Below are 56,621 nucleotides of genomic sequence, written 5' to 3' on the forward strand. Positions count from 1 at the left end.
GGCCTCGGGTCGCTCCGCCAGTGCGGCGACCAACTCCGCCATCAGTTCGCGTTGGCGCACCATCGCGTACACCCGATCATCCGCGCTCATCACATAATGCGCGGCGATGCCCTTCAAGATCGCGATCTCCAGCAATGTCTGCTCAGGGGTGGCCAAGTCGGCGCCATAGCGTGCGAACGGGCCGTCGTACGCCTCGAACGTGGCCTCCTGGACCGCCCCGCAGAAGCGACCGATCAGATCGCTGGTGAGATTCTTCAGCGCGGCGAGCCCGCGGCGCGAGCCGTCGTACGACTGTTGGGGCCAACTGCCCACGGACCGCAGTTGCGCGAAGGCGTGGGCGAGGTCGTCGTCAGAAGCGTGCGGGAGATACCACCCGCGTACGGTCTCCCACACCGCCGCCTGATCGAGTCTGGTGAGGTCGAGTCGTCCCGCCACGATGCCGTCCTCGACATCGTGGACCGAGTAGGCGACATCGTCGGCCAGGTCCATCACCTGTGCCTCCAGGCACCGCTCGCGGCCCGCGCGGCCCAAGCGCAGCCAGTCGAAGACCGGGCGGTCGTCGTCGTAGACGCCGAATTTCACCACGACGCGGGGTGAGCCGTCGGCGTGCACGCCGGCCGGGGCGGTCGCGTCGGCGCGATCCCAGGGGTACTTCGTACACGCATCCAGCGTGGCGCGGGTGAGGTTGAGCCCGACCGAGTCTCCCTGGTCGTCGAAGGTCTTGGCCTCCAACCGAGACAGCAGTCGCAGGGTCTGGGCGTTGCCCTCGAAGCCACCGCAGTCACCGCTGAGTTCGGCCAGCACCCGCTCACCGTTGTGCCCGAACGGGGGGTGACCCAGGTCGTGGGCCAGCGCCGCCGTCTCGACGATGTCCGGGTGACACCCCAGCGCCCGCGCGAGGTCACGCGCGACCTGGGCAACCTCCAACGAGTGGGTGAGCCGGTTGCGTACGAAATCGTCGCTTTGCGGCCCGACCACCTGGGTCTTGGCCGCCAGGCGGCGCGACGATGCGGCATGGACCACCCGAGCGCGGTCACGCTCGAACGGCGTACGCACGGGTGCCTCGACCCGCTTGGGAGGCTCGGGGACGAGACGCTCACGCGCCGCGTCGTCGTACAGGTCCGCCACGGCGATGCAGGCTACCGCTCGACGCCGACGTTCTTGCTCAGTAGGTCGAGACGTGCACGTGGTCGAAGTGGTTGGCGGTTACGGAGCCGCGGTTGGACATGCCACGCCAGCCCTCACCGGAACGCTCCACCGACCAGATGTGCTGGGCGTAGATGACGTACGAGACGCCGAGCGCACCCGCGTTGGCACGCACGAAGTTGGCGATATCCCAGCCCAGTGCTCCGCTGACCATGATGTCGACCGCCCGACCCGACGAGTGGTCGGTAGCACCCGCACGCCACACGCCGTAGGTCGTGATCGAGGGGAAGTTGGCACACACGGCCTGGTGCACCTTGACGACATTGGCGCCGCCGGGGGCCGACGTGCCGTTGGTACAGGCCCCGCCGATGCCCATCTCTTCGGGCTCGGGGTCCGGCTTGTCGGCCGACAGGTAGCCGACGCTGATCCAGCGCGCCAGCTTGCCCACCACGATCTCGACCCGACCCTGGTCGCGGCGACCCGTCACCAGGACGTGCTTGCCCGCCTCCATGGTGCCGTCTTGGACTGCCAGGTCACCCGGCCCGGTCCAGAGATTGACCTCGGTCGTGGTCCACAGCCGCTCATCGGCGTTGGCGACGGCCTTGGCCGACGCCTTCTTGAGCTTCGCGAAGTGCTTGCGCTCGGCGATCGCCTTGCGCTGCTTGGCAGTCAGCTTCGGGGCACTGGCGCGGCCACCGGCGGACGAACGGCTGACGATCTCGCCGCGGTCGGGCAGGGCGATGTCGCTGGCGACTCCCGCCGCCTGCAGCGAACTGGGCGTGGACGCGGAGAGACCGGGGAGCTCGGCGCTGAAGACACCGAATGCCACGGCGGGCGTCGTGATCAGCGCCGCGATCGGCGCCGCCACGAACGCGGCCTTGGGCTTGAAGTTCAGGCGGGCGTACAGGCGGGCATTGGCTTCCCGCTTGTGGCGATGTTTGGCCACAGCGTTTGGTCCTTTGCTGTTGCTGGCAGGTCAGGTGCGAGACCAATTCGAGGTAACGAAATGATTACGCGACGGGATACTCAAACACACTGGTTGAAACCTGTCCGAATCCGGGGCGGCATTTGGCAGGTGTTCCCGATCACCCTCCGGTGGTCTCGCGAGCGTCTTCGCGTACGTGCAGATCGCGGCCGTCGGTGTCATCGAGCCAGTGCTCCGGCAGGATCACGCGCTTGCGCGGCGCACCCTGGCGACCCCGTGGAGTGCCGAGTTCGCCCGCCGGAAAGTTCTCGTTGGGGTCGAGTTCGGCCAAGAGCCCGTCCAAGGCGGTGAGGGTGTCGACCAGGCCGAGGGAGTGTCGCAACTGTCCCCCGGCGCGGAAGCCCTTGAGATACCAGGACACGTGCTTGCGGAACTCCTTGCAGCCGCGTTCCTCGCCCATGTGGTGGCTCAACAGCTCCGCGTGGCGGCGCATCATCTGCGTCACCTCGCCGAGCGTCGGCAGGGTCTGGACCTCAAGACCGAGGTGCTGCGCAGCCAGGTCGCGAAACAGCCACGGCCGCCCCAGGCAGCCCCGGCCAACCACGACCCCGTCCACGCCGGTCTGCCCCATCATCCGGGCAGCGTCGGCGGCCTCCCAGATATCTCCGTTGCCCAACACGGGGATATCGACACTTTGCTTCAGCGCCGCGATGGCGTCCCAGTCGGCAGTGCCGGAGTACGCCTGCTCGACCGTGCGGCCGTGGAGCGCGATCGCGGCCACACCCGTCTCCTGCGCGATCCGACCGGCGTCGAGGTAGGTCAGATGCTCGTCGTCGATCCCCTTGCGGGTCTTCATGGTGACCGGCACGTCGTACGCCTGTGCGGCCGTCACTGCCGCGGCGAGGATTTGCTCCAGCAGACCGCGCTTCCACGGCAGTGCTCCCCCACCGCCCTTGCGGGTCACCTTGGGCACCGGGCAGCCGAAGTTGAGGTCGACGTGGGCGACGCCGTAATCGGCGCAGAGGATCTCGACGGCTCTGCCGACATACACCGGGTCGGTGCCATAGAGCTGCACGCTGCGCGTGGTCTCGTACTCGTCGAAGAACAGCATCTTCTTCGTGGTCTCGTCGCCCTCGACCAGCCCACGACTGGTGATCATCTCGCACACGAACAGGCCCTTAGCCCCGACTGCTGCCATCTGCTCCAGACACAACCGGCGATAGGCGGCATTGGTGATGCCCGCCATGGGGGCAAGAACGACCGGCGTGTCGACGCTGAGGGATCCGAGTTGGAGGTTCGCGGGCATGGTGGGACTGATTCTCCCGCGTACGGCGGCCGCCTCACCAATCACGGCTCACCACCACATATAGGTCTCGCCGGGAACGGAGATCTCGCGGCCACGCGCCGATGCGCGTTCGCAGTCGCCGGCGACCGTGCAGCGGATCAGGATGCTGCCGCGCTTGTTCTGCATCTCGAAGACGTACGCCTCGTTGGTCTCCCAGCGAGCGGTCTGATCGTGCCCGACCCCGGCCTGCCAGGTCTCCTCGGTGATCGCCTTGTCGTACTTGACCGAATCCAACAACGCCCCGTCGCTCAGCCTTCGGATGTCGAGGATCGCCGGAGAGTGGAACACGGACTTGGGGACGCGCAGCCCCAAGGCGGTCAGGCCGTCCGGGCTGATGTCGAGCGGCTGGAACGGAGCCGTCCAGGGCGGGGTGCGCTGTCCGGCGCGGGCCCGCGTCAGGGACACGGGACCGTAGTTGCGCCCATGCGTCTTGATGAAGAGCAGGTCGCGGTCGACGTTGGCGTACGACGCGCCCTTGCCCAGCTTGGCGAGGTCACCCGAGGAGGGCGCCCACTCCTGCGCGACGTAGCGGCTGTAGTCGTTGCTGAGCACGACGAATCGGTCACGCTCGCCGTCGAGGATCGACACGATCCCGTCGTCGTAGGCGTTGCCGACCTGGTCCCCGGTGCTGACGTCGGCCAGCGCCGAGAGCGCGCCGCCCCGGTCGAGGCTGTCGATGATCAGGGTCCGCCCGTCGCGGGTGAGTCGGTAGCCGATCCCCATGTCTGCGTACGACTTGAACCGCCGACCCGGGACGCCGCGCGGCGCTTTGTTCTTGGCCACCAAGCTGACGCCGTTGACGAGACCCCTGCGCCAGGCGACGACCCAACGTCGGCGCGAACGTCCCAGGAGTTGTTGCTGCTTCGCCTGCAGCTTAGTGCGCAGGTGCGACCCGTCCGCGAGGTGGAGCGCTCCGCCCTGCAGGAAGTCCAGGCGAGCGTCCGGGCCTCGGGTCAGGGCACCGGGGTCCAGGGTGCGCGGCTTCACCACGCGTACGGCCTCGCGAGCATCCGTCCACGCCGATACCGGCCCGCCGAGAGCAGCGGCCAACGCCCACACGAGAACAAGCAGCCCGAGTTTGCTCATGTCGCCGAGTGTCGCACCGCCGGGCGGGGGCTTTCAGCAGCCGAGCAGTTTGTCCCCGAAGTAGCGGCTGATGCCGTCGAGGCTGACCCGCTCCTGGGTCATGGTGTCGCGCTCGCGTACGGTCACGGCGTTGTCGTCGAGGGTGTCGAAGTCGACCGTGACGCAGAACGGCGTACCGATCTCGTCCTGGCGCCGGTAGCGGCGCCCGATGGCACCGGAGTCGTCGAAGTCGACGTTCCAGTTCTGCCGCAGTTCCTTGGCCAGGTCGCGAGCCTTGGGGCTCAGGTCGGCGTTGCGGCTCAGCGGCAGTACGGCGACCTTGACCGGCGCCAGGCGTGGATCGAGTTTGAGGACGACCCGCTTGTCGACCCCACCCTTGGTGTTGGGAGCCTCGTCCTCGGTGTAGGCGTCGATCAGGAACGCCATCAGGCTGCGCGTGAGACCGGCTGCGGGCTCGATGACATAGGGGATGTAGCGCTCGTTGTTTGCCTGGTCGAAGTAGGACAGGTCCTGACCGGAGAACTCCTTGTGCTGGGTCAGGTCGAAGTCCGTCCGGTTGGCGACTCCTTCGAGTTCCTCGAAGTCACGACCGGAGAAGCCGAAGCGGTACTCGATGTCGGTCGTGCCCTTGGAATAGTGGCTGAGCTTCTCGGTCGGGTGGTCGTACAGGCGCAGGTTGTCGGGGTTGATGCCGAGGCCGACATACCAGTTGAAGCGGGTGTCGATCCAGTACTTGAACCACTCGTCGTCCTCGCCGGGTTTGACGAAGAACTCCATCTCCATCTGCTCGAACTCGCGCGTGCGGAAGATGAAGTTGCCCGGCGTGATCTCGTTGCGGAAGCTCTTGCCCATCTGGGCGATGCCGAAGGGCGGCTTCATCCGCTGGCTGGTGACCACGTTGGCGAAGTTGAGGAAGATGCCCTGCGCGGTCTCGGGGCGCAGGTAGTGCAGACCGGACTCGTCGTCGATCACGCCGAGCCAGGTCTTGAGCATCATGTTGAACGCCCGCGGCTCGGTCCAGGCGTTGCGGGTGCCGCAGTTGGGGCAGGCGATCAGCTCGTTGATGTCGACGTCGTCGGGATTGTCGAGCCCCTTCTTGTTCGCGTAGTCCTCTTGCAGGTGGTCCTCGCGGAATCGCTTGTGGCACGACTGGCACTCCACGAGCGGGTCGCTGAACGTGCCGAGGTGGCCCGATGCCTCCCACGTGCGCGTGGGCAAGATGATGGACGAGTCAAGACCGACGACGTCGTCGCGGCTGGTGACCATGGCGCGCCACCACTGGCGCTTGATGTTCTCCTTGAGTTCGACGCCGAGCGGGCCGTAGTCCCAGGCCGACCGGGTGCCTCCGTAGATGTCACCGCTCGGGTAGACGAAACCCCGGCGCTTGCACAAGGAGACGACGTGATCGAGGGTGGTGGGAGCGGCTTTGGCCACGGAGAATCACTACTTTCGGGCTGTGGTGCGAAGCGGTCGACTGGCTGTCGATCGGCGAACGGTCAGCCTAGTTGGCGCGTTCCAGCCTCGTTGAGGTCGGTCCCCGGTTGCACGATCTCGTACGCGCTCGGTTCGTCGACGGCGTGGATCATGAAGGGCTGGACGAGGAGTTTCGCGTCGTACGAGCCGATCGCGCGACGATAGGAGCCGACGTTCTCCCAGCGCGTGGACAGCACCCACAGGTTCGGGTCGTCGACGTTGCGGCCGACCTCTCCCCCGAGGTAGCCAGGCCTTTGCGCGAGCACTGCGTGCGCTTGGTCGAGACCGTGTCGGAACTCCTCAAGTGCCGCGGCATCCGTAGGGGCGCGCAGACGAGTGACGACGAGCATGAGGCGAGCGTAGTGGTTTGACAATCATTCTCAATTGATCTGAGAATGATTCTCATGTTGATGCGCCTCGGGCTCGCCGTGCTGCTGCTGGCATCCGCCCTGTCGGGTTGCGCCTCCTCCCAAGATGACCAGCGTCGCGAGATCGCCGCGGCGTTCTATCCCCTGGCGTACGTCGCGGAGCGGGTGGCCGGGGATGCGTACGACATCACCAACCTCACCTCCCCCGGCGGTGAGCCGCACGACCTCGAACTCTCGATCCGACAAACCGCCGACCTGGCGGGGGCGGATGTGGTGCTGATGCTGTCCGGCTTTCAGCCGGCCGTCGATGCGGCGGTCTCGGCGCACGCGCGCGGGCGAGTGATCGACGCGGCCTCGGCGGTGTCGCTGGAGCACGCGCACTCCGATCACGACCATGGCGACGACACGCACTCCGATCACGACCATGGCGACGAGGATCCGCACTTCTGGCTCGATCCGATGCGGATGGCCGATCTCGGCGACGAGGTCGCAGCTGCGCTGTCAGCTGTGGAGCCGTCGCGGGCCTCGTACTTCTCCTCTCGCGCGCTCACGTTGCGCGACGAACTCACGGCGTTGGACCGCGAGTTTCACACCGGGCTCGCGCGGTGCGAGATCTCCACCGTCGTGGTGACACACGAGGCTTTCGGGTATCTGGAGAAGTACGGCCTGCACTTCGAGGCGATCTTGGACCTGAGCCCGGACGCCGAGCCCACCGCGGCAGTGCTGGCCGACCTGCGCTCGCTCATCGAGCGAGAGGGCATCACCACGGTGTTCTCCGAGAGGCTCGCATCAGCCCAGACCGCGGCCGCGCTGGCTCGTGAGGCGGGCGTCGACACCGCCGTACTGGATCCGATCGAAGGCCTCGCGCCGGGCCAGTCGGCCGACTACCTGGATCTGATGCGAGCAGACCTCACCGCCCTGAAGGAGGCGAATCGTTGTGCGTGAACCCGTGATCGAGATCAGCGGAGGCGGTGTCGCACTCGGCGGACGTCCGATCCTTCGACACCTCGACTTGAGCATCGGCTCGGGTGAGTTCGTCGCCGTGCTGGGCGCGAACGGCTCCGGCAAGTCCACGCTGATCCGCGCTCTCCTCGGCTTGCATCCCCTCACGGCCGGCTCGGTGCGCCTCTTCGGCCAGACCTTGACGTCGTTCGGCGACTGGTCGCGCGTGGGATTCGTGCCGCAACGCTCGGGAGCATCCTCTGGGGTCCCGTCGTCGGTCGGCGAGGTGGTCGCCTCCGGGCGGTTGTCACGGCGTACGCCATTCCTGCCCCCGAGTCGCGCCGACCGCGCCGCCGTACGGGCTGCCCTCGAGGTCGTCGGACTGGCATCCAGGGAGCACGAGGCGATCGCCAACCTCTCGGGCGGTCAGCAGCAGCGCGCCCTGATCGCCCGCGCGCTGGCAGGCGAGCCAGACGTATTGCTGCTCGACGAGCCCACCGCCGGTGTCGATCTGCCCAATCAGGAGGCGTTGGCGCGCTGCCTTCGTACGCTGTCTGAACGCGGCGTCACCGTCGTGCTCGTCGCGCACGAACTCGGCCCGCTCGAACCGCTGATCGACCGCGTGGTGCTGATGTCGGACGGTCGGATCGCTTACGACGGACCCGACCTCGCGCGTGCATCGGCCTTCACCGGCGGGCACGGGCATCACCATGACTCCGGCCACGCTCACAGCCATGCGCCACACCTGGGCTCACCACTGGAGGGCGACTCATGATCGATCTGCTGCGTCTGGACTTCATGCACTACGCGCTGCTGGCCGCCCTGCTCACGGGACTCTCAGCGCCCGTGGTCGGGACTTATCTGGTGCAACGTCGACTCGCGCTGATGGGCGACGGCATCGGGCATGTGGCCGTGACCGGTGTGGCCGTCGGACTGCTGACCGGCACCTCCCCCACCTGGACCGCCGTCATCGTGGCGATCCTCGGTGCCGTGCTGATCGAGGAGATCCGTTCGCGCGGGCACACCAACGGTGACGTCGCGTTGGCGTTGCTCTTCTATGGCGGTATCGCTCTCGGAGTGCTGATCACCGGGATCGCGGGACAGAACGCGGCGTCGCTGCAGTCGTACCTCTTCGGCGCGATCCTCTCGATCTCGCCTGGCGACCTGCTGGTGACGGGAGTGATGGCACTGGTCGTGCTGATCCTCGGGATCGGCCTGTTGCCGCAACTCTTCGCGGTGTGCCAAGACGCCGAGTTCGCCCGCGCACTCGGACTGCCGGTGCGGCTCTACAACATCCTGATCGCCGTGCTGGCCGCAGTCACCGTGACGGTGGCGATGCGTACGGTCGGCCTGCTGCTGGTGTCCGCACTGATGGTCGTCCCGGTCGCGACCGCGCAGCAGTTGGCTCCGACCTTCCGGCGTACGTTGTTCGGCGCCATGATCGCCGGTGTGCTGGCCAGCGTCGGCGGGGTGCTGATCGCCGCGGGGCTGTCGTACCGCGTCAACATCGCGACCGGGCCTGCGATCGTGCTGTTGTCCCTGGTCGGGTTCATGCTCACCTGGCCGGTCGGGGCCTGGTTGCGGCACCGGCGCGCGCTGGTGTCGCCGTTCGCTTCTGGAGTGCCCGAGGCGCATGAGCCGACCTCGACGCACCCCCACGAGCACGGGCCGGACTGCGGCCATCTCGCGGTCCCCCACGATGATCACGTCGACTACGTCCACGACGGCCACCGGCACGCGCCGCACGGAGAGCACTATGACGAACACTGACTCCTCCGCCATCCCCCGCGAGACCCCGCAGCGACGCGCCGTCCTGGATGCGTTGGGGCGTACGGGCGACTTCAGGTCGGCACAGGAGGTGCACGAACTCGTCGCCGGCGTAGGACTCGCCACGGTCTATCGGACGTTGGCGCTGTATGCCGAGCACGGACTGATCGACGTGTTGCGACGTGAGGACGGCGAGGCGATCTATCGGGCGTGCTCGACCAGGCACCACCATCACCTCGTGTGTCGAGCGTGTGGTGCGACGGTGGAGGTGGAGGGTCCGGCCGTCGAGCGCTGGACCTCGGCGATCGCGGCGGATCACGGGTTCGTGGACGTGGCGCATACGTTGGAGATCTTCGGCACCTGCCCCGCCTGCCGGTGAGTCAGCAGGTCTTCCCGCCGAGTCAGCAGGTCTTTCACGGCGAGTCAGCAGGTCTTTCACGGCGAGTCAGCAGATCGCGCGGTGGCCAACGCCATCTCTCGCTTCTGCAGCAGCAGGAAGTGCCGCTTCTGTGGGAGCGTGGCAAGAGCCTGTTCGTACGCCCTGCGGAGTCGGAAGTCAGCCGTCTGAGCGGCCCCGAACACATCCTCGCGACGGAATACTTCGATCGCGTAGCCGCGCTCGTCTCGAATCCATCGAAGTCGAGTCTCATCGTGCTCAGCCTCATCCTCACCATGCCACTCCTCACCGAAGTACTCAGCACCGAAGAGCACTTCAGGTAGACCCTGATCGATGCGGGCCACCTCGACACCGTCGACGCACAGGCTGATCTGTGACTCCGGCTTGGGGATCTCGGCACGCCGCCAACGCAACCTGAGCGCCGACTCGCCGAACGACTCCGACCCTGGATCAGCCCAGGTCACAAGGCCACGAAGCTGGACGACTCCGCGTTCGCCCTTGAATCGCGGCAGACCCGCGATCAATTCGTGGGGAGCGATGTTGGCGACCTTCATCATGAGATCAATCCCCCACATGGCTTGATCCGCCCGTTGCAAACGGCCGAGGTCCCAAGCGGTACGCAGTGGCGTGGTCGTAGGAACTCCGCCGACCTCCATCAGATCCTCCGGCAGAACCGATCGTTCGCCGCTATGACAGATCTTGTTGCGCAGACAGCCAGCATCGCTGGGCCGGAAGAACGTCAGTTCCGGCTCCTTGAGGTCAGCGTTGGGCGGCAATGCCTCCGCGCCCGCGTGGAGCCACGCAGCCGTGTGGTCGGTAGCGAAGGCATCAGGAGGCAGGACCGACTTCAAGCAAGCCACGCGCAACTCGACGGTGTCGCGAAGTCCCGCGAGATAGAAGACCGATCGCACCGGATGTCGAAGGAAACCGGAACTCACGAGTTCGTACAGCAGCCTTCGATCGACGCCCTCACGCGCGGCCTCAGTGGCGGTGAAGGGGCGGTCGTGGGGCAACGCATCGAGCACAGTGATGGAGTCCATCCTGGCGCGCTACCCGGACTTCTGGGCCCCACACCTCGCGGACCTTCGGCTGTGGATGGCCGCGTCGATCGAGGGCACGTACGGGCCGCGCAGCGGGATTTGTGCTGACTCGCCGGGGATTTCTGCTGACTCGCCGGGGATTTCTGCTGACTCGGCTAGGGGTTGGGGAGGGCGCCGCCGTAGCGGCGGTCGCGGCGGGCGTACGTCTCGATCGCCGCCCACAGATGGCGACGGTCGACGTCAGGCCAGAGGACGTCGGTGAACACCATCTCGGAGTACGCCGCCTGCCACAGCATGTAGTTGGACAGCCGCTGCTCGCCCGACGTACGCCAGATCAGGTCCGCGTCGGGGAGTTCGGGGACGTAGAGGTGTTTGGCGAAGACCCTCTCGTCCACCTTGTCGGCACGCAGCCGACCCGCGGCAACCTCACGGGCGATCGAGCGAGCGGCGTCGGCGATCTCGGCCCGACCGCCGTAGTTGACGCACATGGTCAGCGTGCACACCTTGTTGTGCTTGGTCATCTCCTCGGCGATCTGCAGCTCCTCGATCACCGAACGCCACAATCGCGGCGCGCGGCCTGCCCACCGCACGCGTACGCCCAACTCGTGCATCTCGTCGCGACGACGTCGGATCACGTCGCGATTGAAGCCCATCAGGAAGCGCACCTCGTCGGGTGAGCGCGACCAGTTCTCGGTGGAGAAGGCGTACGCCGAGATCGCCTTGACGCCGATCTCGATGGCCCCCTCGACCACGTCGAACAACGACGACTCCCCCGCCTCGTGACCCTTCGTCCGCGGCAGGCCGCGGTCCTTGGCCCAACGTCCGTTGCCGTCCATCACGATCGCGACGTGATGCGGCACCAGCACGGGAGGGATTGCCGGTGGACGCGCGCCGGAGGGGTGCGGCGTGGGAGGGCGTACGGAACTCACGGCCTCACCCTAGAACCCTCAGCGCTCGACGAGTGGCAGCGACTTCAGGCCGCGTTCGAGATGCCAGTTGAGGTACGCCGCCACCAGCCCGCTGGCCTCCTTGAGATAGCGCGGATCGGTCGCGCGTACGGTCGCCCAGTCGCCGGCCAGCAGCGCACCCAACACGCGCAAAGTCTCGGGAGCCGGGGTCGCCGAACCCGGCAGCCGACAATCCGCACACAAAGACCCACCGGCCGCCAGGTTGAACCACCGGTGCGGACCTTCGTCGCCACACCGGACGCAGTGGTCGAACGACGCGGCGTACCCCGCCACCGCCAAGGAACGCAGCAGGTAGGAGTCGAGCACCTGCGATGCGGTGTAGTCCGGCGACGTCAACGCCCGCAGCCCTCCGACGAGGAGCAGGAACTGCTGCACCATCGGCTGCTTCTCTTCCGACGCCAACCGGTCGGCGGTCTCCAACATCGCACTCCCGGCCGTATAGCGGTCGTAGTCCGCCCCCAGATGCGACGAGAACGGATCCAGGGTCTCGGCCTGCGTGATCGAGTCCAACGAACGCCCCTCGGCGAAGAGCACGTCCACATGCGTGAAGGGTTCGAGCCGCGATCCGAAGCGCGACGTCGTCTTGCGTACGCCACGAGCCACCGCGCGCACACGGCCGTGCTGGCGGGTCAAGATGGTGACGATGCGGTCGGACTCGCCCAACTTGTGGGTGCGAAGCACGATCCCCTCGTCGCGATACAGCGGCACCGGGCCATTGTCGCCGACGGGTGGGTGTGCGGGCCGCGCCGTCAGGGGAGGATCGGGCGCGTGTCGCTTCCAGATCAGTTGGGCCGTCTGCGCCAGGTACGCCGGCTAGGGGTCGGCGGGTTCGCCACCGTGTGGCTCTATCGCGACGACGAGCTCGACTCCGACGTCGCGGTGAAGGCCCTGGCCGACAACTGGAAGGAGGTGCCGGACGTACGCGACCGGTTCCTGGCCGAGTCACGGCTGCTGCGCCAAGCCCAGTCCGACCACCTGATCCAGGTCCACGACATCGGGGTGACCGACACGGGTACGCCGTACTTCGTGATGGCCTACGCCGACTGCGGCTCGGTCGGTGACCTGATCCGCGCGAGTCGGCTTGGACCCGACGAGGTCGTACGTGTGGTGCGCGAGGCCGCGCTCGGCCTGGCGGCGCTGCATGCGCACGGCATCGTGCACCGCGACATCAAGCCGGAGAATCTGCTGCTCGTGTCGCGTCCTGGCGGCGGACGCAAGGTCGTGGTCGCGGATCTGGGAGTGGCCAAGGCCCTGACTGTCGAGTCGGGGATGACCATGCACGTGGGCACTCCCGCGTACGCCGCGCCCGAACAAGCCGACACCTCGATCACGCTCGACCCGCGCGCCGACGTCTACGCCCTGGGCGCGGTGACGTACGCCCTGATCTGCGGTCACGCGCCGCGGCGAATCGACGGTCGTGTCGAACCGCTGGGCGGTCAAGTCAGCGGTCTGCCACCCAGCGTCGAGGCGGTGGTGATGGCGGCGTTGGCGCCGAATCGCGACTACCGCTGGTCCGACACGATGTCGTACGCCCATGCGCTCGCCGATGCCGTGGGTGGCGGTGAGCCGCACGTGCCTGCCGCACAGCCGCCCACGCCTGCACCGACCCTGGCGCGGAAGCGATCGCTGGGCGTGGTGATCGCGTCGGCCGTCGCGTTTCTCGCCGTGTTGGCCGCCGGATTCGTCTGGTGGCAGTCACGCACCAGTGGCATCAACGGTTATGAACATGCGGCTCGAAACTTCGTGAAGGATCTCCAGGCTCGCGATTGCGCCTCGGCGGCGGTGTATCTCGATGACGTCGGCGACTCGGAGAGTTGGAACTGCGTTGGCCCCCCTGACGACGGCTTCGACTGGGCCGCGACCGCGGACACGATCGACTTGGCGGCTGACACCCGAGTCGAGGATCTCGGCGACGGAGTCTTCCGCGTGGTCTTCGTCAAGCAGGGGTACGTGCTCGTACGCCAGCGGGAGAACTCCACGATGGCGGTGGAAGGCCTGATCGGCGGGATCTCGGGCGACTGAGGTCAGGCCTTCGTACGCTGGCGGCGCCTCGTCGCGAAGCACTCCTGGGCGAACTCGAGGGTCGCCGCAGTCAGGCGAGCGGGCCGGATCCGCCACTCGACGATGCTGCTGGCGCGGGTGAAGCGGGCATCCGGCAGTTCGCCCGCCAGCATCTCGGCGTCAACGAAGGGGTGCACCGGGTCCGTGGGGTGCCCGATGACCAGGGCGGGGCACGCGATCCGACGGCGCTGGGCACGAGACGGCGCGATCCGGCCGAAGATCACGCCACGCAGGACCGCGGCCACACTTTCGGCCTCCTGGTTGAGGGTGTCGAGTCCGATACCTGCCCAGAAGGGCACCAGCCCGCGCGGGATGGGCCGAGTCAGGCGGCGCACGGTGTTGACGGTGAAGGGGGCGAACCGCGCGGCGAACATCAGGGGTACGAACGCCACGATGCCCGCCTCCAACGCATGGTTGAGGACCGGCATCTCGATCAACAGACCCTTGACCCGCTCAGGTGCGAGCACCGCTGTCTCCAACGCCACGTTCGCGCCGAGCGAGAGGCCACCGACGATCGCCTGGTCGGCCCCGAGGTGATCGAGCAGCGCCACGACCTGCTCGGCGTACGCACTCATCGAGTAGAGCAAGGCATCGGCCGGTTTGTCTGAGCGACCATGTCCGAGCAGGTCGAGAGTGACGACGTGAAAGCCTTCAGCCGCGAGCGAACGTGCAAGGGGCTGCTGCATCCGTCGTGGCATCAGCAGGCCGTGAAGCAGCACGATCCAGCGATCGCCCGCGCCGTACTCGGTGTATTCGAGCCGATCCCGCCCGGTCTCGTTGTCCCAGAAGAACTCACCGATCCGCTCGCTCACCAGCGGGGTCCGGGCGTGGGTCGCGGAAGTCGCCATGACTCGAATCTAGTCGCCGCACGCGAGTTCGCTGTGGAATCGTGGCGGCGTGGAGCGGGTCGAGATGTGGCGAGCGATCGAGGCGTACGCCATCTCGCTGGGGCGTCCCCCTAATCCGGCCAGCGAGGAAGCAGAGTGGCTCGGTGAGCTTCATCCGGAGTTGCGCGAGGTGCCCAGCGTACGTTTCCCCGTCCTGGCGAATGTGGGAGCCGCCAGCCGGCTCGACGGCGCCGAGCTCCTCACCGCAGACGATCCGCGCCTCGGTGTCGTGATCGGCGCGATGGGGGCGGGCTTCGCTTCGTCGGACCGGGTCCAGGCACAGGAAGTGCTCGATCGTCGCGACCGCATCCGCGCCGGCACGCTGGTCGTCGCGGGCGCGTTCATCGACGGAAGGGCAGTGGGCGGGGCGCTTGCCACGCCTGTCGGTGGCGTCGCCGAGATCTCCGGAATCGCGGTCATTCCGAGCGCGCGAGGCAGAGGCCTCGGGGCGGTCTTGATGTCTGCACTCCTCGACAGCGCCGACCTGGTCTTCACCGTCGCGACCTCTCCGGGGGCGGTCGCAGCCGCGCGCGCCGCCGGTTTGGCCGACCTCGCCACTGCCTGTTTCCCAGCGCCGGGCACCCTGCGCCGGCTAGGCCCGGAGGACTGGCGGGCATACCGGGAGATCCGGCTGCGCGCGCTGACCGACTCCCCCGACTCGTTCTCGGCAACCCATGCGGGGGCACTCGCCATGCCGGAGACCCAATGGCGCGAACGACTGGTCGGGCCCAGCCCCGTCTGGGCGGTCTTCGAGGCCGGTCACCCGGTCTCGATGGGCGGCGGATTCCCCGCACCGGACGGCGCGACGGCTCAAGTGGTCGGCATGTGGACCGCGCCGGAAGCACGCGGGCGTGGTTATGCCCGGCTGCTGTTGCGCGAGATCATCGCGTGGACCACAGCAGCCGGGCGGACGGCGTACCTCCAGGTCACCGAAGGCAACGCCGCGGCGCGAGCGCTCTATGTCGAGTGTGGGTTCGTGCCGACTGGTGAGCGCTCCCCGTTGCGCGAGGGATCAGACCTGCGCGTTGAGGAGTTTGTGCTGACTCGGGCTTGAGTTTGTGCTGACTCGGGCTTGAGTTTGTGCTGACTCGGGCGTGAGTTTCTGCTGACTCAGCGGGCGCGGTTGACCGCGCTGGTGACGGCCTTCAGCGACGCCGTGACGATGTTCGGGTCGAGCCCGACGCCCCAGAGCACCTGGTCGCCGACGAGGCACTCGACGTACGCCGCGGCGATCGCGTCGCCACCGGACGACAGCGCATGCTCGGCATAGTCGAGGACGCGGACGTCGAAGCCCTGCGGCAGGTCGTTGATCGCGTCGACGAACGCCGCGATCGGACCGTTGCCCTGGCCGGTCAGCGTGTGGCTCTCACCGTCGACATAGATGTTGACCTCAAGTTGGTCCTTCGCTCCCGCCGCCGAGGAGGTGTGCACCGAATTGAGTTGCAGCGGGGTCTGGCGGTGCAGGTACTCGGCCGAGAAGACCTGCCAGATCTCGTCGGCGCTGATCTCGCCGCCCTCGGTGTCGGTGCGCTCCTGGATGACGCGGGAGAACTCGATCTGCGCGCGGCGCGGCAGGTCGAGCTTGTGTTCGGTCTTGAGCAGGTACGCCACCCCGCCCTTGCCGGACTGGCTGTTCACCCGGATCACGGCTTCGTACGACCGTCCGACGTCCTTGGGGTCGATCGGCAGATAGGGGACTTCCCAGATGTGGTCGTCGACATCGACACCTTCGGCGGCCGCGTCGCGTTCGAGTGCTTCGAACCCCTTCTTGATGGCGTCCTGGTGGGAGCCGGAGAAGGCGGTGTAGACCAGGTCGCCGCCGTAGGGGTGGCGTTCGGCGACCGGCAGTTGGTTGCAGTACTCCACCGTGCGACGGATCTCGTCGATGTCGGAGAAGTCGATCTGGGGGTCGATGCCCTGGGTGAACAGGTTCAGACCCAGCGTCACCAGGCAGACGTTGCCGGTGCGCTCGCCGTTGCCGAACAGGCAGCCTTCGATCCGGTCGGCGCCGGCCAGATAGCCCAACTCGGCGGCGGCGACGGCCGTGCCGCGGTCGTTGTGCGGGTGCAGCGAGAGGATCACGTGCTCGCGGTAGCGCAGGTTGCGCCCCATCCACTCGATCGAGTCGGCGTACACGTTGGGCGTGGCCATCTCGACGGTCGCGGGCAGGTTGATGATGACCGGCTTCTCGGCGGTGGGCTTGAAGACCTCCAGCACGGCGTTGCACACGCGTACGGCGTACTCGAGCTCGGTGCCGGTGTAGGACTCCGGGCTGTACTCGTAGAAGATCTCGGTGTCGGGGACGAGTTCTTCGTACTTCTTGCAGACCTCTGCACCGCGTACGGCGATGTCCAGGATGCCGTCCTCGTCGAGGTTGAACACCACGCGCCGCTGCAGCACCGACGTCGAGTTGTAGAGATGCACGATCGCCTGCTTGGCCCCGCGCAGCGACTCGAAGGTGCGCTCGATCAGTTCCTCACGCGCCTGGGTCAGGACCTGGATGACGACGTCATCGGGGATCAGGTCCTCCTCGATCAGCATGCGTACGAAGTCGAAGTCCGTCTGGCTCGCGCTCGGGAAGCCGACCTCGATCTCCTTGTAGCCCATCTTGACCAGGAGTTCGAACATCTTCTTCTTGCGAGCCGGACTCATCGGGTCGATCAGGGCCTGGTTGCCGTCGCGCAGGTCGACCGCACACCAGCGCGGCGCCTGGGCCATCCGCTTGGTGGGCCAGGTGCGATCGGTCAAGTCGATCGGCAGGAACGGCTCGTACCGGGTGAACGGCATGCCGCTGGGCTGTTGCGGGTTGCGCTCGGGAGCGGGAGTGCTGGTGATCATCAGAGTGGGGCTTCCGTGAGAGAGGGCATCGACTGCCCGGGCACAGCACACACTCCGCAGCGAGGGGGCCCGGCTGTCAGGCCTCGCTGCGGCAGCGAAGGAGGAGGCTGCGCAACATGATGGGAGGAGCGTAGCAGCGGCTAAGGTCTGCTGAGTTCGGTGTCCCTTTCTCGGGTCTGGTCATGATGTGTTGAGGTTGGTGCATGCGTACTCGTGACGCCGGGTGGCTGGTGCTCGCAGCGATCGTGCTGAGTGGCTGCGGCGACGACGCTCCGCCCTCGATCACCGCACCCCCCGACGGCGCGTGCCGCCAACTCACCGCTGACGACACGTCGCTGCCTGCCAACGATTCCGAGGTCGTCGACTGCGAGACCGCACATACGGCGGAGACCTACCTGGTGGGCACGTTCCCCGAGCGGTTGGCCGACGCGTCGTACGCGTCCGACGACCTCACCACGTACGCCGTGTCGAAATGCCAGCCGAAGTTCCTCAAGCACATGGGCGCGGACGAGAGTCTGGGGATGCGCACCATGTTGAGCTGGGTATGGTTCCGGCCCACGCGAGAGCAGTGGACGGCCGGGGCGCGATGGTTCCGCTGCGACGTCATCGGGGGTGGAGCGGAGAGCGAGCAGTACGCCTCCCTGCCGACCCGCACCGAGGATCTGCTGTTGGGCAAGCCGTCCGACGAGTGGATGGTGTGCGCCAGCGGTTCCTCGGTCGAGAGCGGGCGCAAACTGCCGTGCAGCCAGGCGCACCAGTGGCGAGCCGTCACCACCATCCAGTTGGGCAAGGAGGAGGACGCCTATCCCGGCGATGAGGTGGTCGAGAAGCGCACCTCGAAGTTCTGCTCCGACTCGGTAAGTGCGTGGCTGGACTATCCGGTGGACTTCGACTACTCCTACACCTGGTTCGGCGAGAAGGAGTGGGCGGCCGGCAACCGCCGCTCGGTCTGTTGGGCGGCGACCGAGAGGTGACCTTCGTACGCGTGGTGGCGGCGCTTGTGGGCCTGCTCCTGACCCTCTCGGCCTGCTCGGGTGATCCGAAGCAACCGCCTCAGCGCCCGACGACGACTGCCTCGCCGAGTCCCACGAAGCCGCCGGTGCCTCCGAGTCCGGCGGCGGCTGCGTGCTATCGCCTCGCCTTCAAGGAGGCGATCTCCCCGATCAGCCATTCCGAGCCGGTGGCCTGCGCCAAGCGGCACACGTCACGCACCTTCCACGTCGGCCGTCTCAGCCGACTGTTCCCGGCCGGAGTTCCCGCGATCGACGTCCCACGGGTGCAGCAGAAGGTCGGCGCCGAATGCACGCGCCGCCTCACCGCATTCGTGGGCGGATCCCCTGCGGCCCGACTGCTGAGCATGCTGCGGCCGGTGTGGTTCACGCCGACGTTGGCAGAGGCCGACGCGGGCGCCGCATGGTTCCGTTGCGATGTCGTGGCGCTCGGCGCCGAGAACCAACTCGCCCCACTCACGGGTCGCCTGGCCAAGCGACTGGATCGCCCCGGGTGGCAGCAGACGTACGGACTGTGTGCCACGGCGCAACCGGGGACCAAGAACTTCCACCGCGTCTCCTGCGCGCGCAAGCATTCGTGGGTGGCGCTGTCGACGGTGCCGTTGACCGGTGGGCGCTACCCGGGTGTCGCGGCCGTACGGGCTCGCGGTGAAGACGTGTGCAAGCCCGCCGCTCGCGACCTCGCCGCGGACAAGCTGGATTATCAGTGGGGCTATGAGTGGCCCACGCTGGCGCAGTGGCGCGCCGGCACCCGCAACGGCGTGTGCTGGCTGCCGCGCTAGAAACCGAGTTTGCGCAACTGCTTGGGGTCGCGCTGCCAGTCCTTGGCGATCTTGACGTGCAGGTCGAGGTAGACCGGCGTGCCCAGCAGCGCCTCGATCTGCTGGCGCGCCGTCGTCCCGACCTGCCGCAGGCGAGAGCCCTTGTGGCCGATCACGATGCCCTTCTGAGAAGACCGCTCCACATAGAGGTTGGCGTGGATGTCCAGCAGTGGCTTGTCGGCCGAGCGGCCTTCGCGAAGGCCCATCTCCTCCACCACGACGGCGATGGAGTGCGGGAGTTCGTCTCGTACGCCGTCGAGTGCGGCCTCGCGGATCAGCTCTGCTGCCAGCACCTCCTCGGGAGCGTCGGTGAGATCGCCGTCGGGGTAGAGCTGCGGCCCCTCGGGCATCTGCGCGACCAGCAATTCACCCAACAGGTCGGTCTGGTCACCGGCCACCGCCGACACGGGGACGATCTCGGCCCACTCGGTGCCGGTCTCGGCGCCCAGTTTCGCAATATCCGAGAGGTGTTCGGCCAGGCGCTCGGGGCTCGCCAGATCGGTCTTCGTCGCGATCGCCATCTTGGGCTTGCGCCTGATCTTGGCCAGTTCGTTGACCAGGAACCGGTCTCCTGGGCCGATCTTCTCGTTGCTCGGGAAGCACACGGCGACCACGTCGACCTCGGCCCAAGTCGACTTGACCAGGTCGTTGAGGCGCTCACCGAGCAGGGTGCGCGGCCGATGCAGACCGGGGGTGTCGATCAGGATCAGTTGACCGTCGGGCCGGTGCACGATGCCGCGGATCGCCATCCGGGTCGTCTGCGGTTTGTCCGACGTGATCGCCACCTTGCGCCCGACCAGCGCATTGGTCAGGGTCGACTTGCCCGCATTGGGTCGCCCCACGAAGCAGGCGAAACCACTGCGGAATCCCTCGGGGTTGGCGAAGACGGCAGGCGCAGGCAGATCGAACTCGTCATCGAAGTCGTCCTCTTCGTGGTCGAAGTCCCGGCTCATCAGTGCCCGCCCTCTCGCGCAGCGTCGTAGTCCGCCCAGATCTCGTCGTCACTCTTCCCGGCAGCCTTGCCCGCGCGATAGATCGGCCCCGGATCGACCGCGCGCGGCTGCCGGGCCAGCGTCGCGCGCCAATAGCCCATCACGTCATAGTCGTGGCTCGACAGGCGGCGTACGCGCATCAGGTGCTTGCGGATCGCGCGCATCTGTGCCGACTCCCCGGCCATCCAGAAGTATCCGGGGCCTTCGGGCCAGTCAATCCCCTCGACGACCTCGCCGAGCGCGCTCTGCCCGGGCGCCGGAGGGGCCAGCCAGGTGACCTTCGCGGTCGCGGGCAGATAACCCGTCAGATCGTCCGGCACCTCGGCCCAGATCTGGGTGGGCAGGTCGGTGCTCTCCGCGATTCTCGCCATCGCGGGCATGGCCGTCAGGTCGCCGACCAGCAGCAACCACTGCGCGCCGGGCGGGAGCGCGTACGACCCTTTGGCCTCGGTCAGCGTGACGACCTCGCCGACCACGTCGCGGCGCGCCCACTCCGTGACCAGCCCGACCTCGTGCACCACGATGTCGAGTGTCAGTGTGCTGCCATCCCACGAGCGGACGGTGTAGTAGCGGCTCTGGAACTGCCCGGGCACGATCAGGCCGATCCACTCGTCTGGCAGGCCGGTGCTCTCGAAGCCGTCGATCTCACCGAGGGTCAGACGGACCAGATGCTCGCTGATCTGTTCGCGACCCAGGACGGTCGCCCCGAACTGCCGCGCTCTGGTGCTCACCGGCCGAGGCTATCGCGGCAGACGATCGAGTCGGGCTTCGAGACGCTTGGACGCCTCGTCAGGCCGATCAGCCTCGATCAGCACCCGGATCAGCGTGTCGTCGAGCACCTCACGCTGCGCGTGCGAGCCGCCATAACGCCAGAAGGCCGACTCCATCGCCAGCAGGTGATCGGCGGCACGCGCGGCCTCGCCCTCGATCTGACATGCCAGGGCGAGCGCGACGCGCGGCAGCAGCTCGGCCGCTCCAGGGGCGCTGAAGCCGCGAGCACGGTCGGCGTACGCCCGCAGGCCTTCCGCGTCGCGCGTTGTCGCCAGCGCGAGCGCGACCTGGAGACCCACGAAGGTGCTGGGTACGTCGTCGAGCAGGGGGCGTACGAGCGATCCCCACCCGATCCGGGCAGGATCGGCGCCGGGTGCGACGTGCCCGCGCAACTGGCAACGCCACAACAGCGAGGGCCCGTCGGCCAGGCGCCACGGATTGCTCTCGACAGCACAGGCCTGATAGCGCATCAGGGCGGACTCGCGGTCTCCGAGCGCCAGGTCGTGCAGTGCGCCGTGCCAGGTCAGGTGACCGAGCAACGGCCCGTCCGAGTCGGCACCGGGCAGCCACTCGTCGAGCCAGGCGCGACCGGCCGCATGATCTTCGGACTCGAAGAAGACATGAGCAGTGGGATGCGCGCCCGTAGGTCCGGCGGGGTCGAGATCCAGTGCTCGCTGCGCGAGCGAGGCTGCCTCCTCCAGGCGTCCCGCGTCCTGGTGCACCATCGCGAGCGATCCGAGCACGGCCGGGTGCTCTCCGAGCATGCGCAGACACGCCGTATGGCGACCGACCTGGTCGGTTCGCGGGCCCGTGCCCATCTCGATGACGTGATTGGCGATGGTGAGCCCGAGCGGGTCACCCGGGTGGTCGTGGTTGTGCCGCAGCCAGGACTCCTGGCTGGGCCACAACCCGGACTCGACTGTCTTCGCGATGACCGCCAGCAGCGAACGCTCCGCTTCGGTGCCTGCCGTGCCTCGCCGCGCGCGCTCCAGGGCGACTGCGGCGTCGACACCTGGCCAGCCGAAGAGCACGCGAGACAGGGCCAGCCAGCCGTGAGCCAGCGCGCGCTCGGGCTGGGCCTGGATCGCTGCTTCCAAGGCGGCTCGCTCCCCCGGCCGCCTGGTCAAGAACACCCAGACGAAGTGCTCCCAGGAGGCACTCACGCGCGCCCGCTGATCTCCCCGCGCGAATCGCCGAGCAGCACCGGGACATCCGCGCCACCCAGATCGCGTACGGCTGCCAGGCCCGGCACCTCGCCGACCAGGGCGCCTGTCAGCAGCACGGCGGCTTCGACGCCGGCCGCACCCGAGGACACGGCCATGGCAACGCAGCCTTCGAGCGCGGACAGTTGCAGCGACGGCAGGTCGACCGAGGCGGCGGCGTAGGTACGGCCGTCGAGGTCGCGCAGCGCGGCCCCCTCGCGTGCGTTCGTACGGGCGCGGGTCGCGCGCGCCAACGTCACCAGCTTGGCGTCTTCGGGTGCCAGGTCACTCACCCGAGCAAGCCTAGACGGCTGACTCAGCCGTCGCTCTGGCCGACCTCGTCGGCGGGTTCGGCCTCAGCTTTGTCCGTCGGCGCCAGGCTGACCAGCACGGTGCCGATGCGGTTGCGCCGGCCCTGGAGACGCTCGGCCTCGATCCGGACTCCGTTGACCTCGATATGCGACCCGGGGATCGGCACCCGGCCGAGATGTTTGGCGAGCAGCCCACCCAAGGTGTCGACGTCCTCGTCCACCACCTTGACGCCGACGAGCTCGTCGAGGTCGTCGACCGGATAGCGCGACGACACGCGTACGACTCCCTCCTCCAACTGCTCGACCTCGACGGCATCGGGGTCGTACTCGTCGGTGATCTCCCCGACGATCTCCTCCAGGATGTCCTCGATGGTGATCAGACCCGCGGTCCCGCCATATTCGTCGACCACGATGGCCACATGTTGGCGCATCGCCTGCATCTCCGAGAGCAATGCGTCGACCGGCTTGGAGTCCGGGACGAAGTGGGCCGGACGCATGATCGCCTCGACCCGCTCGACGAACTCCGCGTCGGGCTCGTCGAAGTCTCGGCGGACGACGTCTTTGAGGTAGACGAAGCCGAGGACGTCGTCGAGGTTCTCGCCGACCACCGGCACGCGTGAGAAGCCGCTGCGCAAGAACAGCGAGAGGGTCTGGCGCAGATTCTTGTGCCGCTCGACGAAGAGCACGTCGTTGCGCGGGACCATCACCTCACGCACCGTCGTGTCGCCGAGCTCGAACACGCTGTGGATCATCTTGCGTTCGCCGTCCTCGATCAGGCTCGACGCCTCGGCGAGGTCGACCATCTCGCGCAACTCGGTCTCGGTCGAGAACGGTCCTTGGGCGAAACCACGCCCCGGCGTGATCGCGTTGCCGAGCAGGATCAGCAGACTGGAGATCGGTCCCAGCACCCGGGTTATGAACGTGATGGCCCCCGAGGAGGCCAGTGCCATCCGGTCGGAGTGCTGGCGCCCCAGGGTGCGTGGTGCGACACCGATGAAGACGAAGGAGACCACGAGCATGATGCCCAGCGCGGTGACCAGCGCCTTCCAGAAAGCTCCGTCGAGCCATTCGAAGACGAGTTGGGTCACGATCACGATCGCGCCGATCTCGCACAACAGCCGCAAGAGAAGCACGGTGTTGAGGTGGCGAGGTGCATCGTCGAGCAGCAGGGTCAGTCGCTTGGCGCCCGGGCGCGACTCGTCGAGCAGTTCCGCAGCACGCGCCTTGGAGAACGACGCCAGCGCAGCATCCACTCCTGAGAACACCCCAGCGAGGATGACCAGCACGGCCGCCGCCACGAGCAGCCAGATATCAGCAGACTCCATCGGGGTCAGCGCTCCGCCCGCCAGGCGGCGAGCAACTCGTCCTGCAAGTCGAACATCACCTTGTGTTCCTCGGGCTCGGCATGGTCATAGCCCAGCAGATGCAAGATGCCATGGGTGGTCAGGAGCTCGATCTCGCCAACCGTGCCGTGTCCGGCGGTCTCGCCTTGGCGCTGCGCCACCGCGGGGCACAGCACCAGATCGCCGAGCACGCCCTCTTCCAGTTCCTCGTTGACCAGCCCTGGACGCAACTCGTCCATCGGGAACGCCAACACATCGGTCGGCCCCTGCTTGTCCATCCACTGCTCGTTGAGTTCGGCGATGGTTGCCTCGTCGACGGCTTTGATGCACAACTCCGCCTGCGGATGCACGCGCATCCGATCCATCACGAAACGCGCAAGCGCGGCGAGTTCCTTGACGTCGAGATCGTGTCCGGACTCGTTGAGGATCTCGATCGTCATGATGTGGGCACTCCGCTGAATCGACGCGTTAGGGACACGTCCTGATTATGGGGGCACACCGGCATGCCTTCCCAGACGACACCTTCGGGTCTCTGGTGATTTTTTCACACCCTTAATACTCAATAAAAGGAAGAGTCCATGGCTGCCAGAGCACCCCTGTCCCGTCGTCGGCTGGTTGCCAGCGCCGCGTGGTCCGCGCCCGCCCTGGACTCCTGCCGCTGACGGCGCATCCAGGCGCCAGCGTCGAGCCCAAGTTGCTGAGCATCAATGTCACCACCTCAGACGAGGCGGCCGACAACATGCGGATGTTCGAGCCGGCCACCTATTCAGTCAGCGGCATCACCGCGACGTATCACCTCGAAGGTGCCATGTCACTGACTGGACAACAGGCCGAGTTCACGTCGCCGAACGCCACAGTCCCCCCGGCGAATCCAACACCTCCAGGTCCCCCCATTGTCACGACGGCGTCAGGTCACGGCAGTCGATTCACTGCGGGGCCAACCGCGGGGGTGGCGACGATCGTGATCGATCACGTGATCCTCGACAAGGTCGAGATGTTGGGCGGTCCGTGGGGAGATGCCTCCACGAAGATCCAGCTCACCCCGCAGGCCTCGGCCACCAATCTTCGAGACTTTACGATCCTCTGACCGGGCTCGCGCTCCCGCGCGAGTCGAACTGGTCATAGGCGGCCACGATCTTGCCGACCAGGCGATGGCGGACGACGTCGTGGGCGGTCAGCTGATTGAAGGAGATGTCCTTCACGCCTTCCAGAATGTCGGTAACGATGCGCAAGCCCGACCTGGTGCCCCCGGGCAGGTCCACCTGGGTGACGTCACCAGTGACCACGATCTTGGAGCCAAACCCAAGCCGAGTCAGGAACATCTTCATCTGCTCGGGGGTGGTGTTCTGTGCCTCGTCCAAGATGATGAAGGAGTCGTTGAGGGTCCGTCCACGCATGTACGCCAGCGGCGCCACCTCGATCGTGCCGGCAGCCAGCAACTTGGGAATCGTCTCGGGATCGATCATGTCGTGCAGTGCGTCATAGAGCGGGCGCAGGTAGGGGTCGATCTTCTCGCTCAACGTGCCGGGCAGGAACCCGAGCCGCTCCCCAGCCTCCACCGCAGGCCGCGTCAAGATGATCCGGTTGACCTCCTTGGCGTGCAGTGCCTGCACCGCCTTGGCCATCGCGAGATAGGTCTTGCCCGTGCCCGCCGGACCGATTCCAAACGTGATCGTGTGCTTGTCGATCGCGTCGACATAACGCTTCTGGTTGAGCGTCTTGGGGCGGATGGTACGACCGCGGTTGCTCAAGATGTTCAGCGACAAGACATCGGCAGGACGCTCGTTGGTCTCCTCGCGCAACATGGCGATGACCCGCTCGACCGTCTCGGAGTTGACCCCCTGGCCGGTGCGGATCAAGGTGACCAACTCGTCGAAGAGTCGCTCCACGAGAGCGACCTCACCCGGCTCGCCGTGCAGGCTGATCCGATTGCCACGAATGTGGATGTCGGCGGCAAAGGACCCCTCGATCATGCCGAGATGCTCATCACCTGGGCCCAGCAACTGCACCATGTTGATGCTGTTGGGCACCACCACGACGTGCTTGGTCTTGGCGAGAGGTTGGGGACGCGAGTCAGTCATTCTGCTCGATTCTGGCGGCGTGGACAGTCGTACGCCCTCGATTATGGCCGGGTGACCGTCAGGATGCCCAAACACATTTCGTCGGTGGTGCCTTCGCCCCACACCACGTACTTGTCCTCGCGCTGGTGGTCGAAGGCGGGCAGTCGGTCGCGCAGCCACTGAACATGGCGGCAGGTGACCTTGACGGTCTCGTACGGCTGGACGGTCACCGGCTCGATGACCCGCGAGCCCTGGTCGTCGAAGTCCCAGACCGGGATATCGAGGACGGTGCGCGCCTGTGGGGTGCCCGGGTTGACCTCGATCTTGATGCTGCGTCCGAGCAGGTGCATGTGACCGGCGGCGGCGCGGATGGTCATCGGCTCGAGCACCGGGCGTACGCAGGAAGTCGTCTCACTCGCCTTGGGCTTGCCGCCGCACAGCACGTAAAGCAGGTCGTTGGTCGAACCCTCCCGGCCGCCGAAGCGCTCCTTGACGTCGGCCATCGCGGCCTCACGGTCGCACAGCGGACCCTTGGCCTTGCCCGCACGACAGGGGGAGCTCGACCGGTCCGGGCAGCAACATCGTGTGCAACGCCGTCATGTTGGGGGTGTTGCCAGGAGCCAGGCGCAACTGGATCGCCGAGATGTCGGCTTGCGCTCCCTTGAGCAGGTTGTAGTGCACCTGAAGGACGATCCGGCTGCCCTTCTCCAGTTTGCGTCCGAAGCCTGGCGCGCTGACCGACTCCTTGCCACCCGGCGCCCAGGCGCCCAGCCACGGCGCGTCGTTGAGCCCGTCCACGGGGTCCTGACCGAAGTTGGTCTGACCGAAGCAGGTCCAGCCCGGACCCTCCTCGGCGTCGTCGAGTTGCTTGATGTAGTCGTCGGATTCCTTCGGCGCCTCGAAGATGATCACGTGATGGACCACCTCGGGGTTGCCCGGGATGATCTGCGTGCCGGTGAGGTAGGCGTCCTTCTTGAGCTTGGGATCCAACACGAAGCAGCGGTAGTCGTCGGTGCCGATCCCCTTGGGAGCTGCGGGGGTGTAGGCCTCCGGCATCGCCAACGTCACCCGACGCTCACCCTTGCGTAGCGGCTTGGGCTTGGTCTGCGGGGTCGGCGTCGCGGCCAGCGTGGTGGTCGGCGACTCGCTGGCACCCTCGCTGGCACCCTCGCTGGCAGTGGTGGCGGTGGAAGCGGCAGTCGGCTCGCCAGCCTCCTGGGTGGCCTTCTCCTGGATCTCTTGGGCTCCACATGCCGACAGGATGAGCAGCGCCGCGGCGGCGACGGTGAAACGACGGATCATCGGGGTGCTCCTCATCCGGGGGGCCACTGCAAGGAGCGGCCACCCAGCACGTGCAGGTGGGCGTGGAAAACGGTCTGTCCGGCGGTCTCGCCCGTGTTGAAGACGCTGCGGTAGCCCGCAAGGCCTTCGGCGTCGGCCACCTGGGCCGCCAGATCGAACACCGCCGCGAGTGACTGCGGGTCCGCATCGGCCAGATCCGCGGCATTGGCGTAGTGGGCTCGCGGGATGACGAGCACATGGGTGGGCGCCTGGGGGTTGAGGTCGCGGAAGGCCACCGCGCCGTCGCTGGTGGCCACCACCTCAGCGGGCACGTCACCGGCGACGATCTTGCAGAACAGGCAGTCCACCGCGCTCGTCATGGCGCACATGCTATGTGGCGACGCGGCGCCCGTACGCATCTTCGCGTCAGGGAGAAAGTTCTACGCCGCGTGCGGTAAACCGAGCACGACGCTCGCACGTGCCATTAGCGTGACCGCCTATGCGACCGACGCGTGGTGCCTGCCCGTGAGCCGGCAGGACCTCGACGCTGACGCGGGCATCTCGCAACTCTACGCCGCGCACTGGCGCGGGCTGGTCAGGCTGGCGACGCTGCTGATGCGTGACTCGGCACTGGCTGAGGATGTCGTCCAGGACGCCTTCGTCGCGGTCCATCGCAAGTGGTCTGGACTGCGAGACCCCCAACGGGCGCTGCCGTACTTGCGTCGGGCGGTGGTCAACGGCGCCACGTCGCGACTGCGCCATCGTCAGGTGGTCAACCGACACGCGGCCAGCCAGCAGGGTCTGCCTGAGCAGGTGGCGGAGCTCGAGCGAGGCGGACACTCTGGACAAGGAGCGACGTACGGCCGTACTCACCGCACTGGCGGCGCTGCCGCGACGCCAACGCGAGGTGCTGGCCCTGCGTTATTACCTCGATCTTTCGGAGGCGGAGATCGCCGACACGCTCGGCATCTCTCGGGGCGCGGTGAAGAGTCACGCGTCTCGCGGTGTTGCCGCTTTGCGTCCGCTCCTCGAGGGCTATCTGAAAGACCTGCCATGACTGACGAAGAACTTCGGCGACTGATAGAGGACGCCGTCTCGGATATCCATCCCACAGATCGGCGCAGAGAGATTCTGGGCTCCGCGCGTCCGCGACGGAAAGTGAGCACGCCTATGTCTCGACGCTTCAGGTCCCAATGGCCGATCATCGGCGGCGCACTCGCCGCAGCCGTCGTCGTGGTGGGCGCCTTCGTCGTCATCGGCCAACAACGCGCCGAGGATTTGCCGAGTGCTTCGAGTTCGGGAGGCACACACGCGACGGAGCAAGCCTCGGAGGCCACCGAAACTGAGGGGGCAGCGGTGCCGGTCTACTACGTGGTCGACACCGAGCGCGCGGGCACTCGACTGGTCCGCGAATTCCGTCAGGTCGACGACCCAGTCCCGGGCGCACTGTCGCTGCTCGGTGAAGCGCCACTGGATCCGGACTACCGCACCTTGGTCCCGACCGGAGCGCTCGCGAGAGCGCAGATCGATGACGACCAGATCACGGTGGATCTCGCGTCCCGAGACTGGACCACGCTGCCCGAAGGCATGACCAGGGCCGACGCCCGGTTGGCGATCCAGCAGGTCGTCTACACGTTGCAAGGCATCGCGCAGTCACGCGCGCAGGTGCGATTCGTGCTCGACGACAAACCGGCCAAGGCCTTCGGCGTCACCACCGCGAAGGGCGTCTCCGCCGCAGGCTTCGGCGTGCTCAACCAGATGAGCATCACCACTCCCGAGCAAGGTCAGGTGATCACCGCAGGCGTACTGCGGGTGACCGGGGTCGGCAACGGGTTCGAGGCCAGCGTCGGCTGGGAGGTGCGCGATGCCTCGGGCGCGCGCGTGCTCGGTGGCGCGGCCATGATGCACGGTTGGCTGGAGGAGCGTCTCTTCCCCTTCGAGTTCACCGTCGACGTGTCACCTCTGCCACCTGGCAACTACACCATCTGGACCACGACCGACGACCCCACAGGCGGCACCGAAGGCGCGGGGGCCATGACCGACGACAAGGACTTCGTGATCGTTCAGACGAGCACGCCGTCGTCGTCGCTGACCGCGAGTCCGATCGGCTGAAGGGCGGCTACGTCCAACGGGGGCCGCGCGACAACACAGCGGCTGCAGCTGCCACGCCTGCGGTGGACGTACGCAGCACTTCGGCGCCCAGGCGTACGGACCGGGCGCCCGCTGCTTCGAACAACGCGACCTCCTCGTCGGTGAGGCCCCCTTCGGGACCGACGACGATCACGAGGTCCACGGCATCGTTCGACACCGCGCTCAACAGTGACTCGGTCGCCTCCTCGTGCAGAATGACGCTCGCCTCCGCGCCCCTGATCAGGGTGAGCACATCAGCGGTGTCGGCGAGCGGGAGCACCTCGGGATGCCAGACCCGGCGCGCCTGTTTTGCCGCCTCGCGTGCGGTCGCCGCCCACTTCGCGTGCGACTTCGCGGCGCGTTCGCCGCGCCAGACGGCCACACTGCGCGCGGCTGCCCACGGCAGGATCCGGGCGACGCCGATCTCGGTAAGCACCTCCACGGCGAGTTCGCCGCGCTCCCCCTTGGGCAGCGCCTGCACGACCGTGATCCGGGGGCTGGGCTCGGGCGTGTGCCTGACTTCCTCGACAGCCACCGTGAAGGAACGCTTGGCGGTCTGGGTCACCGCGCCGGCCACGCTGGAGCCGCAGCCGTCGGTGAGGATCAATCGCTCACCGACCTTGAGGCGTCGTACGACCACGGCGTGATGTGCCTCGTCGCCCTCGACGATGACCTCGCGGCCGATGCCGTCCAGCGACGGCACCACGTGGACGGGCAGGCTCATCAGATCACTTGTTGGGTTGGTTGAAGGCGTCCTTGAAACGGCTGAACACCGACTTGTGCTCCGCGCGGATCTGGCCGTCGGGGTGGTCCTCACCGCGCAGCGCGGCAAGTTCGCGCAGCAGCTCTTCCTGGCGGGCGTCGAGCCGGGTCGGGGTGTCCACGACCACCGTGACGACCAGGTCACCTCGGCCACCGCGCAGTCCGGGCACACCGCGTCCGCGCAGGATCTGCTCGGTGCCCGACTGCGTACCCGCACGCAACTCCACGTCGAAGGAGGTCTCCTGTTCGGTCTCCGGGTCCTGCTTCAGGTCTGCCTCCAGCGTCGGCAGCGTCAACGTCGTGCCCAGCGCGGCGGCGGTCATCGGCACCGTCGCCGTGCAGTGCAGGTCATTGCCGCGCCGGGTGAACACCGAGTGCGGCGCGACCTGGATCTCGACATAGAGGTCACCGGCCGGGCCACCGCCCGGACCGACCTCACCTTCGCCCTGCAGTTGCACCCGGGTGCCGTTGTCGACACCGGCAGGCAGCTTGACGTTGAGGGTCCGGCGCGAACGTACGCGCCCCTCACCCGCGCACTCGCGGCACGGGTCGGGGATCAGCGTCCCGAACCCGCGACATGCCGCACACGGTCGCAGCGTGCGGATCTCGCCGAGGAACGACCGCTGGACATGGGCCACCTCACCTTGACCTCGGCAGGTCTCACACGGCACGGGGTGCGTCCCGGCCGCGGTGCCCTCACCGTGGCAGGTGTTGCACACCACGGTCGTGTCGACTTTGAGTTCACGCGTGGCGCCGAAGGCGGCCTCGGCGAGGGTGACTTCGAGGCGTACGAGCGCATCCTGGCCGCGCCGGGTCCGCGAGCGCGGCCCACGCCCCCCACCACCGGCGGCCGCGCCTCCACCGAAGAACGCATCCATGATGTCGGTGAAGGAGAAGCCCTGCCCCTGGCCGGCACCGAACCCGCCGGAGAAGACGTCGCCACCACGGTCATAGCTGGCCCGTTTCTGTGGGTCGGACAGCACTTCGTACGCGCGCGAGACCTCTTTGAATTTCTCCTGCGCCGCCGGGTCGGGGTTGACGTCGGGGTGATATTGCCGGGCCAGCTTGCGGTAGGCCTTCTTGATGGTGTCGCCGTCGGCGTCACGGGAGACGCCGAGGTCGGCGTACAGGTCGGAGCTCACTAATCGTCCTTCTGTTTCTTACTGTTCGTCCAAGATGCGCGACACATAGCGCGCGACGGCACGTACGGCCGCCATTGTGGAGGGATAGTCCATCCGGGTGGGGCCGACGATGCCCAACGTCGCCAGCGCCTGCTGCTCGGGGCCGTAACCGGTCGCCACCACGCTGGTCGCGGCCAATTCCTCGAACGGGCCTTCGGCGCCGATGCGTACGGTCACCGCACCTCCCGTGCTGGCCTCGCCGAGGAGTTTGAGCAACACGACGTGCTCCTCCAATGCTTCCAGCAGCGGGCGTACGCCCGACTCGAAGTCGCCGAAGCGGGCCAGGTTCGCGGTGCCACCCACCACCACCCGCTCGTCGGAGCGGTGATCGGAGAGCGCCTCGACCAGGGTGCGCGCCAACGACGTGGTCGTCTCGGTGGCCTGCTGCTGGTCGGCCAGTTCCTGCAGCGCCGTCGTCGCCTCGGCCAGCCGCTGACCACTCGCGGCCTGGTTGACCGCGACCCGAAGGCTGACCAGATCCTCGTCGGCGATGGGGTCCGCGGCGTCGACGACCCGCTGCTCTACGCGACCAGTGCTGAGGATCAACACGACGAGAAGTTTGGTCGGCGCGAGCGCGACCAACTCGATGTGGCGCACCGTCGAACGCGAGAGCGTGGGGTACTGCATGACCGCGACCTGGCGGGTCAGTTGCGAGAGCAGACGTACGGACCGGGCGACGACGTCGTCAAGGTCGAGCGCACCGTCGAGGAAAGTCGCCAGCGCGCGCCTCTCCGCCGCGCTCATCGGCTTGACGGTGGTCAGCTTGTCGACGAAGAGGCGATAGCCCTTGTCGGTCGGCACCCGGCCGGCCGAGGTGTGGGGCTGGGTAATGAAGCCCTCCTCCTCCAGCACGGCCATGTCGTTGCGGACGGTCGCGGGCGAGACACCCAGGCGATGCCGGTCGACCAGCGCCTTGGAGCCGACCGGCTCCTCGGTGGAGACGTAGTCCTCGACGATGGCGCGCAGCACGGCCAGACGACGCTCGTCGGACATCTGCGCTCCCTTCTCGACTAGCACTCGCAGTTATCGAGTGCCAAGCCTACTAGTCTCCTCGTCATGGCCGATTTCACCGAGGTTGCCGAGCGCGTGTGGGTCGCGCGCTATGCACAGTTCGACGTTAACGTCGCTGTCGTCGGCGGCGCGGACGGGCTGGTCGTCGTCGACACGCACGGCACGGCAGCCGCGGCGCGCGAGGTGGTGGAAGACGTACGCGCTCTTGCGCAAGCCCTCGCCTCGCCGTCGGTCCGGGCCGTCGTCAACACCCACGTCCACTTCGACCACACTTTCGGCAATGCCACGTTCGCGGATGCGTTCGGACCGAACCTGCCGATCCACGCGCACGAGACCCTCCCCGAGGACCTGCCCGACGACATCCTCGCGCCCACGCACACCTTCTCGTCCGTACGCGTGCTCGACCTGGGCGACCGGCAGATCGAGTTGGTGCACCCGGGGCGTGGACACTCCCGCGGCGACATCGTGATCAGCGTTCCGGACGCGAACGTGCTGCTCGCCGGCGACCTGGTCGAGGAGTCGGCCCACCCTTCGTACGGCCCGGACTCCTATCCCCTGGAGTGGCCCGCGACCCTCGACGTCCTCCATCAACTCATCCGCCCGGACACCCTCATCGTGCCCGGGCACGGGGCACCGGTGGACCGGGACTTCGTGGAGGACCAACGTCACGATCTCGGGGTGATCGCGGAGACCATCCGGGATCTGGCCTCGCGTGGGGTGCCGGTTGACCAGGCACTCGAGGCGGGCGCGTGGCCGTGGCCTGCGGAGACGCTGGGCGACGCGGTCGTGCGAGGCTACGAGCACCTGCCGCGCGGGACGCGCCAACTGCCGCTGATCTGACTGGTCGCCAGGGCGCGTCATGCGAGGGTTGCGGTCCGCCACCGCCTAGCCTCGACCGGTGCCTTCCCCACACGATCGTTATGGTTCCGACGTCCTGAGTACGGACTGGCGCGCTCCAGCGCGCGGTCGCGCGGTCGAGGTCGCGGCCGTGCTCGGTGAAGTGGTCGAGGAGGTCGAGACCGACTTCTGTGGCGAGATCGTCTCGATCGATCGTGACCTGCGCACCGTCACGCTGGAGGATCGTCGCTCGGTGCGCCGCACCTTCCCGATGGGGCCTGGCTTCTGGATCGACGGCAAGCCGGTCGTGTTGACACCACCGGTGCAGAAGTCTGCACCTGCGAAGGCCACACGAACGGCCTCGGGATCCGTTGCCGTGCACGACGCCAAAGCGCGCGTGGCTCGGGCGAGCCGGATCTATGTCGAGGGTCGCCACGACGCCGAACTTGTCGAGAAGGTCTGGGGTGACGACCTGCGGATCGAGGGCGTGGTGGTGGAGTATCTCGGCGGCGTCGACGATCTGGCCGAGCACCTGCGCGCCTTCAAGCCCGGTCCGGAGCGGCGGGTCGGCGTCCTGGTCGACCATCTCGTCCGCGGCTCCAAGGAGTCCCGGATCGCCGACCACATCGCGCGCTCGGACATCGGCAAGGACGTGCTGATAGTCGGCCACCCGTTCATCGACATCTGGCAGGCGGTCAAGCCGACGCGACTCGGCTTTGAGAAGTGGCCAGAAGTACCTCGTCGCGAGGACTGGAAGCGCGGCACCTGCCAACGTCTGGGCTGGCCCCATCGAGACCAGGCCGACATCGCCCGAGCATGGAAGCACATCCTGGGCGGCGTACGCGGTTTTCAAGACCTCGATCCCGCGCTGCTCGGGCGCGTCGAGGAATTGATCGACTTCGTGACGACCTAGGGCAGCAGCGCGCGGACGACGGCGTCGGCCAGCAGCCGGCCGCGCAGGGTGAGGACGAGACGGTCCGACTCGACCTCGAGCAGGCCGTCATCGAGGAGGGCGGGCACGGCGGCGCGCCCGGCGTCATCGAGCACGTCGTACGACAGCCCGCTCACCAGCCGCGACTCCAGCAGAACGCGTTCGACCCGCCGCGTCTCCTCATCAAGCACCTCGCGCGCCAATGCCGGGCTGAGCCCAGCGTCGAGGCGGGAGGCGTACGCGGTCGGGTGCCTGACGTTCCACCACCGCACTCCCCCGACGTGGGAGTGCGCACCCGGACCGATGCCCCACCAGTGCGCGCCGGTCCAGTACAGCTCGTTGTGCCGACACTTACTGGCCGGGCGCCGCGCCCAGTTGGAGAGTTCGTACCAGTCCAACCCCGCGCCACCGAGCAACTCGTCGGCGAGCGCGTACTTGTCGGCCATGTCGTCGTCGTCTGGTGCCGCGATCTCACCTCGGCGAACCTGACGTGCCAGCGCGGTGCCCTGTTCGACGATCAGGGCGTACGCGGACACGTGATCGGGCACGCAACTCAACGCAGACAGCAGGGTTTCGCGCCAGTCCCCGATCGTCTCCCCCGGCGTGCCGTAGATCAGGTCGAGACTGACCTCGTCGAAACCGGCCGCTCGTGCCCACTCGACCGCGGCGGGCACCCGCAACGGATCGTGCGTGCGGTCCAGAACACGCAGCACGTGACCCATCGCGGACTGCATGCCGTACGAGATGCGCGTGAACCCTGCTGCCCGCAGATCCGCCAGGCTCCACTCGGTGACGCTGTCGGGATTGGCCTCGGTGGTGACCTCCGCGTCCGGGGCGAGGCCGAAGTGCGCGGCGATCGCCGCCAGGATCGCGGCCAGGTCTCCCGCCGCAAGCAACGTCGGCGTGCCGCCACCGAAGAACACCGTCTCGGCGCGCGGGACGGTCCCGCTCTCGGCCAGCACCCGGGCCGCAAGCTCGATCTCGGCGATCGCGGTCTCGGCGTACGACGCCTGGGCCCCGCCACCGCCCAGCTCGCTGGAGGTGTAGGTGTTGAAATCGCAGTAGCCGCAGCGCACCCGGCAGAACGGCACGTGGACATAGACGCCGAACGGCTGTGCGCCCACTTCGGTGAGGGCAGGCCCCGGAAGTCGTCCGTCGTCGGGAGCCGGGTCGCCGTCGGGAGGGGTTGAGGGCACGCCTCATCCAACACGAACCCCGCCCCGTACGACGAAGCGCGCCGCCCCCGGCCAGGGACGGCGCGCTTCGCGGTCGGACGAATCAGCTGTAGAAGCTGTCGATGACGTCCTTGTAGTTGTCCTCGACGACGTTGCGCTTGACCTTCATCGACGGGGTGAGCTCGCCAGACTCGACGGTGAGGTCGTGGTCGAGCAGCGCCCACTTCTTGATGGTCTCCCAGCGGTTGAGCTGGCCGTTGAGTTCGTCGACGTAACCCTGGACCATCTCCCTGGTCTTGTCGTGCGCGACGATCGCCGCGTAGTCGCCCTCGACGTCGTTCTCCTTGGCCCACTCGGCGATCGCCTCGGGATCGAGAGTGACCAGGGCGGAGACGAAGTTGCGCTCGTTGCCGAAAGCCATGAACTGACTGGCGTACGGGCACAACGCCTTGAACTTCGACTCGATCGCCGGCGGCGCGACGTACTTGCCGCCGGAGGTCTTGAAGAGTTCCTTGATGCGACCGGTGATGCGCAGCTTGCCATCCGCGTCGAGCGCACCCTTGTCGCCCGTGCGCAGCCAGCCGTCCTCGGTCAGGGTCTTGGCAGTCTCCTCAGGCAGGTTGTGATAGCCGTCCATGACACCCGGGCCCTTGATCAGGACCTCGTCGCCCTCGCCGAGCTTGACCTCCGAGCCCGGGAAGACGAAGCCCACCGTGCCGAAGGCGTAGTCGTCGGGCAGGTTCACGAACGATCCAGCCGAGCTCTCCGTAAGGCCGTAGCCCTCGAGAATCTTGATGCCCGCGGCGTGGAACCACTCGGCGATGTCACGGTTGAGCGCGGCGGCACCGGAGATGAAGAAGCGCACCCGGCCACCGAAGCGGTCGCGCACCTTGCTGAAGACCAGCTTGTCGAAAAGACCGTGCTGCAGCTTGAGCATGAACGGGACGGACTTGCCTTCGCGGTTGAGCTGGTCGACCTTCCGGCCGACCTCGAACGCCTTGAGGAAGATCTTCTCCTTGGCGCCGCCCTCGGCCGCCTGCATCATCACGATCTTGGAGTGGGCCTTCTCGAAGATGCGCGGCGCCGCACCCATGAAGGTGGGCTTGACGACGGCAAGGTTCGGCACGATCTTCTCGACCGTGCCGTCGATCGCCGCGGCGAAGCCACACGCCATCTGCGTGGACATCAACACCTTGCCGAAGGAGTGCGCCATCGGCAACCAACGGAACTCCAGGTCGTCCTCGGACAAGATGCCCTTGGCGCGGATCGCTTCCCCCTCATACACCCACGACGAGTGCCGCAGGCGTACGCCCTTGGGGCGCCCGGTGGTGCCGGACGTGTAGATGAGCGTGGCGAGCGCGTCACCCTCGATCTTGTCGGCCTGCTCACGGATCACGTTGGGGTGCTCGGCCAGGTAGGCGTCGCCGAGCGCGGCGAGGTCGTCATAGCCGATGATCCAGTCGCCGTCGGTCTGGCCGTCGAAGGTGACGACCTTCTCCAGGTGGGGAAGCTCGGACTTGCGTGCCTTGAGCTTGGCGAGTTGGGCGTCGTCCTCGGCGAAGACCACCTTGCACTCGGAGTCGGCCAGGATGTACGCCGTGTCGTCCTCGTTCGTGGTGGGGTAGACGGTGGTGGTGGCCGCACCGGCGCACATCACCGCGAGGTCGGCCAGCACCCACTCATAGCGGGTGCCGGACGCGATGCCGACACGCTCCTCCATGGCCACGCCGAGGGACATCAGGCCGGCAGCGAGGCGATCCACCTGCTCGCCTGCCTGCTTCCAGGTCAGCGATTCCCATACTTCGCCGACCGGGTAGCGAAACGCTTCGCGATCGGGGGTTGCGGCCACTCGATCCAGGAACTGGACGGCGACGTTCTTGGGCATTGTCTCGAGGAAACTGGTGTCCGTGGCGGCGGTCATAGCGCTGTAAAACTCCCGATCTGGTGCGCGAAGGCGAACTTCGCGAAATTGACTTGGGAGTAACCTAGATCACGTCACCAACCCGTGGTCAGGTAGTCCGGAAAAAGTCCGTCAATCCTGGACCGCCTTTACTATCGCCAGGCACCGAGTGATCCACTCCCGCTCGTCCCTCGACAACTCGCGCGACATCCGCCTGGCGTCCTCGACCGCCCACCCGGCGTTGAGCACCATACGTACGACCACCCAGTCGCGGGCGCGCTCCTCGTCGAGTCCAGCGGCGTCGACGAGCGTGTGGAATCGCAGCCGTACGCCGTCGCGTACGTTGCCGGCCAACTCCTCCCAGCGATCCCACAGCATCGGCGCCGGCTCGTAGTGCGGGTCGCCGCTCATCGGCTTGGGGTCGATCACCAGCCAGGGCTCGCGGTCGGCCGCGAGCACGTTGGCGTAATGCAGGTCGCCGTGGATGATCCGGCCCGTGCTCGCCTCGTCACTGACCAGCGCCCGGCCCAGATGCACGGTCTGCTCGACATAGCGTCGCGGCACGGGGATGTCGCGACCGAGAGCGACCAGGTCGTCGAGCCACCGGTCGACGTACGACGTCAGCGTGCGCAGCTGCGGCAGCACCGGTTGGTGCAGACGCGGATAGAAACCTGCCACGATCTCGCAGGCCTCGACATCCCACACGTCGCTGAGGTCCTGCGCATGCAGTCGCTCCAGGAGCAGCGCGCGGCGGCGCGGGTCGGCACGGAGCAGGCGTACGACCCCGTCACCGGCCCAGTGCTGCAGCGCCAGCGCCTCGTGCTGCGATTCGTCGTCACCGTCGAAGGAGATCTTGAGCATCGCGGGCGCGTTGGCAAGGGTGCGCACCGGCAGCACGAGGGAACAGAATCCGTGCAGCGATCCACCGTCGAGAGTCGAGCTCCCACTCCTCCAGGAGTGCGGCGGCAAGTCCGGGCAGGCGGTCCAACCACTCGCCCCACGCGGGGCCGAGGTAACGCTGCCGCTCCAACTCGGGAGGGATCTGCGGGCTCACTGATCCTCGGTGACGTCGACGATGAGCGCTTCCCAGGGCTGGAGCGTGCGGCCTTCACGCGGCTGCGAGCCTCGACCCGAGGCCGGCACGATCGGCGCGGATGTCCAGTCGTACGCCTCGATCTCAGCGGTGGCCTCGCTGTCCGAGAGGTTCGCGATCACCAACAGCGTGCGGCCGTCGTACGACCGGGTGTACGCATAGAGTTGCGGGTGGTCGGGCAGCAGCATCGTGAAGTCGCCGTGCGCGACCACCGGGTCGTCGTGGCGCAGCCGGATCAGTGCCTGGTGGTGGGCGAACACCGAGTCCGGGTCGCCAACCTGGGCGGCTGCGTTGATCCGCGTGGAGTTGGGGTTGACCGCGATCCACGGCTCGCCCGTGGTGAACCCAGCATGGGCGCTGGCGTCCCACTGCACCGGCGTACGCGCGTTGTCGCGGCCGACCTTGCGAAGTCCGCGCAGCACCGCCTCGGGGTCGGCCCCGGCGATGGTGGCCTCCGCGAAGTGGTTGAGGGACTCCAGGTCACGGAAGTCGGCGATCGTGTCGAAGACCGAATTGGTCATGCCGAGTTCCTCGCCCTGATAGACGTACGGCGTCCCGCGATGCAGGTGCAGCACGGTCGCGAGGGCCTTCGCGCTGGCTACGCGATGCTCGGGAGAGTCGTTGCCGAAGCGGCTGACCGCGCGGGGTTGGTCGTGGTTGTCCCAGTACAGCGAGTTCCAGCCGCGGTCGGCCATGCCCTCCTGCCAACGTCCGAAAACCTCCTTGAGGCGCACCAGGTCGATCGGCTGCACGTCGAACTTGCCGCCCGGACCGGAGTCGAGACCGACGTGGTCGAACTGGAAGACCATGTCGACCTCGGCGTTGGCAGGATCGGTGTATTCGAGCGCCTGCTCGATGCTGACACCGGGCATCTCCCCCACGGTCAAGAGCCCGTCGCGACCGGCGAACACCTCGCGATGCATCTCTTGGAGCCACTCGTGGACCTTGGGTCCGTCGACGATCTGGTCGAAGGAGAAGCCCCAGCCGTTGAAGAGGGGGCCGTCCTCGTACGACCGCTTGTGGATCAGGTTGATGACGTCCATCCGGAAGCCGTCGACGCCTCGGTCGAGCCACCAGCGCATCATCTCGAAGACCGCCTCGCGAACCTCGTCATTCTCCCAGTTGAGGTCGGGCTGCTTCGGGCTGAACAGGTGCAGGTAGTACTGCCCACGCGACTCGTCCCAGGTCCACGCCGGTCCGGAGAAGAAGGAGCCCCAGTTGGTCGGCTCGGCGCCCGGTGTGCCGCCGACGAGACCGGGGCGCGGGTCGCGCCAGACGTACCACTCGGCCTTGGCGTTGTCGCGGCTGCCCCTGGACTCCTCGAACCAGGCATGCTCGTCGGAGGAGTGGTTCACGACGAGGTCCATCACGATCTTGATGCCGCGGGCATGTGCGTGCGCCAGCAACTCGTCGAAGTCCTCGAGCGTGCCGAAGAGCGGGTCGATGTCCTGGTAGTCACTGATGTCGTAGCCGTTGTCGTCCATCGGCGAGCGATAGACCGGGGACAGCCAGATCACGTCGATCCCGAGCGTGGCCAGGTGGTCGAGGCGGCTGGTGATGCCGGGGATGTCGCCGATCCCGTCGCCGTTGCTGTCTTGGAAGGACCGCGGATAGATCTGATAGACGACGGCGGACTTGAACCAGTCGGATGCTTCGCTCACGCAGTTGACCCTAATGGGGTCGCCTACGCTCGGGGCCGTGCTGACGTGGGAAGACCTGGCCGGTCATGCGCTCGCGCGCCAGTTCGGCGTCCGGGTCCTGGACGGTGGAACTGTGGGTGCCGCGGGTCCGATGCAGACCCAGACGGCACGGGCCGCGTTCCTGGCGCTCGCAACGCGCAGCGAGATGGCGTACGACGACCTCACGCAGGCCTATCGCGACGGCAGGCTCGTGCGTGGCAGCAACATCCGCGGCACCGTGCACACGTCGACGCCCGCGCAGCAACGCGTCTTGGATGCCGTGTCACGGATCGGTCTGCGGCGGTCGTGGCAGCGCTGGCTGGGACTGGAGGACGTCGAGGCCCTGTGGAAGGCGGTCGACGACTTCGCGGCGCAGTGGCGTACGCCTGCCGAGGTGGCAGAGTTCACCACCAGGTGGCTGGTTGCCCACGGTCTCGACGCCGCGATCATGACTCAGCCGCAAGGCCGGTTCCTGAGTCTGTCGATCGGGCTCGTCCGGATGCCCGCGAACGGCGACTGGGCGGGCCAGGGAGCACCGTTGTATCGGTCGGCTCGAGTGCACACCGGCTTGCCGCTGCCGACCCCGGATCGCGCCGTCGAGCAGGCGATTGAGCTGCACGTACGTGCGCACGGGCCGTCGAGTCGTGAGGACATCGCGTGGTGGTCGGGACTGCCTCAACGTGTCGTCACTGCGGGGATCGAGCGGCTCTCGCTGGTGTCGTACGACGGTCCGCTCGGCCGGGCGTACGTCGATCTGCCGGGCTCGCAGATCTCGCCTCATGTCGAGATCCCCGGACTGCGGTTGTTGCCGGAGTTCGACGCGCTGCTTTGTGCGTACGACTCCAAGGCTCGCGACCGCTTCGTCTCCCCCGAACTACACCCCCTACTCTTCAACGCCAAGAACGGGTTGTGCCGACCGCCGGTGTTGATCGACGGTCGGATCGGTGGGGTCTGGAGAGCGACCGGGTCCGCGAAGAAGCGACCGCTGGAGATCACTTACTTCCCCGGGACGCGGCGACCGACCGATGCCGAACTCGCCGAGGCTGTCGGTCAGGTGGAGGCCGGGCTGGCGATCGCTGTCACAGGGGTCAGCGTCACGCCAGGATGACCGGGAGGCCGTGGTGATGTGAGCGCGCGATCACGTCGCCGTCGATCGTCAACGCGGGGCCGTGTGCCTCAATCACGTAGCCGTCGCTGCCCTGCACCGGAGGCACGCCCTCCATTGTGATGTGCACGATCGGCACCCGCTCTCGGGCGTCGGCGATGGCTGCGTCGACTGCGTCCGACTCAGACTCCGGCCAGTACTGCCGCGTGATCGACTGCCACACCACCGTCAGGATGTCCTCGTCCACCGGTCGGGCGAGCTGCGCAGACATCCACTGCGCCGCAGGGGCCTCGTCGACGGTGACCGGGTGCTGTCCGGCGATCTCGAGCGCTCTGGCCAGGCGCTCGGAACGCGCGAGATCGAACGGCCACACGAAGGAGCGCAGGTAGGTCGCGCCGTCGCTCGTGCTCGCGTCCACGGGCGACAGGTCGCAACCACCACGTTCGACAATCTCGAACTCGACGGGTTCGACACCCAGCGCTCCCGTTTCCATCGTCAGCGTCGAGCTGCCCCAAGCCCAGTCCGTACCGCGGTAGGCATACCTGTCGACGTGGAGATTGAGACCCGCGCTCGCGCCGGGTTCGAGCAGCCTCACCTTGCGAAGACCCGAGCGTCTCACCGCCTCGAAGAGCGCAATGATCAGACCGGCCGAGCGGCCCACCTCATTGGTCTGTGGCGGCAGGTCGAGCGCCGCTCGCAGTTCGGCTTCGTGAGTGGTCAGCAGCGGCCGGAGGTACGGCCACGCCAGTGCCGGGTCCTCCGTGCCTCCCAGGGCCGGATAGAAGCGCACCAACTCAGGTGCCTCGCCGCGCAGCACGATCCGATAGATCGCGGCCAAGAGCCGCAGCTGGATCGCATCGCCACGGCTCGCGGACAGTTTGTCGCGACAGATCCGTGCGGTGGCCCCGCCCGCGTCGAGATCGTCGGCCAGGTGATCGAGCAGCACGCCGTACAGGTGTTCGTGGTGGCCGAAGTGGTGTCGGAACTGATCGGCCAGGCTCGGCTGGGCGACGGGGTTCCGCCGGGCCAGCAGCGGCAACAGTCGCTTGGTCAGCGGAGCGAGGTCGTCAGCCGGAGCAGCGTCGAGCGCCACCCAGCGCAGCTCTTCGATCTCGGCCGCGATCTGCGGCTCGCCGGGCAACTGCGCGACGAAGACGTGCGAGCGTACGAGATGCCCGGGCTCGTTGGCGGCGTCGGCCTCGAAGACGCCAAGCAGTTGCACCCCCTCGACCACCAGGCCCAGTTCCTCACGCACCTCACGGATCGCCGCGTCGTCGGGCTCCTCCCCCGGCTCCCACTTGCCGCCCGGCAGCATGAAGCGGCAGGTGCCCCGCTTGCGTACGGTCAACACCTGGCCGTCGCGCACCATCGCGACCGCCGAGACCACGATGGTGGGCCGTTCGTCCCCAGACATGCCGGGGAGCGTAACCGTGGCTTGTCACGGTCCTGTGATCCGCGTGCGGTGCCGACGAGACATCGCCCGATCAGCCTGATCGGCATGAACCTCAACCTGCGCCAGTCCCTGGCCACCCTCGCGCTCCTGCCCCTGGCCGTCGCCCTCACGCCTGCCGTCGCCCACGCCGACGGACCCGCCTGGACAGCCGACGTGCGTGCCGACGCCAACCGCGACGGCGTCGTGACCGCAGCCGACGAAGCGGTCGAGGACTCGGCTGCGGCGATCGTGCTGCCCAACCTCGACGACGACTCGCGACGCTGCCCCTCGAAGGTCAAGGTGCCGCTGCCCAAGCCGCCCAAGGCACCGAAGAAGGGGGCACCCAAGTCGGAGTTCAAGGCGTACAACAAGGCGATGAAGGCGTACGAGAAGAAGCGCAGTGCGGTCGGCCTGAAGATCGACCGTCGCCTCAACGCCTGCAACGACGCGACGGATGCGAAGGTGAACGGCGCGGCTGACGTCGCTGATCTGGCGCCGATCACGACGGTCCCGTTGCCGGACGTCCCCGCTGATGCCACCGGCACACTTCGCCTCGACACCACCCGTGCCCGACTCTTCCAACAGGTCGCCGACGGCTCCTGGCGCATGGTCACACCCTCGACCCGGCTGACAGCGCAGCAGTTGCGAGACGGCGTACGCCTTGGGGTCGAGGCCAAGGACATCAACCGCGATGCGGCGACCTGGAACGGGCGCGTCAAGGTCACCCTGGAGGTGACCGCTGGGTCGCAGCGCACCGCCGACACCGTCACTCTCAGCGTCGCGCCGATGTTGTCGCACACTCATCTCCAGCGCGCCGAGATGATGCTCGCGCCGCAGCCGATGTCGGTGCGCAAGGACAGCGCGATGAAGCGATTCAACGCCCAGTTGACCGAGGTCGCACACCAGGCGGGTGTGACCGGGGGCGTGAAGGTGATGCCGACCGAGGAGGCCTGGCAGCAGGATTATGTCGAGCCGATGTACGTGTCGATGCCGACGTCGTCGGGCACGCACTCGATCCGGCTGCTGCTGCGTTCACACCAGAACCGCGACACCGGCCACGCGCTGTATTCGTTGCGCGGCAAGGACGTCGGGGTCGTATGGCAGGGCAAGGAGGTCGAATACAGCACCCTCAACTCGATGGGGAACTTCGAGACGATCCCGCCCTTCAGCCACGCGGGCAAGACGTACGCCTCCGGCCGGATCATCCTCGGCAGGGACGAGGAGAAGAACGACCACGGCCAACTCTCCACCCAGATGCTCACCATGCTCGCCGCCCAGGGTGGTGTCGAGGGCGGCATCCAGCAACCGCTGATCCTCAACACCGGCTGGCTCGGGGTCGGTCACGTGGACGAGTTCTTGAGCTTCGCGCCCGCCGACACACCGCGCGGCTGGCGCCTGCTCGTCGCCGACCCGATGGCCGCGATCGACCTGCTGCGCCAGGCCAAGCAGGCGGGACATGGTGACACCAACGTCGATGCGCGGATGAAGGGCGACGCCTACAACCTGACGGTGGCCGAGGCGTTGCGACCCGGACGCAAGGGCCTGGTGGACGCCAACGAGTTCGCGACCGGTCGGATCGCGGCGAACGTGGAACGGATCAAGGCGGCGACCGGCCTCACCGACGACGAGATCGTGGGGATCCCGGTGCTCTATCGCGGGGACTACCCCTCGAAGGCCAAGCACCCGGCCCAGGTCTCGGCGTACCTGCCCGGCGCGATCAACTCCCCCATCATCAACGGTTACGTCGCTGCCCCGCGCCAGTTCGCGCTGCGCGTCGACGGCCGCGACGTCTTCGCCTCAGCAGTCAAGACTGCGTACGCCAAGGCTGGGCTCAAGGTCGGCTGGGTCGACGACTACTACAGCCACCACAACGGCGGCGGCGAGGTGCATTGCGGCTCCAACACGCTGCGCGACATGGGCCAGCAGTGGTGGTGAGGGTGACTACTAGCGTTAGCGCCATGATGCGTACGCGGGCTCTACCAGCCCTTGCCTGTCTCAGCCTGGTCCTGACCACCGCCGCTTGCAGCGGCAGCGGTTCCGAGCCCGAGGCGACCAGCTCCTCCACCACCACGTCGTCGACTTCCGCGCACGACACCGGCTTCGAACCCAGCCCAATCTCATGGAGCAAATGCAAGGGCGGTGACTTCAAGGGGTTGAAGTGCGCGTCGCTGGAAGTGCCGCTCGACTACGCGGACCCGACCGGCGCCCAGATCTCGCTGGCGCTCAGCATGCTGCCTCACAAGGGCGAAAAGTCGAGAGGCGTGCTGCTCAGCAACCCGGGTGGTCCCGGCATGCCGGGACGCGCGCTGCCCGTCACGCTGGGCGAGTCCGCCAAGGTGCTGCGGTCGTACGACATCATCGGCATCGACACCCGCGGCATCGGTGGCAGCACGCCCGCGATCGACTGCGGCAAGCCTGATGGCGGCGCGCCCACTAAGCCGCCCACCGAGGACGCGGCCTTCGCGCAGTGGGAAAAGGCGGCGGCCGACTACGCCCGGCGCTGTGCCGATGGACCGAGCAAGGCGCTGCTCCCTCACGTCTCGACCGCCAACCTCGCCGAAGACATGGACTCCGTACGCAAGGCGCTCGGCGCCGACAAGATCAACTACTGGGGCATGTCGTTTGGCACCCATCTCGGCCAGACGTACGCCACCTTGCACCCCGACCGGGTCGAAAAGATGCTGCTCGACGGGGTGACCGCGCCGGACCTGAACTGGAGCACGATGGGGTGGCAGCAGGTGGTCACGCTCAACGACAACCTGGCTCGCTTCTATGCCTACCTGGCGCAAAACGACAAGGTCCTCAAGCTGGGCTCGGATCCGGCGGCGATCGCGACCAAGGTCAAGGCCCTCTTTCGCAAACTCCAGCAGAAGCCCACGGGTGATCTGGGGCCTGACCAGTTGTCTGGTGCACTCAACCAGGCGGCGTACGGCACGGGCTTTTGGACCCTCGTCGGCCCTGGTCTGAGCGCTGCGATCAACGACGGCGACTTCCGGGTGCTCGCGGGGCTGGCCTCGCCTAGCGATGGCGCGGAGGCGGGCTATCTCGCGGTGACGTGCAACGAGAGCCAGTGGCCCGACTTCGCAGACTACGTCGAGGAGGCCAAGGCGGCAGCGGTGAAGGCTCCGTACTTCGCCTGGGGCGAGGCCTGGCTGACGGCACCCTGCGTCACCTGGCCCGGTGATCCTGTCGAGAAGGTGACCATCGACGGCTCGGCGTTCACCGCCCCCGTGCTGCTCTACGGCGAGACCTACGACGGCGCGACTCCCTTCTCCGGGGCGCTTGCGACGCGTGCGGCCTTCCCCAGTGCGGCACTGATCGAGGGCAAGGACGGCGTCAACCACGCCGCCAGCGCCGGCACGACTGGTTGTGCGAAGAAGGCGATCAGCACGTTCTGGGCCGATGGCACCCTGCCCGAGCGCAAGACCGGCGACCAGGCCGATCTGATCTGCCCGGTCGCCGCTCCAGCTAAGCCGATGCCGATGCCGACGCAAAAGTAGCGCTCTCGCTGAACTCGACGCCTCAGGGGGCAGACCCCGGACTCGCCAGGCGATGAGTGATCGTCGCGGCGACGATGCCGACGACCAGGGGTACGACCATGGCGAAGCGCAGCCCACCGTGGTGGGCGATCAGCCCCACGATCGGCGAGGTCATGAAAAACCCGATGCGCATCAGCCAACTCATCATGCCCGACCGGGATTGGCGACACCGGGCGGCGCAGTGTCTGGAGAAAGCCTGCAGTACGGCGGCGCGGCATCCCCTCGTGACAACACCGGATATCCCAGCCACCGCTCTCACGGAGATCCGGGCGGTCGGCGTCCGCGTGCATATCGCGGACGTGGATCACCCGCGCGAGTAGTCGTCGGCAATCTGGAGAGCGGGTCCGGTGACGTAGAGGTCGACTTCGTCGGGTGCGGTGAGCATGATCCGGGTTTGGCGTGGGGTGAGTAGGTGGGTGCCTTGGTGGTCGACGAGGGCGCAGATGCCGTGGGGGGTTTGCCACAGGATGCGGCCTTGGCCGGCCGCGCGGGCGCGGTAGCCGCCGAACGTTTTCCATCGGTGATGTGTCCGTCTGAGCGGCTGGCTGTTGGTGGTGCTGGTCTGCCCGGGTGGGCCGCTCTCTTGGTAGGGGCTGATGTGGTCGAAGTCGACGCTGCTGCGGGTGGCGGTCCGGTTCGCGTAGGGGAACGTGTCGCCGCCGGTGAGGAGCCAGGTGTGGTCCTTGAGTCGGTCGGGGTGCTCGTACCGGTCGACCCGGGTGTCGGCGTGGAGGTCGAGCACGGGCTGGAGTCGGATGTCGGCGTGCCCGACCAGATCGGCCAGGGCACGTACGAGGACCGGGCCGATCGCCTCGACTCGGGCGACGCCGTGCTGGTCGAGCAGGGCGGACGCGTCGAGGTGGACGAACAGGGTCGCGCCCGCACCACGTAAGGCTTTCAACTGGGTGACTGACATCGCGGACAGTCGGCCGATGATCCGGTCGAGCCGATCCGTGGCCCACGCAGGCCTCGCGTCGTCGTCGCGGGGTTCGTCGTCGAGAGCTTCCTCGGTGTGGGTCAGCAGCAGCTCGAGGAGTTCGGCGGGGCGGGCGAGCCACCCGAACGCCAACGACCTGAGTTCGTCGTGGTTGTGCTCCCCGCCGAGGGTGAGGGCGAGGATGTCGGCGACACGCTCGACCATCGCGTCGACCCAGGCAGCATCGCCGGCGGTGACTTTTGCGATCACATGCCGGTAGCCCTGCTCGTCGGCCCGCGAGAGCCGGACGTAGCGTTCGCGGGCGGCGTGCTCTCGGGCCATGGCGGCCGCGTCGGGGTCGGCTTCCAGGATCTTGGCGGCGGCGATCTCGAACACCGTCGAAGGAGTGTGTCCGGCGATTGCGGCGGCCACGGCGCGGTCCACGATCGCGACCGACGCCAACGGCACCGCACGCGACAATGCCGCGACCCGGCGCGCCACCCACGGTTCGCACTCCAGATCCAGCACCCGACGCCAGGTCAACGGCAGCCGGTGAACCAGATCCAGGGCGTCGGCGACCTGGTGCCGCACCGTCATGGTGTGCACCTGCGTCGCAATCGCAAGCTCCCGGCAGCGCGTACTCCCGCACCCCCGGGGTGCCGTCACCACCGGGCGTGGTCATCGGGTCCCGCTCACGGATCGACTCACCATGCAGCACCGCCCACTGGGCCGCGATCAGCAGTTCGTCCCGGCCGGTCTCACGGCGGCGTCGTACGCCATCTTGCGCGGCAGCCAACACGGCCACGGCGTCGAGATCGGCGTACGGATTCATGCCACTGATTCTATCGCACAGATGTTCGATATAGAATGGTCTGGCTGGGTTTATAGACCAAAGTCTTGGTTCGGGTGGTGGTGTGGTTTCGAGACGGCGCTACGCGCCTCCTCAACCACCGGGGCCAGTAGCTCCTCAACCACCGTGGCGGGTCGGGTGGGGTGGTTTCGAGATGCCGCCTGCGGCGGCTCTTCAACCACCGGGCGGGCGTTTCCCTCAACCACCGGGTGGGGGTGCAAATCGGTGGTTGAGGAGCGAGCGGAAGCGAGCGTCTCGAAACCACCACACATGCGCACGGGGGTGTGGTTTCGAGACGCCGCCTGCGGCGGCTCCTCAACCACCGGTTCGGGCGGCTCCTCAACCACCGGGCGGGTGTGAGCAGTTACTTCTTGCCGGACTTCTCCGCAGGCTGAGTCGTCGACAGCGCGGCTACGAACGCCTCGGGTGGGACCTCGACCGAGCCGATGTTCTTCATCCGCTTCTTGCCCGCCTTCTGCTTCTCCAGCAGCTTGCGCTTGCGGCTGATGTCACCGCCGTAGCACTTGGCGAGCACGTCCTTGCGGATCGCGCGGATGGTCTCGCGCGCGATCACCCGGGCACCGATGGCAGCCTGGATCGGCACCTCGAACTGCTGGCGCGGGATCAGGTCCTTGAGCTTGGAGGCCATCATCACGCCATAGGAGTACGCCGCATCGCGGTGCACGATCGCGCTGAACGCGTCCACCGGCTCGCCCTGCAACAAGATGTCGACCTTGACCAGGTCGGCCGCCTGCTCACCCGAGCGCTCGTAGTCGAGCGAGGCATACCCCTTGGTCCGCGACTTCAACTGGTCGAAGAAGTCGAAGACGATCTCGCCCATCGGCAGGGTGTAGCGCATCTCGACACGGTCCTCGGACAAGTAGTCCATGCCGAGCAGCGAGCCGCGCTTCTGCTGGCACAACTCCATGATCGTGCCGATGAAGTCGCTCGGCGCGAGGATCGTGGCGCGTACGACCGGCTCGCGCACCTCGTCCACCTTGCCGTCGGGGTATTCGCTGGGGTTGGTCACCTCGACACTGCGGCCGTCGTCGAGGATCACCTCGTAGACCACGTTGGGTGCGGTCGAGATCAGGTCGAGGTTGAACTCACGCTCCAACCGGTCTCGGGTGATCTCCATGTGCAACAGGCCGAGGAAGCCGCAGCGGAACCCGAAGCCGAGCGCGCCCGAGGTCTCCGGTTCGTACGTCAGCGCGGCATCGTTGAGTTGCAGCTTCTCCAGGGACTCGCGCAGCGTCGGGTAGTCGTCTCCGTCGATCGGGTAAAGCCCGGCGTAGACCATCGGGTTGGGGTGCTTGTAGCCGCCGAGAGCTTCGGTTGCACCGTGGTGCTGAGAGGTGACGGTGTCGCCGACGCGCGACTGACGTACGTCCTTCACGCCGGTAATCAGATAACCGACCTCGCCGACGCCGATGCGGTCGCCCTTGACCGGCTCGGGGCTGATCACGCCGACCTCGAGCATCTCGTGGACGGCGTTGGTGGACATCATCTTGATCCGGTCGCGGTGGGTCAGGTGGCCATCGACCACGCGGACATACGTCACGACGCCGCGATAGGTGTCATAGACGGAGTCGAAGATCAGCGCGCGCGGCGGCGCGGTCGGGTCGCCGACCGGCGCGGGGGTCTGCTTGACGATCTCGTCGAGCAGCGCCTCGACTCCCATGCCGGTCTTGGCGCTGGTGAGCAGCACCTCCTCGGGCTCACAACCGACCAGTCCAGCCAACTCTGCGGCGTACTTGTCGACATTGGCGCTGGGCAGATCGATCTTGTTCAGCACCGGAATGATGTGCAGGTCGGCGCCCATCGCCAGATAAAGGTTGGCCAGCGTCTGCGCCTCGATGCCCTGGGCCGCGTCGACCAGCAGGATCGCCGCCTCACACGCCTCCAGCGAACGCGACACCTCATAGGTGAAGTCGACGTGACCGGGGGTGTCGATCATGTTGAGCACGTACGTGCCCGGCTCGGCGCCCGCGTCGTTGCCCTCGGCGACCGTCCACGGCATGCGTACGGCTTGCGATTTGATAGTGATGCCGCGCTCGCGCTCGATGTCCATCCGATCGAGGTACTGCGCGCGGGCGGCGCGCTCGTCGACGACGCCGGTCAGTTGCAGCATCCGATCGGCCAGAGTCGACTTGCCGTGGTCGATGTGGGCGATGATGCAGAAGTTGCGGATGATCGCGGGGTCCGTCGAGCCCGGCTTGGGCGCGTTCTTCAGGCTCAACGTGTTGCTTTCGACGACGTACGGCGGGCAGGTCGAGACATCCTCCCATCACCGCCCACACCGGACGAAGTCGGCGCGTCAGCGACCTCGCAGGATCGCCACGCCGTCCCCGGCGAGACTCGTCTAGCGCCGCCGTGCGGCCGGTGGCCGCCATCAGCAGCGAGAGCAGCGGTCCGCTGACCTCGGGTCCGTCGCCGTAGCTCCAGTCGGCGTCGGTGGCGCGCAGATTCACCCCCGCGATGCGACTCTTGGTGCCGATCAGGGTGTTGGACGTCTTATAGAAGTCGAGCACGTCGATCACGGCCTGCTGGGGGTAGTCGTGCTTGATGCCTAGCGGGCGACGGATGTCTTCGGCATGCACGATCGTCTCGCCGAGCCAGGACAACTTCGGTCCGGGGGGCGCCTTGCGGGAGTCCTTGATCGCGCGAAAGTTTGCCAGCGTGTCAGCCGGGGTGGCACCAAGATTTTGGTCGACCCCCAGTTGGATGAACTTGCCGAAGTTGAAGCCGGTGGCGATCAACCCGCCAAAGAACCCACCCACAGTCGTCTTCGCGGTCTGGGTCATGTGCGCCAGGGTGTCGCGCACGCTCCAGCCGTCGTTGAGTGAGGGCGTACGCCACTGTTCTGCGGTCAGTGCGGCCAGATCCTCGGCCAGGGCGCCGCGTTCAGCGGCCACGATGCTCCACATCTCACTCACGCGTGGATCGTACGCCCGTCCCCGTACGCTCGGTTCATGTCCAATAAGTCTCTTCCAGGATCGATCCTGCACGCCGCCGGCCAAGCGCTCTCCGGGAGCCTGACCGACGAAGTCACCGTGCACATCGACGCCACCCCCGAGCAGGTCTGGGCGCTGGTGAGCGACGTGACCCGCATCGGGGAATTCAGTCCCGAGACGCTGACCGCTCGCTGGACCCGCGGTGCGACCGGACCGGAGGCAGGCGCCTATTTCAAAGGACAGGTCAAGCGCAACGGCGTCGGCCCGACCTATTGGACGCTGTGTCGCGTCGATGTCGCAGATGAGCCGCGTCAGTTCGAGTTCACGGTCGTGGTCAAAGACCAAGCGGTGAATACGTGGGGCTACCGGATCGTGCCGGCCAGCAGCGGGGTGGACGTCACCGAATACTTCAAGCTCGACCCCAATCCGGCACTGCGGCTGTATTGGCTGCTGCTCGGCTGGGCTCGCGGCGGGACCAACCGCGAGGGCATGCGTACGACGCTGGAGCGGATCCGCGCGGTCGTCGAGGCCGAATGAACGCTCCACGCGCGGCGGGCGTACGCACTCCCTGGTCGGCCATGCCCGCCGCCATCCACGCCTGGGCCGAGGATCTGCTTGGCTCACCGGTAACCGACGTCCGCGAACAGGTCGGCGGCATGTCACCCGGTTGCGCGACGCGGCTGGTGGCCGCCAACGGCGAACGCCTCTTCGTGAAGGCGGTCGGCGCTGCGCTGAATCCCGACACCCCGACCCTCTTCCGACGCGAAAGTGCCGTGCTGACCGCGCTGGGAGATGATCCGTTCTGGGCGCGTCTAATCGACACCTACGACGACGGCGACTGGGTGGCGTTGGCGCTCGACGACATTGAGGGCACCCTGCCCGACCTCACCAACGACGCGACGTTGGAATGGGTCTGCGAGGAGACCGACCGCCTGGTCGGCAGGTTGGCGACGTACGCCATCTCGCCTGCTGTGGCTCCTGGCGCCGGACCGCGTCCGGCTGCCGAACCGTTGCTCAACTGGGCTTCCGCCTTTGATCACCTCACCGAACTGCCAACCGATGCGCTGCCCGCGGCGGTAGTGGCGCACGCGCCAGCGTTGCAAGCCCTCCTTCGAGATGCCGCCGAAGAGACCTCCACTCAGCTGGCCCACTTCGACATCCGCAACGACAACCTGCTGGTACGCGCGGACGGCTCGTTGGTCTTCATCGACTGGGGTATGGCCATGGTCGGCTCGTCCTGGCTGGATCCGTTCGTCGTACGCCTCGAACGCGCCGAGTTGCCCTGGTTCGATGAGTCCGTAGCGGCCTCGCCATTGCTGCAGGAGGCTGGCGACGACCTCGTCACGGCGCTGCTGGCCGGGATCGGCACCCACCTGGTGTGGCGTACGCAGACGGCCGTCGACATCGGCCTCCCCACCCTGCAGGAGTTCCGAAAGCAGGAATCGCGCCGGTTCCTCGCCGGTGCCCAACGCCGACTGACGTGACCGAGGTCCTACGCGTGTCGATTGGCGCGGGGGCCTACGACTTTCGTAGCGTCATCGGCTGATTCAAAGATCAACCAGTCCCGGACGAATGCCGAGTCCTGCCCGGTCCGGACTGGCCCCGTGCAAGGAAGCAGTCGGGCAGGAGTGGGGGACCCACAGGTTCCACGCCCTTGCGAGCAGCGCTCGTGACGGCTCGGGGTGAAGCCACCGACTGGTGGCGGGGCACTTTCCAGCCCTAACCCGACAGCTCACCTCACAGGCGTTGGAGAGGTTCCCTTATGACTCATCGCGCCCTTTTGCGTGCCCTGACCACCCTGTCGGCTGCCCTGGCCCTCGTCGCGACCACGTTCTCGCTCGCCCCCGCCGGCGTAGCCCACGCCCCATCAACCGAGCAGACCAACGTCGTCGCGCGTACGGCTGGCGCCAGCGTCAGCACCCGCGTGCTGCGCGCCAAGAACATCGCACTCGGCCAGCTCGGCGACCCGTACGCCTACGGTGCGGCCGGCCCGCACCGCTTCGACTGCTCAGGTCTGGTGTTCTTCGCCACCCACGCGGCGGGCTTTCGCGGTGTCCCCCGTACGTCCGGAAGCTCAGGCCGGCTTCATGCGACCGATCGCCAAGTCGCGGATGCGCCCGGGCGACTTCATGTTCTTCTACGGCCGCGGTGGCGTCTACCACGCCGCGATCTTCCTCGGCTGGGACCGCGGTGGTGCTCGAATGGTGCACGCCCCCGGCTCCGGTCGTCGGGTGAGCGTGGCGCGGCCGTGGACGACCAGCTGGTTCGGTCGTACGCTGCGTTGAGCCGAGGCTGACCGGGTGCCGCCGGATTTGGGCGGCCTCCGGGCCCGCTGGTAGCGTGGCCCATCGCGTGTCCGGCGCCCGCCCCCGCCTTTCGGGGAAGCCGCGGCAGCCGCACCCAAGACTTCACTTTTCACTGACAGAGCACCCGAAGGAACACCTGTGGCAAACATCAAGTCCCAGATCAAGCGGATCAAGCAGAACGAGAAGCGCCACGAGCGCAACAAGGCGGTCAAGTCCGCCCTCAAGTCCGCGATCCGCAAGTTCCGCGAGGCCGCCGAGGCCGGCGAGAAGGACCAGGCCATCGAGCTCGGTCGCGCCGCCAACAAGGCTCTCGACAAGGCCGCGTCCAAGGGCGTGATCCACAAGAACCAGGCCGCCAACCGCAAGTCGGCGATCTCCAAGAAGGCTGCGTCGCTCTGATCTGAGCAACGCCCGCCGCAAGACCCGATCAGGTTCCTGGTCGGGTCTTCGTCATTTCGCGCTCACCGCACTTCACGCAACTCGGTGACCGTGAGCACCAGCCGCTCCAGCGTGTAGGGCGCGTCGTGTGCCTTGCCCTTGATGTCGGCATCGGCCTCGGCGATGGCACGCAGCGCCAGCCCGATCCCGCGTGGGGTGAAGCCCTTGGCCTGGGGTCGCAGCGACTTCAACTTCCAGGGAGGTACGCCGACCTGTCCGGCCAGGGCACCCTCCGACAGCCCGCGCGGCGCCGCGATGAGTTTGGCGATCCCGCGGGCACCGCTGGCGAATGCCGAGGTGATCAAGACTGGCGAAGTGCCGCCGTCGATCGCCCAGCGCAATTCTTCCAACGCCTGAGCGGTCCTCCCGAAGAAGGCATGGTCGGCGACCGCGAACGACGTTGCCTCGGCCCGGCCACCGAAGTATCGCTTCACCTTGTCGGTGGTCAGTGGCTCACCCGGGAAGTCGGTGCCGAGTTGGCGGATGGCCGCCGCGAGACTGCGCAGGTCCTGGCCGACGGCTTGCACCAGGAACTCGGCGGCACCCTCGTCGAGTTTCGTGCCGAGCCCGCGGGCCTCCGCGACCGCCCACCGGCCCATCTCCCAGCCCTTGACCTCGGCAGACTTCACCTCGGTGACGGTGCCCAACGCGCGCAGTTTCTTGAGCAGTCCGGAGCCTTTGACGCCTCCGCCGTGCACGAGCACGAGAGCGACATCGTCGGCTGGAGTCTTGGCGTAGTCCACGATCCCCGCCACGGACTCCTCGGGCAGGTTCTCCAGCGCACGCACGACCACGCCACGCGTCGAAGAGAACAGCGACGGCGCGGCCAACTCCCCCAGTGCCGCCAGGGTGAGGTCGCCCGCAAGGGTCTCGGAGAGTTCGGCTTCCGCGTCGTACGCCCGCACCGCAGTCTTCACCGCCGACACGGTGCGCTCGTTGAGGAACTCCTCCTTGCCGGTCACCAGTGTGATCCGACCCAGCACGTCCTCGGCTCGTGTTGCTCTCATCGTGTGGAAGCCTGCCACATGGCACTGACAACAGTGCGGGCCGCTCAGCGCGAGGTCAGCACGCTTATCGCTCCTTCCTCGGGGATGATCGCGACGTCGCCCTCAAGGTCCGTACGCAGCACGCGGGCCCCAGTGGCCTCAAGGGCAGCCAGCGTCTGCGGCGCGGGGTGGCCGTAGTCGTTGTCGGCGCCGACCGACACCACCGCGACGCCGGCGCCGAGCGAGGTGAGGAAATCCAGATCCTGATATCGACTGCCGTGGTGAGGCACCTTCAGCACGTCGACCTGGAGGCCGGGCAGAAGCCGCGCCAGGCGCGCCTGGGCCGCGGGCTCGATGTCACCGGTCAACAGGATGCGTACGCCCCTCTTCTCCACCAGCCAGACGACGCTGGCGTTGTTGGCGGCGCTGCCTTCCAACCCGAGCAGCGCACGCGGGTCCGCGGGCCACACCGGCTGCCAGGTCAGGTCGCCGAGTCGCTCGGGAGGTCCGTACGCGCGCTGGACCGACCCGGACGTCCGGCCCTCGATGACCCCGGGCAGCCCGTCGACATGGTCCGCGTGATCGTGGGTGAGCAGGATCCGGGGCACCGACCGGATCCCGGCGCGCCCCAGGCAGCGGTCGACGGCTGCCGGGTCCGGTCCCGCATCGACCAGGACACCTCGACCGTGTCCCGCGTTCAAGACGAGCGCGTCGCCTTGCCCAACGTCGCAGGCGATCAACACCCAATCGTCGGGAGGCCATCCTGGCGACGGCGGTCGTGCGAACAACACCAAGGCGGACAGCAGACCGAACGCCAACGCAGCGCGGCGACGCCGCAGCACGGTCGGAGCGAAGCCGGCCATCAGCAGGCACAGCAGGGTCAGCGCCCCCACCGACCAGGCGCCGCTGTCCCAGGTGACCGCTGCCCCAGGCAACCGGGCGCCTATCTCGGCGACGCGCACGATCCACCCCGCGCAGATCGCGGCCAGCGTCCCGAACAGTGCGCCCGCCGGAGCCCAGATCATCCCGGCCAGACCTCCGAGGAGCCCCAACACCGTGACCGGACCGACCACCGGCGCCACGGCCAGGTTGGCGGCGACCGCCACGAGGCTGACCTGACCGGAGATCGCGGCCACGACCGGGGTGCAGGCCAGTTGCGCGGCGAGCGGAATCGCGATCGCCTCCGCAAGCCATCTGGGCAGCCACCCGTTCAGCGCATCGCGACATGCAGGGCCGAGCAGCAGGATGCCCCCGGTCGCCAACACCGAGAGCACGAAGCCCACTGAGCGCGACATGTCGGGATCGAGCAGGAGCAGCGCGATCACCGCCGCGCCGAGCGCGCGGGTGCCCCGACTGCGCCCGTTGCTGCCCAGTCCGATCAAGGCCACCGAGCCCATGGCTGCAGCGCGTACGACGCTGGGTTCGGTGCGCGCCAGCAGCAGGAAACCGCCGATCCCGATCAGCGCGAGCGCGTACACACCGCGACCGCGCACCCCCAGCCATCGCCCGCCCACAATCAGGAAACCCACCAGAAGGGTCAGATTGGTTCCGGACACCGCCGTCAGGTGAGTCAGGCCGGTCGTCCGGAAGTCGTCTTCCAGGTCAGGGGCCATGCCGGCGTCGTCACCCACCACCAGCGCCGGGACCAGCGCACGTTGATCGGCAGGGCGATGGGCGACGCTGGCGCGCAACGCGGAGCGTACGGCGGCAGCTGCCCGCCACCAGACGTCCGCCTCCTCTAAGACCTGCGGCGAACCTCGTGCCCGGATGACGCCCGCCAACTCGGAATCATCGGCGGGCGTGGCGATCCCCCGAAACGCCACCCGGGTGCCGAGCGGGACCTCGCGCCATCCCGGGTCGCCCAGGACCAGCACCCGAGCCCGCACTCGGTGGGCATTCCCGCGCCCCGCCACCTGCTCCACGCGAAGGTGCAGCATCGCGTAGTCGGCGAACCTCCCACTGCGCACCCTGGGATCCGAGACAACGACTCCGTGAATCTGCACGGTCGTCGTGGCATCGGCCAGACCCGACAGCGGATCGCGCGCGAGCTGGGACTTCTGCAAGCCTCCGATAGCGAGCACGGCGAGAGCCAGGACCGCCGAGCCGAGGGCGAGCCAGGCGCGAGGCGCGCTGCAGTGCCGCACGGCGACGGCCACGGCAACCACGACCAGGACCCCCAGGACGGTGGTGACCCTGCCCGGCGCCGTCGTCGCCACCAAAGCCGCGGCCCAGGCAGCCCCGGCCGGCACCAGGAGTCGCAGATCGAGCGCATCGGTTCCCTCGGCCAGCGTCGTGCGTGCCGTGACGGTCAGCACAGCCGCGGTCTCGTCACAAGGTCACCAGCGGAGCGAGATCGGCCAAG

At 67.5% G+C, this 56,621-nt stretch carries 55 protein-coding genes, 2 pseudogenes and 1 riboswitch (2 of these 58 only partly in view); of the genes and pseudogenes, 21 read left to right on the forward strand and 36 right to left on the reverse strand.

All coding sequences use genetic code 11. The features are described from left to right. The 6 genes from V9G04_09600 to V9G04_09625 all read right to left on the reverse strand — a co-directional run. Window positions 1-1,128: the 5' portion of a deoxyguanosinetriphosphate triphosphohydrolase gene (locus tag V9G04_09600; protein ID MEI2713524.1), read on the reverse strand. Its footprint begins 132 nt before the window's first position; 1,128 of the gene's 1,260 nt are visible here — the first part of the coding sequence; the start codon lies at window positions 1,126-1,128; its stop codon lies beyond the left edge, outside the window. Between the two features lie 37 nt (window positions 1,129-1,165). Continuing rightward, window positions 1,166-2,092, reverse strand: a complete 927-nt coding sequence (locus V9G04_09605; GenBank protein ID MEI2713525.1) for a hypothetical protein — start codon at window positions 2,090-2,092, stop codon at window positions 1,166-1,168. 139 nt (window positions 2,093-2,231) lie between these two features. Beyond that, window positions 2,232-3,377 (reverse strand): tRNA dihydrouridine synthase DusB, encoded by a 1,146-nt coding sequence (dusB, locus tag V9G04_09610; protein MEI2713526.1) that lies wholly within the window; start codon window positions 3,375-3,377, stop codon window positions 2,232-2,234. A gap of 48 nt (window positions 3,378-3,425) precedes the next feature. Further along, on the reverse strand, window positions 3,426-4,502 hold the full coding sequence (locus tag V9G04_09615; GenBank protein ID MEI2713527.1) for a hypothetical protein: 1,077 nt from the start codon (window positions 4,500-4,502) through the stop codon (window positions 3,426-3,428). A gap of 33 nt (window positions 4,503-4,535) precedes the next feature. Next, window positions 4,536-5,936: a glycine--tRNA ligase gene (locus V9G04_09620; protein ID MEI2713528.1), complete on the reverse strand. Its 1,401-nt coding sequence runs from the start codon at window positions 5,934-5,936 to the stop codon at window positions 4,536-4,538. Between the two features lie 62 nt (window positions 5,937-5,998). Continuing rightward, the gene (locus tag V9G04_09625; GenBank protein ID MEI2713529.1) at window positions 5,999-6,325 is read right to left on the reverse strand and encodes an antibiotic biosynthesis monooxygenase family protein; all 327 of its coding nucleotides are present in this window, start codon (window positions 6,323-6,325) and stop codon (window positions 5,999-6,001) included. Window positions 6,326-6,379: 54 nt separating this feature from the next. On the opposite strand from V9G04_09625, the gene V9G04_09630 reads away from it, so the two are divergent. The 4 genes from V9G04_09630 to V9G04_09645 are packed head-to-tail and all read left to right on the forward strand — an operon-like array spanning window position 6,380 to window position 9,431. Continuing rightward, window positions 6,380-7,288 carry a metal ABC transporter substrate-binding protein gene (locus V9G04_09630; protein ID MEI2713530.1) on the forward strand — a complete coding sequence of 303 codons (909 nt, stop codon included), beginning with the start codon at window positions 6,380-6,382 and terminating at the stop codon, window positions 7,286-7,288. Continuing rightward, window positions 7,281-8,060 carry an ABC transporter ATP-binding protein gene (locus V9G04_09635; GenBank protein MEI2713531.1) on the forward strand — a complete coding sequence of 260 codons (780 nt, stop codon included), beginning with the start codon at window positions 7,281-7,283 and terminating at the stop codon, window positions 8,058-8,060. Before V9G04_09630 ends, V9G04_09635 begins: the two co-directional genes overlap by 8 nt. Further along, complete coding sequence (locus V9G04_09640; GenBank protein MEI2713532.1) at window positions 8,057-9,055, forward strand: metal ABC transporter permease; 999 nt, start codon at window positions 8,057-8,059, stop codon at window positions 9,053-9,055. The genes V9G04_09635 and V9G04_09640 overlap by 4 nt, the downstream gene beginning before the upstream one ends. Further along, window positions 9,042-9,431 carry a transcriptional repressor gene (locus V9G04_09645; GenBank protein MEI2713533.1) on the forward strand — a complete coding sequence of 130 codons (390 nt, stop codon included), beginning with the start codon at window positions 9,042-9,044 and terminating at the stop codon, window positions 9,429-9,431. Before V9G04_09640 ends, V9G04_09645 begins: the two co-directional genes overlap by 14 nt. Window positions 9,432-9,487: 56 nt before the next feature. Here the strand turns inward: V9G04_09645 and V9G04_09650 are convergent, their stop codons facing one another. From V9G04_09650 to recO, 3 genes are all read right to left on the reverse strand, one after another. Then, window positions 9,488-10,489 carry a hypothetical protein gene (locus V9G04_09650; GenBank protein ID MEI2713534.1) on the reverse strand — a complete coding sequence of 334 codons (1,002 nt, stop codon included), beginning with the start codon at window positions 10,487-10,489 and terminating at the stop codon, window positions 9,488-9,490. Between the two features lie 155 nt (window positions 10,490-10,644). Continuing rightward, the gene (locus tag V9G04_09655; GenBank protein MEI2713535.1) at window positions 10,645-11,418 is read right to left on the reverse strand and encodes an isoprenyl transferase; all 774 of its coding nucleotides are present in this window, start codon (window positions 11,416-11,418) and stop codon (window positions 10,645-10,647) included. Window positions 11,419-11,436: 18 nt separating this feature from the next. Continuing rightward, window positions 11,437-12,165, reverse strand: a complete 729-nt coding sequence (gene recO, locus V9G04_09660) for a DNA repair protein RecO (protein MEI2713536.1) — start codon at window positions 12,163-12,165, stop codon at window positions 11,437-11,439. A gap of 60 nt (window positions 12,166-12,225) precedes the next feature. Here recO and V9G04_09665 point away from each other — a divergent pair, with 60 nt between their 5' ends. Continuing rightward, window positions 12,226-13,479 carry a serine/threonine-protein kinase gene (locus V9G04_09665; protein ID MEI2713537.1) on the forward strand — a complete coding sequence of 418 codons (1,254 nt, stop codon included), beginning with the start codon at window positions 12,226-12,228 and terminating at the stop codon, window positions 13,477-13,479. A gap of 2 nt (window positions 13,480-13,481) precedes the next feature. On the opposite strand, the gene V9G04_09670 is transcribed toward V9G04_09665, so the two are convergent. Continuing rightward, complete coding sequence (locus V9G04_09670; GenBank protein MEI2713538.1) at window positions 13,482-14,366, reverse strand: alpha/beta hydrolase; 885 nt, start codon at window positions 14,364-14,366, stop codon at window positions 13,482-13,484. 49 nt (window positions 14,367-14,415) lie between these two features. On the opposite strand from V9G04_09670, the gene V9G04_09675 reads away from it, so the two are divergent. Then, window positions 14,416-15,459 (forward strand): GNAT family N-acetyltransferase, encoded by a 1,044-nt coding sequence (locus V9G04_09675; protein MEI2713539.1) that lies wholly within the window; start codon window positions 14,416-14,418, stop codon window positions 15,457-15,459. Window positions 15,460-15,515: 56 nt separating this feature from the next. Here V9G04_09675 and leuA read toward each other — a convergent pair whose 3' ends face one another. Beyond that, entirely contained in the window at window positions 15,516-17,243 is a 1,728-nt protein-coding gene (gene leuA / locus V9G04_09680; GenBank protein ID MEI2713540.1) for a 2-isopropylmalate synthase, read from the reverse strand. A gap of 203 nt (window positions 17,244-17,446) precedes the next feature. On the opposite strand from leuA, the gene V9G04_09685 reads away from it, so the two are divergent. Beyond that, on the forward strand, window positions 17,447-18,217 hold the full coding sequence (locus V9G04_09685) for a septum formation family protein (protein ID MEI2713541.1): 771 nt from the start codon (window positions 17,447-17,449) through the stop codon (window positions 18,215-18,217). Window positions 18,218-18,342: 125 nt separating this feature from the next. After that, on the forward strand, window positions 18,343-19,035 hold the full coding sequence (locus V9G04_09690; protein ID MEI2713542.1) for a septum formation family protein: 693 nt from the start codon (window positions 18,343-18,345) through the stop codon (window positions 19,033-19,035). Here V9G04_09690 and era read toward each other — a convergent pair. Genes era through ybeY form a run of 6 tightly spaced genes read right to left on the reverse strand, consistent with a single transcriptional unit; the run spans window position 19,032 to window position 24,133 of the window. Further along, on the reverse strand, window positions 19,032-20,027 hold the full coding sequence (gene era / locus V9G04_09695; GenBank protein ID MEI2713543.1) for a GTPase Era: 996 nt from the start codon (window positions 20,025-20,027) through the stop codon (window positions 19,032-19,034). The genes V9G04_09690 and era overlap by 4 nt on opposite strands. Continuing rightward, complete coding sequence (locus V9G04_09700) at window positions 20,027-20,797, reverse strand: siderophore-interacting protein (GenBank protein MEI2713544.1); 771 nt, start codon at window positions 20,795-20,797, stop codon at window positions 20,027-20,029. The genes era and V9G04_09700 overlap by 1 nt, the downstream gene beginning before the upstream one ends. Window positions 20,798-20,806: 9 nt before the next feature. Continuing rightward, window positions 20,807-22,000: a hypothetical protein gene (locus V9G04_09705; protein MEI2713545.1), complete on the reverse strand. Its 1,194-nt coding sequence runs from the start codon at window positions 21,998-22,000 to the stop codon at window positions 20,807-20,809. Beyond that, window positions 21,997-22,332 carry a cytidine deaminase gene (locus V9G04_09710; protein ID MEI2713546.1) on the reverse strand — a complete coding sequence of 112 codons (336 nt, stop codon included), beginning with the start codon at window positions 22,330-22,332 and terminating at the stop codon, window positions 21,997-21,999. Before V9G04_09710 ends, V9G04_09705 begins: the two co-directional genes overlap by 4 nt. 23 nt (window positions 22,333-22,355) lie before the next feature. Then, window positions 22,356-23,675, reverse strand: coding sequence for a hemolysin family protein (locus V9G04_09715; protein MEI2713547.1), 1,320 nt, complete (start codon window positions 23,673-23,675; stop codon window positions 22,356-22,358). Between the two features lie 5 nt (window positions 23,676-23,680). Next, window positions 23,681-24,133: an rRNA maturation RNase YbeY gene (gene ybeY, locus V9G04_09720; protein ID MEI2713548.1), complete on the reverse strand. Its 453-nt coding sequence runs from the start codon at window positions 24,131-24,133 to the stop codon at window positions 23,681-23,683. A 188-nt stretch (window positions 24,134-24,321) separates the two neighbouring features. Between ybeY and V9G04_09725 the strand changes: the two genes are divergently transcribed. After that, entirely contained in the window at window positions 24,322-24,780 is a 459-nt protein-coding gene (locus tag V9G04_09725) for a DUF6801 domain-containing protein (protein MEI2713549.1), read from the forward strand. On the opposite strand, the gene V9G04_09730 is transcribed toward V9G04_09725, so the two are convergent. Genes V9G04_09730 through V9G04_09745 form a run of 4 tightly spaced genes read right to left on the reverse strand, consistent with a single transcriptional unit; the run spans window position 24,767 to window position 27,414 of the window. Further along, window positions 24,767-25,774 carry a PhoH family protein gene (locus V9G04_09730; GenBank protein ID MEI2713550.1) on the reverse strand — a complete coding sequence of 336 codons (1,008 nt, stop codon included), beginning with the start codon at window positions 25,772-25,774 and terminating at the stop codon, window positions 24,767-24,769. The two genes, V9G04_09725 and V9G04_09730, sit on opposite strands and share 14 nt — an antisense overlap. 41 nt (window positions 25,775-25,815) lie before the next feature. After that, entirely contained in the window at window positions 25,816-26,256 is a 441-nt protein-coding gene (locus V9G04_09735; GenBank protein ID MEI2713551.1) for a hypothetical protein, read from the reverse strand. A gap of 7 nt (window positions 26,257-26,263) precedes the next feature. Further along, the gene (locus tag V9G04_09740) at window positions 26,264-27,055 is read right to left on the reverse strand and encodes a hypothetical protein (protein ID MEI2713552.1); all 792 of its coding nucleotides are present in this window, start codon (window positions 27,053-27,055) and stop codon (window positions 26,264-26,266) included. Between the two features lie 11 nt (window positions 27,056-27,066). Then, on the reverse strand, window positions 27,067-27,414 hold the full coding sequence (locus V9G04_09745) for an HIT domain-containing protein (GenBank protein ID MEI2713553.1): 348 nt from the start codon (window positions 27,412-27,414) through the stop codon (window positions 27,067-27,069). A 7-nt stretch (window positions 27,415-27,421) separates the two neighbouring features. On the opposite strand from V9G04_09745, the pseudogene V9G04_09750 reads away from it, so the two are divergent. The 3 genes and pseudogenes from V9G04_09750 (at window position 27,422) to V9G04_09760 (ending at window position 29,146) form a co-directional block, all read left to right on the forward strand. Further along, a pseudogene (locus V9G04_09750) lies at window positions 27,422-27,742 on the forward strand (sigma factor). Next, window positions 27,675-28,091, forward strand: coding sequence for a sigma-70 family RNA polymerase sigma factor (locus tag V9G04_09755; GenBank protein MEI2713554.1), 417 nt, complete (start codon window positions 27,675-27,677; stop codon window positions 28,089-28,091). The pseudogene V9G04_09750 and the gene V9G04_09755 overlap by 68 nt, the downstream one beginning before the upstream one ends. Before the next feature lie 113 nt (window positions 28,092-28,204). Then, the gene (locus V9G04_09760; protein MEI2713555.1) at window positions 28,205-29,146 is read left to right on the forward strand and encodes a Gmad2 immunoglobulin-like domain-containing protein; all 942 of its coding nucleotides are present in this window, start codon (window positions 28,205-28,207) and stop codon (window positions 29,144-29,146) included. A gap of 7 nt (window positions 29,147-29,153) precedes the next feature. Here the strand turns inward: V9G04_09760 and V9G04_09765 are convergent, their stop codons facing one another. From V9G04_09765 to hrcA, 3 genes are read right to left on the reverse strand one after another with little or no spacing between them, the layout of a single operon-like run. Beyond that, a complete protein-coding gene (locus tag V9G04_09765; protein MEI2713556.1) occupies window positions 29,154-29,888 on the reverse strand; it encodes a 16S rRNA (uracil(1498)-N(3))-methyltransferase in 735 nt (244 codons plus the stop codon). A gap of 4 nt (window positions 29,889-29,892) precedes the next feature. Beyond that, entirely contained in the window at window positions 29,893-31,068 is a 1,176-nt protein-coding gene (gene dnaJ / locus V9G04_09770; GenBank protein MEI2713557.1) for a molecular chaperone DnaJ, read from the reverse strand. An 18-nt stretch (window positions 31,069-31,086) separates the two neighbouring features. Beyond that, the gene (hrcA, locus tag V9G04_09775; GenBank protein ID MEI2713558.1) at window positions 31,087-32,100 is read right to left on the reverse strand and encodes a heat-inducible transcriptional repressor HrcA; all 1,014 of its coding nucleotides are present in this window, start codon (window positions 32,098-32,100) and stop codon (window positions 31,087-31,089) included. A gap of 63 nt (window positions 32,101-32,163) precedes the next feature. Here hrcA and V9G04_09780 point away from each other — a divergent pair, with 63 nt between their 5' ends. Beyond that, window positions 32,164-32,958, forward strand: a complete 795-nt coding sequence (locus V9G04_09780; GenBank protein MEI2713559.1) for an MBL fold metallo-hydrolase — start codon at window positions 32,164-32,166, stop codon at window positions 32,956-32,958. A gap of 58 nt (window positions 32,959-33,016) precedes the next feature. Beyond that, a complete protein-coding gene (locus V9G04_09785) occupies window positions 33,017-33,868 on the forward strand; it encodes a DUF3097 domain-containing protein (protein ID MEI2713560.1) in 852 nt (283 codons plus the stop codon). Here the strand turns inward: V9G04_09785 and hemW are convergent. The 4 genes from hemW to V9G04_09805 all read right to left on the reverse strand — a co-directional run bounded on the left by hemW (window position 33,865) and on the right by V9G04_09805 (window position 39,715). Then, window positions 33,865-35,082 carry a radical SAM family heme chaperone HemW gene (hemW, locus tag V9G04_09790; protein ID MEI2713561.1) on the reverse strand — a complete coding sequence of 406 codons (1,218 nt, stop codon included), beginning with the start codon at window positions 35,080-35,082 and terminating at the stop codon, window positions 33,865-33,867. The two genes, V9G04_09785 and hemW, sit on opposite strands and share 4 nt — an antisense overlap. 82 nt (window positions 35,083-35,164) lie before the next feature. Then, window positions 35,165-36,982, reverse strand: coding sequence for a long-chain fatty acid--CoA ligase (locus V9G04_09795; protein MEI2713562.1), 1,818 nt, complete (start codon window positions 36,980-36,982; stop codon window positions 35,165-35,167). A gap of 111 nt (window positions 36,983-37,093) precedes the next feature. After that, window positions 37,094-37,858 carry an aminoglycoside phosphotransferase family protein gene (locus V9G04_09800; GenBank protein MEI2713563.1) on the reverse strand — a complete coding sequence of 255 codons (765 nt, stop codon included), beginning with the start codon at window positions 37,856-37,858 and terminating at the stop codon, window positions 37,094-37,096. 153 nt (window positions 37,859-38,011) lie between these two features. Then, window positions 38,012-39,715 (reverse strand): alpha-glucosidase, encoded by a 1,704-nt coding sequence (locus tag V9G04_09805; GenBank protein ID MEI2713564.1) that lies wholly within the window; start codon window positions 39,713-39,715, stop codon window positions 38,012-38,014. Between the two features lie 37 nt (window positions 39,716-39,752). Here V9G04_09805 and V9G04_09810 point away from each other — a divergent pair, with 37 nt between their 5' ends. Continuing rightward, a complete protein-coding gene (locus tag V9G04_09810) occupies window positions 39,753-40,841 on the forward strand; it encodes a crosslink repair DNA glycosylase YcaQ family protein (GenBank protein MEI2713565.1) in 1,089 nt (362 codons plus the stop codon). Here V9G04_09810 and V9G04_09815 read toward each other — a convergent pair. Next, window positions 40,828-42,252 carry a DUF2332 family protein gene (locus V9G04_09815; GenBank protein MEI2713566.1) on the reverse strand — a complete coding sequence of 475 codons (1,425 nt, stop codon included), beginning with the start codon at window positions 42,250-42,252 and terminating at the stop codon, window positions 40,828-40,830. The two genes, V9G04_09810 and V9G04_09815, sit on opposite strands and share 14 nt — an antisense overlap. An 84-nt stretch (window positions 42,253-42,336) precedes the next feature. Here V9G04_09815 and V9G04_09820 point away from each other — a divergent pair, with 84 nt between their 5' ends. Both V9G04_09820 and V9G04_09825 read left to right on the forward strand, forming a co-directional pair. Continuing rightward, window positions 42,337-44,205, forward strand: a complete 1,869-nt coding sequence (locus tag V9G04_09820) for a protein-arginine deiminase family protein (GenBank protein ID MEI2713567.1) — start codon at window positions 42,337-42,339, stop codon at window positions 44,203-44,205. A gap of 23 nt (window positions 44,206-44,228) precedes the next feature. Further along, on the forward strand, window positions 44,229-45,770 hold the full coding sequence (locus V9G04_09825; protein MEI2713568.1) for an alpha/beta fold hydrolase: 1,542 nt from the start codon (window positions 44,229-44,231) through the stop codon (window positions 45,768-45,770). Window positions 45,771-45,792: 22 nt separating this feature from the next. Here V9G04_09825 and V9G04_09830 read toward each other — a convergent pair whose 3' ends face one another. The 4 genes and pseudogenes from V9G04_09830 to V9G04_09845 all read right to left on the reverse strand — a co-directional run bounded on the left by V9G04_09830 (window position 45,793) and on the right by V9G04_09845 (window position 50,502). Next, window positions 45,793-45,942: a hypothetical protein gene (locus V9G04_09830; protein ID MEI2713569.1), complete on the reverse strand. Its 150-nt coding sequence runs from the start codon at window positions 45,940-45,942 to the stop codon at window positions 45,793-45,795. 171 nt (window positions 45,943-46,113) lie between these two features. After that, entirely contained in the window at window positions 46,114-47,322 is a 1,209-nt protein-coding gene (locus V9G04_09835) for a hypothetical protein (protein MEI2713570.1), read from the reverse strand. A 617-nt stretch (window positions 47,323-47,939) separates the two neighbouring features. Next, window positions 47,940-49,814: a translation elongation factor 4 gene (gene lepA, locus V9G04_09840; GenBank protein MEI2713571.1), complete on the reverse strand. Its 1,875-nt coding sequence runs from the start codon at window positions 49,812-49,814 to the stop codon at window positions 47,940-47,942. A 148-nt stretch (window positions 49,815-49,962) separates the two neighbouring features. Beyond that, window positions 49,963-50,502 (reverse strand): annotated as a pseudogene (locus V9G04_09845) (maleylpyruvate isomerase family mycothiol-dependent enzyme). A 45-nt stretch (window positions 50,503-50,547) separates the two neighbouring features. Between V9G04_09845 and V9G04_09850 the strand changes: the two are divergent. The 4 genes from V9G04_09850 to rpsT all read left to right on the forward strand — a co-directional run bounded on the left by V9G04_09850 (window position 50,548) and on the right by rpsT (window position 53,234). Continuing rightward, the gene (locus V9G04_09850; GenBank protein MEI2713572.1) at window positions 50,548-51,066 is read left to right on the forward strand and encodes an SRPBCC family protein; all 519 of its coding nucleotides are present in this window, start codon (window positions 50,548-50,550) and stop codon (window positions 51,064-51,066) included. After that, window positions 51,063-52,013, forward strand: coding sequence for a phosphotransferase (locus V9G04_09855; GenBank protein ID MEI2713573.1), 951 nt, complete (start codon window positions 51,063-51,065; stop codon window positions 52,011-52,013). Before V9G04_09850 ends, V9G04_09855 begins: the two co-directional genes overlap by 4 nt. 79 nt (window positions 52,014-52,092) lie before the next feature. Beyond that, a riboswitch (cyclic di-AMP (ydaO/yuaA leader) is annotated at window positions 52,093-52,288 on the forward strand. A gap of 292 nt (window positions 52,289-52,580) precedes the next feature. After that, complete coding sequence (locus tag V9G04_09860; GenBank protein ID MEI2713574.1) at window positions 52,581-52,814, forward strand: NlpC/P60 family protein; 234 nt, start codon at window positions 52,581-52,583, stop codon at window positions 52,812-52,814. Window positions 52,815-52,973: 159 nt separating this feature from the next. Beyond that, window positions 52,974-53,234, forward strand: coding sequence for a 30S ribosomal protein S20 (rpsT, locus tag V9G04_09865; protein MEI2713575.1), 261 nt, complete (start codon window positions 52,974-52,976; stop codon window positions 53,232-53,234). Window positions 53,235-53,296: 62 nt separating this feature from the next. Here the strand turns inward: rpsT and holA are convergent, their stop codons facing one another. The 3 genes in view from holA to V9G04_09880 are tightly spaced (at most 44 nt apart) and all read right to left on the reverse strand, a layout consistent with a single transcriptional unit that may run on beyond the window. Further along, window positions 53,297-54,280, reverse strand: coding sequence for a DNA polymerase III subunit delta (holA, locus tag V9G04_09870; protein ID MEI2713576.1), 984 nt, complete (start codon window positions 54,278-54,280; stop codon window positions 53,297-53,299). A gap of 44 nt (window positions 54,281-54,324) precedes the next feature. Continuing rightward, entirely contained in the window at window positions 54,325-56,574 is a 2,250-nt protein-coding gene (locus V9G04_09875; protein MEI2713577.1) for a ComEC/Rec2 family competence protein, read from the reverse strand. Window positions 56,575-56,587: 13 nt separating this feature from the next. Beyond that, window positions 56,588-56,621: the final stretch of a ComEA family DNA-binding protein gene (locus V9G04_09880; GenBank protein MEI2713578.1), read on the reverse strand. It continues 809 nt past the right edge of the window; the window shows 34 of its 843 coding nt (coding positions 810-843); its start codon lies off the right edge, out of view; it ends in the stop codon at window positions 56,588-56,590.

This window comes from Nocardioides sp. (genome assembly GCA_037045645.1).
Lineage (GTDB): Bacteria > Actinomycetota > Actinomycetes > Propionibacteriales > Nocardioidaceae > Nocardioides.

What these genes read in the sequence shown, in the direction of transcription:
- V9G04_09765 (MEI2713556.1), bottom strand. Translation starts at nt 29,888, where the DNA reads ATGAGCCTGCCCGTCCACGTGGTGCCGTCGCTGGACGGCATCGGCCGC.
- V9G04_09815 (MEI2713566.1), bottom strand. Translation starts at nt 42,252, where the DNA reads ATGTCTGGGGACGAACGGCCCACCATCGTGGTCTCGGCGGTCGCGATG.
- V9G04_09625 (MEI2713529.1), bottom strand. Translation starts at nt 6,325, where the DNA reads ATGCTCGTCGTCACTCGTCTGCGCGCCCCTACGGATGCCGCGGCACTT.
- V9G04_09835 (MEI2713570.1), bottom strand. Translation starts at nt 47,322, where the DNA reads ATGACGGTGCGGCACCAGGTCGCCGACGCCCTGGATCTGGTTCACCGG.
- V9G04_09730 (MEI2713550.1), bottom strand. Translation starts at nt 25,774, where the DNA reads ATGACTGACTCGCGTCCCCAACCTCTCGCCAAGACCAAGCACGTCGTG.
- V9G04_09745 (MEI2713553.1), bottom strand. Translation starts at nt 27,414, where the DNA reads ATGACGAGCGCGGTGGACTGCCTGTTCTGCAAGATCGTCGCCGGTGAC.
- era (MEI2713543.1), bottom strand. Translation starts at nt 20,027, where the DNA reads ATGAGCCGGGACTTCGACCACGAAGAGGACGACTTCGATGACGAGTTC.
- V9G04_09630 (MEI2713530.1), top strand. Translation starts at nt 6,380, where the DNA reads ATGTTGATGCGCCTCGGGCTCGCCGTGCTGCTGCTGGCATCCGCCCTG.
- V9G04_09820 (MEI2713567.1), top strand. Translation starts at nt 42,337, where the DNA reads ATGAACCTCAACCTGCGCCAGTCCCTGGCCACCCTCGCGCTCCTGCCC.
- V9G04_09755 (MEI2713554.1), top strand. Translation starts at nt 27,675, where the DNA reads ATGTCGTCCAGGACGCCTTCGTCGCGGTCCATCGCAAGTGGTCTGGAC.
- V9G04_09780 (MEI2713559.1), top strand. Translation starts at nt 32,164, where the DNA reads ATGGCCGATTTCACCGAGGTTGCCGAGCGCGTGTGGGTCGCGCGCTAT.
- V9G04_09795 (MEI2713562.1), bottom strand. Translation starts at nt 36,982, where the DNA reads ATGACCGCCGCCACGGACACCAGTTTCCTCGAGACAATGCCCAAGAAC.
- hrcA (MEI2713558.1), bottom strand. Translation starts at nt 32,100, where the DNA reads ATGTCCGACGAGCGTCGTCTGGCCGTGCTGCGCGCCATCGTCGAGGAC.
- V9G04_09715 (MEI2713547.1), bottom strand. Translation starts at nt 23,675, where the DNA reads ATGGAGTCTGCTGATATCTGGCTGCTCGTGGCGGCGGCCGTGCTGGTC.
- V9G04_09830 (MEI2713569.1), bottom strand. Translation starts at nt 45,942, where the DNA reads ATGCGCATCGGGTTTTTCATGACCTCGCCGATCGTGGGGCTGATCGCC.
- dusB (MEI2713526.1), bottom strand. Translation starts at nt 3,377, where the DNA reads ATGCCCGCGAACCTCCAACTCGGATCCCTCAGCGTCGACACGCCGGTC.
- ybeY (MEI2713548.1), bottom strand. Translation starts at nt 24,133, where the DNA reads ATGACGATCGAGATCCTCAACGAGTCCGGACACGATCTCGACGTCAAG.
- V9G04_09825 (MEI2713568.1), top strand. Translation starts at nt 44,229, where the DNA reads ATGATGCGTACGCGGGCTCTACCAGCCCTTGCCTGTCTCAGCCTGGTC.
- leuA (MEI2713540.1), bottom strand. Translation starts at nt 17,243, where the DNA reads ATGATCACCAGCACTCCCGCTCCCGAGCGCAACCCGCAACAGCCCAGC.
- V9G04_09760 (MEI2713555.1), top strand. Translation starts at nt 28,205, where the DNA reads ATGTCTCGACGCTTCAGGTCCCAATGGCCGATCATCGGCGGCGCACTC.
- V9G04_09855 (MEI2713573.1), top strand. Translation starts at nt 51,063, where the DNA reads ATGAACGCTCCACGCGCGGCGGGCGTACGCACTCCCTGGTCGGCCATG.
- V9G04_09615 (MEI2713527.1), bottom strand. Translation starts at nt 4,502, where the DNA reads ATGAGCAAACTCGGGCTGCTTGTTCTCGTGTGGGCGTTGGCCGCTGCT.
- V9G04_09670 (MEI2713538.1), bottom strand. Translation starts at nt 14,366, where the DNA reads ATGGCGACTTCCGCGACCCACGCCCGGACCCCGCTGGTGAGCGAGCGG.
- V9G04_09645 (MEI2713533.1), top strand. Translation starts at nt 9,042, where the DNA reads ATGACGAACACTGACTCCTCCGCCATCCCCCGCGAGACCCCGCAGCGA.
- V9G04_09740 (MEI2713552.1), bottom strand. Translation starts at nt 27,055, where the DNA reads ATGATCCGTCGTTTCACCGTCGCCGCCGCGGCGCTGCTCATCCTGTCG.
- V9G04_09850 (MEI2713572.1), top strand. Translation starts at nt 50,548, where the DNA reads ATGTCCAATAAGTCTCTTCCAGGATCGATCCTGCACGCCGCCGGCCAA.
- V9G04_09640 (MEI2713532.1), top strand. Translation starts at nt 8,057, where the DNA reads ATGATCGATCTGCTGCGTCTGGACTTCATGCACTACGCGCTGCTGGCC.
- V9G04_09650 (MEI2713534.1), bottom strand. Translation starts at nt 10,489, where the DNA reads ATGGACTCCATCACTGTGCTCGATGCGTTGCCCCACGACCGCCCCTTC.
- V9G04_09685 (MEI2713541.1), top strand. Translation starts at nt 17,447, where the DNA reads ATGCGTACTCGTGACGCCGGGTGGCTGGTGCTCGCAGCGATCGTGCTG.
- V9G04_09735 (MEI2713551.1), bottom strand. Translation starts at nt 26,256, where the DNA reads ATGGCCGACGTCAAGGAGCGCTTCGGCGGCCGGGAGGGTTCGACCAAC.
- holA (MEI2713576.1), bottom strand. Translation starts at nt 54,280, where the DNA reads ATGAGAGCAACACGAGCCGAGGACGTGCTGGGTCGGATCACACTGGTG.